Source organism: Paractinoplanes polyasparticus, from assembly GCF_019710575.1.
Classification (GTDB): domain Bacteria; phylum Actinomycetota; class Actinomycetes; order Mycobacteriales; family Micromonosporaceae; genus Actinoplanes; species Actinoplanes polyasparticus.
This window is the reverse complement of record NZ_JAHWFK010000046.1, coordinates 56,207-110,502: the sequence shown is the minus strand read 5'-3', so window position 1 is coordinate 110,502 and position 54,296 is coordinate 56,207. Positions and strand designations below refer to the sequence as shown.

General features: G+C 70.9%; 57 protein-coding genes, 1 tRNA gene, 1 pseudogene and 1 riboswitch (2 of these 60 running past the window's edge). Of the genes and pseudogenes, 29 read left to right on the top strand and 30 right to left on the bottom strand.

The window, feature by feature from the left end:
• Positions 1 to 1,105, top strand: partial view of a substrate-binding and VWA domain-containing protein gene (locus tag KXC43_RS38730; RefSeq protein WP_221381202.1) — the 3' portion only. 608 nt of this gene lie to the left of the window's left edge; the window shows 1,105 of its 1,713 coding nt (coding positions 609-1,713); its start codon lies beyond the left edge, outside the window; it ends in the stop codon at positions 1,103 to 1,105.
• 72 nt (positions 1,106 to 1,177) lie between these two features.
• Here KXC43_RS38730 and KXC43_RS38725 read toward each other — a convergent pair whose 3' ends face one another.
• Positions 1,178 to 2,305, bottom strand: coding sequence for a PP2C family protein-serine/threonine phosphatase (locus KXC43_RS38725; protein ID WP_221381201.1), 1,128 nt, complete (start codon positions 2,303 to 2,305; stop codon positions 1,178 to 1,180).
• 50 nt (positions 2,306 to 2,355) lie between these two features.
• Between KXC43_RS38725 and KXC43_RS38720 the strand changes: the two genes are divergently transcribed.
• A complete protein-coding gene (locus KXC43_RS38720) occupies positions 2,356 to 2,835 on the top strand; it encodes a MarR family winged helix-turn-helix transcriptional regulator (RefSeq protein WP_255645569.1) in 480 nt (159 codons plus the stop codon).
• On the opposite strand, the gene KXC43_RS38715 is transcribed toward KXC43_RS38720, so the two are convergent.
• Positions 2,823 to 3,941 (bottom strand): ROK family protein, encoded by a 1,119-nt coding sequence (locus KXC43_RS38715; RefSeq protein WP_221381244.1) that lies wholly within the window; start codon positions 3,939 to 3,941, stop codon positions 2,823 to 2,825. The genes KXC43_RS38720 and KXC43_RS38715 overlap by 13 nt on opposite strands.
• Positions 3,942 to 4,030: 89 nt before the next feature.
• Here KXC43_RS38715 and xylA point away from each other — a divergent pair, with 89 nt between their 5' ends.
• From xylA to KXC43_RS38700, 3 genes are read left to right on the top strand one after another with little or no spacing between them, the layout of a single operon-like run.
• Positions 4,031 to 5,218, top strand: coding sequence for a xylose isomerase (xylA, locus tag KXC43_RS38710; protein WP_221381200.1), 1,188 nt, complete (start codon positions 4,031 to 4,033; stop codon positions 5,216 to 5,218).
• A gap of 21 nt (positions 5,219 to 5,239) precedes the next feature.
• Positions 5,240 to 6,637: a xylulokinase gene (xylB, locus tag KXC43_RS38705; protein WP_221381199.1), complete on the top strand. Its 1,398-nt coding sequence runs from the start codon at positions 5,240 to 5,242 to the stop codon at positions 6,635 to 6,637.
• Between the two features lie 55 nt (positions 6,638 to 6,692).
• Entirely contained in the window at positions 6,693 to 8,174 is a 1,482-nt protein-coding gene (locus KXC43_RS38700; RefSeq protein WP_221381198.1) for an MFS transporter, read from the top strand.
• Here the strand turns inward: KXC43_RS38700 and KXC43_RS38695 are convergent.
• The 7 genes from KXC43_RS38695 to KXC43_RS38665 all read right to left on the bottom strand — a co-directional run bounded on the left by KXC43_RS38695 (position 8,082) and on the right by KXC43_RS38665 (position 13,255).
• A complete protein-coding gene (locus KXC43_RS38695) occupies positions 8,082 to 9,686 on the bottom strand; it encodes a glycoside hydrolase family 13 protein (protein WP_221381197.1) in 1,605 nt (534 codons plus the stop codon). The two genes, KXC43_RS38700 and KXC43_RS38695, sit on opposite strands and share 93 nt — an antisense overlap.
• Before the next feature lie 10 nt (positions 9,687 to 9,696).
• Entirely contained in the window at positions 9,697 to 10,413 is a 717-nt protein-coding gene (locus tag KXC43_RS38690; protein ID WP_221381196.1) for an HD domain-containing protein, read from the bottom strand.
• Between the two features lie 20 nt (positions 10,414 to 10,433).
• Positions 10,434 to 11,309: an MHYT domain-containing protein gene (locus KXC43_RS38685; RefSeq protein ID WP_221381195.1), complete on the bottom strand. Its 876-nt coding sequence runs from the start codon at positions 11,307 to 11,309 to the stop codon at positions 10,434 to 10,436.
• A gap of 177 nt (positions 11,310 to 11,486) precedes the next feature.
• A complete protein-coding gene (locus tag KXC43_RS38680) occupies positions 11,487 to 11,630 on the bottom strand; it encodes a GPGG-motif small membrane protein (RefSeq protein ID WP_164842551.1) in 144 nt (47 codons plus the stop codon).
• Between the two features lie 39 nt (positions 11,631 to 11,669).
• Entirely contained in the window at positions 11,670 to 12,416 is a 747-nt protein-coding gene (locus tag KXC43_RS38675) for a metallophosphoesterase family protein (protein ID WP_221381194.1), read from the bottom strand.
• A complete protein-coding gene (locus tag KXC43_RS38670) occupies positions 12,413 to 12,661 on the bottom strand; it encodes a hypothetical protein (RefSeq protein WP_221381193.1) in 249 nt (82 codons plus the stop codon). The genes KXC43_RS38675 and KXC43_RS38670 overlap by 4 nt, the downstream gene beginning before the upstream one ends.
• A 9-nt stretch (positions 12,662 to 12,670) precedes the next feature.
• Positions 12,671 to 13,255, bottom strand: a complete 585-nt coding sequence (locus tag KXC43_RS38665) for a nucleotidyltransferase (RefSeq protein WP_221381192.1) — start codon at positions 13,253 to 13,255, stop codon at positions 12,671 to 12,673.
• A gap of 425 nt (positions 13,256 to 13,680) precedes the next feature.
• Between KXC43_RS38665 and KXC43_RS38660 the strand changes: the two genes are divergently transcribed.
• Positions 13,681 to 14,388 carry a dTMP kinase gene (locus tag KXC43_RS38660; RefSeq protein ID WP_221381191.1) on the top strand — a complete coding sequence of 236 codons (708 nt, stop codon included), beginning with the start codon at positions 13,681 to 13,683 and terminating at the stop codon, positions 14,386 to 14,388.
• A 58-nt stretch (positions 14,389 to 14,446) separates the two neighbouring features.
• On the opposite strand, the gene KXC43_RS38655 is transcribed toward KXC43_RS38660, so the two are convergent.
• Positions 14,447 to 15,136 (bottom strand): SDR family NAD(P)-dependent oxidoreductase, encoded by a 690-nt coding sequence (locus tag KXC43_RS38655; protein WP_255645568.1) that lies wholly within the window; start codon positions 15,134 to 15,136, stop codon positions 14,447 to 14,449.
• 571 nt (positions 15,137 to 15,707) lie between these two features.
• On the opposite strand from KXC43_RS38655, the gene KXC43_RS38650 reads away from it, so the two are divergent.
• Entirely contained in the window at positions 15,708 to 16,712 is a 1,005-nt protein-coding gene (locus KXC43_RS38650; protein WP_221381189.1) for a sigma-70 family RNA polymerase sigma factor, read from the top strand.
• 89 nt (positions 16,713 to 16,801) lie between these two features.
• Here the strand turns inward: KXC43_RS38650 and KXC43_RS38645 are convergent, their stop codons facing one another.
• The 3 genes from KXC43_RS38645 to KXC43_RS38635 all read right to left on the bottom strand — a co-directional run bounded on the left by KXC43_RS38645 (position 16,802) and on the right by KXC43_RS38635 (position 18,834).
• Complete coding sequence (locus KXC43_RS38645; RefSeq protein ID WP_221381188.1) at positions 16,802 to 17,767, bottom strand: C40 family peptidase; 966 nt, start codon at positions 17,765 to 17,767, stop codon at positions 16,802 to 16,804.
• Between the two features lie 12 nt (positions 17,768 to 17,779).
• Positions 17,780 to 17,925: riboswitch (cyclic di-AMP (ydaO/yuaA leader) on the bottom strand.
• Positions 17,926 to 18,093: 168 nt separating this feature from the next.
• A complete protein-coding gene (locus tag KXC43_RS38640; protein WP_221381187.1) occupies positions 18,094 to 18,414 on the bottom strand; it encodes a DUF3817 domain-containing protein in 321 nt (106 codons plus the stop codon).
• Positions 18,415 to 18,426: 12 nt separating this feature from the next.
• Positions 18,427 to 18,834, bottom strand: a complete 408-nt coding sequence (locus KXC43_RS38635; RefSeq protein ID WP_221381186.1) for a hypothetical protein — start codon at positions 18,832 to 18,834, stop codon at positions 18,427 to 18,429.
• A gap of 110 nt (positions 18,835 to 18,944) precedes the next feature.
• Here KXC43_RS38635 and KXC43_RS38630 point away from each other — a divergent pair, with 110 nt between their 5' ends.
• Positions 18,945 to 19,187: a DUF6158 family protein gene (locus KXC43_RS38630; RefSeq protein WP_221381185.1), complete on the top strand. Its 243-nt coding sequence runs from the start codon at positions 18,945 to 18,947 to the stop codon at positions 19,185 to 19,187.
• A gap of 11 nt (positions 19,188 to 19,198) precedes the next feature.
• The gene (locus KXC43_RS38625; RefSeq protein ID WP_221381243.1) at positions 19,199 to 19,720 is read left to right on the top strand and encodes a DUF1360 domain-containing protein; all 522 of its coding nucleotides are present in this window, start codon (positions 19,199 to 19,201) and stop codon (positions 19,718 to 19,720) included.
• Positions 19,721 to 19,815: 95 nt separating this feature from the next.
• Here the strand turns inward: KXC43_RS38625 and KXC43_RS38620 are convergent, their stop codons facing one another.
• Entirely contained in the window at positions 19,816 to 19,971 is a 156-nt protein-coding gene (locus KXC43_RS38620) for a hypothetical protein (RefSeq protein WP_221381184.1), read from the bottom strand.
• 17 nt (positions 19,972 to 19,988) lie between these two features.
• Positions 19,989 to 20,189 (bottom strand): hypothetical protein, encoded by a 201-nt coding sequence (locus KXC43_RS38615; protein WP_438870941.1) that lies wholly within the window; start codon positions 20,187 to 20,189, stop codon positions 19,989 to 19,991.
• Positions 20,190 to 20,668: 479 nt separating this feature from the next.
• On the opposite strand from KXC43_RS38615, the gene KXC43_RS38610 reads away from it, so the two are divergent.
• From KXC43_RS38610 to KXC43_RS38600, 3 genes are all read left to right on the top strand, one after another.
• Positions 20,669 to 20,872, top strand: a complete 204-nt coding sequence (locus KXC43_RS38610; protein ID WP_221381183.1) for a hypothetical protein — start codon at positions 20,669 to 20,671, stop codon at positions 20,870 to 20,872.
• A 99-nt stretch (positions 20,873 to 20,971) separates the two neighbouring features.
• Positions 20,972 to 21,700 (top strand): ANTAR domain-containing protein, encoded by a 729-nt coding sequence (locus KXC43_RS38605; protein ID WP_308129453.1) that lies wholly within the window; start codon positions 20,972 to 20,974, stop codon positions 21,698 to 21,700.
• Between the two features lie 138 nt (positions 21,701 to 21,838).
• Positions 21,839 to 22,153, top strand: coding sequence for an antibiotic biosynthesis monooxygenase family protein (locus KXC43_RS38600; RefSeq protein ID WP_221381181.1), 315 nt, complete (start codon positions 21,839 to 21,841; stop codon positions 22,151 to 22,153).
• Between the two features lie 65 nt (positions 22,154 to 22,218).
• Here KXC43_RS38600 and KXC43_RS38595 read toward each other — a convergent pair whose 3' ends face one another.
• The 4 genes from KXC43_RS38595 to KXC43_RS38580 form a co-directional block, all read right to left on the bottom strand.
• On the bottom strand, positions 22,219 to 23,949 hold the full coding sequence (locus KXC43_RS38595) for an MDR family MFS transporter (RefSeq protein ID WP_221381180.1): 1,731 nt from the start codon (positions 23,947 to 23,949) through the stop codon (positions 22,219 to 22,221).
• On the bottom strand, positions 23,946 to 24,416 hold the full coding sequence (locus tag KXC43_RS38590; RefSeq protein ID WP_308129452.1) for a MarR family winged helix-turn-helix transcriptional regulator: 471 nt from the start codon (positions 24,414 to 24,416) through the stop codon (positions 23,946 to 23,948). The genes KXC43_RS38595 and KXC43_RS38590 overlap by 4 nt, the downstream gene beginning before the upstream one ends.
• Before the next feature lie 66 nt (positions 24,417 to 24,482).
• On the bottom strand, positions 24,483 to 25,085 hold the full coding sequence (locus KXC43_RS38585; RefSeq protein WP_221381179.1) for a class I SAM-dependent methyltransferase: 603 nt from the start codon (positions 25,083 to 25,085) through the stop codon (positions 24,483 to 24,485).
• Positions 25,086 to 25,159: 74 nt separating this feature from the next.
• A complete protein-coding gene (locus KXC43_RS38580) occupies positions 25,160 to 25,651 on the bottom strand; it encodes an AfsR/SARP family transcriptional regulator (RefSeq protein WP_221381178.1) in 492 nt (163 codons plus the stop codon).
• 220 nt (positions 25,652 to 25,871) lie between these two features.
• Here KXC43_RS38580 and KXC43_RS38575 point away from each other — a divergent pair, with 220 nt between their 5' ends.
• Positions 25,872 to 26,528: a response regulator gene (locus KXC43_RS38575; protein ID WP_221381177.1), complete on the top strand. Its 657-nt coding sequence runs from the start codon at positions 25,872 to 25,874 to the stop codon at positions 26,526 to 26,528.
• Between the two features lie 251 nt (positions 26,529 to 26,779).
• Positions 26,780 to 28,147: a hypothetical protein gene (locus KXC43_RS38570; protein ID WP_221381176.1), complete on the top strand. Its 1,368-nt coding sequence runs from the start codon at positions 26,780 to 26,782 to the stop codon at positions 28,145 to 28,147.
• 58 nt (positions 28,148 to 28,205) lie between these two features.
• Here KXC43_RS38570 and serA read toward each other — a convergent pair whose 3' ends face one another.
• The gene (gene serA / locus KXC43_RS38565; protein WP_221381175.1) at positions 28,206 to 29,423 is read right to left on the bottom strand and encodes a phosphoglycerate dehydrogenase; all 1,218 of its coding nucleotides are present in this window, start codon (positions 29,421 to 29,423) and stop codon (positions 28,206 to 28,208) included.
• 166 nt (positions 29,424 to 29,589) lie between these two features.
• Positions 29,590 to 30,505, bottom strand: a pseudogene (locus KXC43_RS38560) (phosphotransferase family protein).
• Between the two features lie 74 nt (positions 30,506 to 30,579).
• Here KXC43_RS38560 and KXC43_RS38555 point away from each other — a divergent pair.
• The 3 genes from KXC43_RS38555 (at position 30,580) to KXC43_RS38545 (ending at position 33,088) form a co-directional block, all read left to right on the top strand.
• Positions 30,580 to 30,786 carry a hypothetical protein gene (locus KXC43_RS38555; RefSeq protein ID WP_221381174.1) on the top strand — a complete coding sequence of 69 codons (207 nt, stop codon included), beginning with the start codon at positions 30,580 to 30,582 and terminating at the stop codon, positions 30,784 to 30,786.
• Between the two features lie 41 nt (positions 30,787 to 30,827).
• Complete coding sequence (locus tag KXC43_RS38550; protein ID WP_221381173.1) at positions 30,828 to 31,703, top strand: DMT family transporter; 876 nt, start codon at positions 30,828 to 30,830, stop codon at positions 31,701 to 31,703.
• 536 nt (positions 31,704 to 32,239) lie between these two features.
• Positions 32,240 to 33,088 carry a hypothetical protein gene (locus KXC43_RS38545; protein ID WP_221381172.1) on the top strand — a complete coding sequence of 283 codons (849 nt, stop codon included), beginning with the start codon at positions 32,240 to 32,242 and terminating at the stop codon, positions 33,086 to 33,088.
• Positions 33,089 to 33,294: 206 nt separating this feature from the next.
• Here KXC43_RS38545 and KXC43_RS38540 read toward each other — a convergent pair whose 3' ends face one another.
• Entirely contained in the window at positions 33,295 to 34,416 is a 1,122-nt protein-coding gene (locus KXC43_RS38540; RefSeq protein WP_221381171.1) for a sensor histidine kinase, read from the bottom strand.
• Entirely contained in the window at positions 34,413 to 35,069 is a 657-nt protein-coding gene (locus KXC43_RS38535; RefSeq protein ID WP_221381170.1) for a response regulator transcription factor, read from the bottom strand. The genes KXC43_RS38540 and KXC43_RS38535 overlap by 4 nt, the downstream gene beginning before the upstream one ends.
• Positions 35,070 to 35,195: 126 nt before the next feature.
• On the opposite strand from KXC43_RS38535, the gene KXC43_RS38530 reads away from it, so the two are divergent.
• The 5 genes from KXC43_RS38530 to KXC43_RS38510 all read left to right on the top strand — a co-directional run bounded on the left by KXC43_RS38530 (position 35,196) and on the right by KXC43_RS38510 (position 39,380).
• Positions 35,196 to 35,771: a hypothetical protein gene (locus tag KXC43_RS38530; protein ID WP_221381169.1), complete on the top strand. Its 576-nt coding sequence runs from the start codon at positions 35,196 to 35,198 to the stop codon at positions 35,769 to 35,771.
• Entirely contained in the window at positions 35,768 to 36,808 is a 1,041-nt protein-coding gene (locus tag KXC43_RS38525) for an efflux RND transporter periplasmic adaptor subunit (RefSeq protein WP_221381168.1), read from the top strand. The genes KXC43_RS38530 and KXC43_RS38525 overlap by 4 nt, the downstream gene beginning before the upstream one ends.
• Positions 36,809 to 36,813: 5 nt before the next feature.
• Positions 36,814 to 37,470, top strand: a complete 657-nt coding sequence (locus KXC43_RS38520; RefSeq protein WP_221381240.1) for an ABC transporter ATP-binding protein — start codon at positions 36,814 to 36,816, stop codon at positions 37,468 to 37,470.
• Entirely contained in the window at positions 37,467 to 38,627 is a 1,161-nt protein-coding gene (locus KXC43_RS38515; RefSeq protein WP_221381167.1) for an ABC transporter permease, read from the top strand. Before KXC43_RS38520 ends, KXC43_RS38515 begins: the two co-directional genes overlap by 4 nt.
• 99 nt (positions 38,628 to 38,726) lie before the next feature.
• Positions 38,727 to 39,380, top strand: coding sequence for a DUF998 domain-containing protein (locus tag KXC43_RS38510; RefSeq protein ID WP_221381166.1), 654 nt, complete (start codon positions 38,727 to 38,729; stop codon positions 39,378 to 39,380).
• Here the strand turns inward: KXC43_RS38510 and ptsP are convergent.
• The 3 genes from ptsP to dhaK are packed head-to-tail and all read right to left on the bottom strand — an operon-like array spanning position 39,355 to position 43,207.
• Positions 39,355 to 41,610: a phosphoenolpyruvate--protein phosphotransferase gene (gene ptsP, locus KXC43_RS38505; protein ID WP_221381165.1), complete on the bottom strand. Its 2,256-nt coding sequence runs from the start codon at positions 41,608 to 41,610 to the stop codon at positions 39,355 to 39,357. The genes KXC43_RS38510 and ptsP overlap by 26 nt on opposite strands.
• A complete protein-coding gene (dhaL, locus tag KXC43_RS38500; protein ID WP_308129451.1) occupies positions 41,610 to 42,203 on the bottom strand; it encodes a dihydroxyacetone kinase subunit DhaL in 594 nt (197 codons plus the stop codon). Before dhaL ends, ptsP begins: the two co-directional genes overlap by 1 nt.
• 2 nt (positions 42,204 to 42,205) lie before the next feature.
• Complete coding sequence (gene dhaK / locus KXC43_RS38495) at positions 42,206 to 43,207, bottom strand: dihydroxyacetone kinase subunit DhaK (protein ID WP_221381164.1); 1,002 nt, start codon at positions 43,205 to 43,207, stop codon at positions 42,206 to 42,208.
• Positions 43,208 to 43,422: 215 nt separating this feature from the next.
• Between dhaK and KXC43_RS38490 the strand changes: the two genes are divergently transcribed.
• Positions 43,423 to 43,626 carry a hypothetical protein gene (locus tag KXC43_RS38490; protein ID WP_221381163.1) on the top strand — a complete coding sequence of 68 codons (204 nt, stop codon included), beginning with the start codon at positions 43,423 to 43,425 and terminating at the stop codon, positions 43,624 to 43,626.
• A 264-nt stretch (positions 43,627 to 43,890) separates the two neighbouring features.
• Here KXC43_RS38490 and KXC43_RS38485 read toward each other — a convergent pair whose 3' ends face one another.
• The 4 genes from KXC43_RS38485 to KXC43_RS38470 form a co-directional block, all read right to left on the bottom strand.
• Positions 43,891 to 44,724: a PHP domain-containing protein gene (locus KXC43_RS38485; protein ID WP_221381162.1), complete on the bottom strand. Its 834-nt coding sequence runs from the start codon at positions 44,722 to 44,724 to the stop codon at positions 43,891 to 43,893.
• A 474-nt stretch (positions 44,725 to 45,198) separates the two neighbouring features.
• Positions 45,199 to 45,271, bottom strand: a tRNA-Arg gene (locus KXC43_RS38480).
• 72 nt (positions 45,272 to 45,343) lie between these two features.
• Entirely contained in the window at positions 45,344 to 47,584 is a 2,241-nt protein-coding gene (locus KXC43_RS38475; RefSeq protein ID WP_221381161.1) for a DUF3856 domain-containing protein, read from the bottom strand.
• Complete coding sequence (locus KXC43_RS38470; protein WP_221381160.1) at positions 47,584 to 48,576, bottom strand: alpha/beta hydrolase; 993 nt, start codon at positions 48,574 to 48,576, stop codon at positions 47,584 to 47,586. The genes KXC43_RS38475 and KXC43_RS38470 overlap by 1 nt, the downstream gene beginning before the upstream one ends.
• A 170-nt stretch (positions 48,577 to 48,746) precedes the next feature.
• On the opposite strand from KXC43_RS38470, the gene KXC43_RS38465 reads away from it, so the two are divergent.
• The 6 genes from KXC43_RS38465 to KXC43_RS38440 all read left to right on the top strand — a co-directional run.
• The gene (locus KXC43_RS38465) at positions 48,747 to 49,427 is read left to right on the top strand and encodes a single-stranded DNA-binding protein (protein ID WP_221381159.1); all 681 of its coding nucleotides are present in this window, start codon (positions 48,747 to 48,749) and stop codon (positions 49,425 to 49,427) included.
• 540 nt (positions 49,428 to 49,967) lie between these two features.
• Positions 49,968 to 50,429 (top strand): hypothetical protein, encoded by a 462-nt coding sequence (locus KXC43_RS38460; protein WP_221381158.1) that lies wholly within the window; start codon positions 49,968 to 49,970, stop codon positions 50,427 to 50,429.
• Between the two features lie 87 nt (positions 50,430 to 50,516).
• Positions 50,517 to 51,512 carry a cobalamin biosynthesis protein gene (locus KXC43_RS38455; protein ID WP_221381238.1) on the top strand — a complete coding sequence of 332 codons (996 nt, stop codon included), beginning with the start codon at positions 50,517 to 50,519 and terminating at the stop codon, positions 51,510 to 51,512.
• Positions 51,509 to 53,041, top strand: a complete 1,533-nt coding sequence (locus tag KXC43_RS38450) for a cobyric acid synthase (RefSeq protein ID WP_221381157.1) — start codon at positions 51,509 to 51,511, stop codon at positions 53,039 to 53,041. Before KXC43_RS38455 ends, KXC43_RS38450 begins: the two co-directional genes overlap by 4 nt.
• Positions 53,038 to 53,604, top strand: a complete 567-nt coding sequence (locus KXC43_RS38445; RefSeq protein WP_308129450.1) for a uridine kinase family protein — start codon at positions 53,038 to 53,040, stop codon at positions 53,602 to 53,604. Before KXC43_RS38450 ends, KXC43_RS38445 begins: the two co-directional genes overlap by 4 nt.
• Positions 53,601 to 54,296, top strand: the 5' portion of a protein-coding gene (locus KXC43_RS38440) for a M48 family metallopeptidase (protein ID WP_221381156.1). It continues 366 nt past the right edge of the window; only the first 696 of its 1,062 coding nucleotides appear in the window; it begins with the start codon at positions 53,601 to 53,603; its stop codon lies beyond the right edge, outside the window. Before KXC43_RS38445 ends, KXC43_RS38440 begins: the two co-directional genes overlap by 4 nt.

Here is a 54,296-nt window from a genome sequence, read left to right as displayed (position 1 = left end):
GGCCCTCGCGGGCAGCGCCTCGGCCCTGCGCGACGAGCTGATCCAGCGGTTCCCGCGGTCGAACGACCCCAACGACATCGGCACCAGCCTCAGCGCAGCGCCGGTCTCCGAGGAGAACGTGGTCTCGTACAACGCCGCCAAGCCGCCGGTGCCGCTGGTCGCGCTCTACCTCGACCCGAGCCCCATGCCGCTCGACTACCCGTACGCGGTCATGCCCGAGGTCGACCTGCAGAAGCAGAAGGCCGCCGCGGGCCTGCGCACCCAGCTCGCCAGCGCCACGTTCAAGAACGCTCTCGGCGCGGCCGGTCTCCGCTCGCCCGACGGCTCGTTCGGCGCCGGCTTCGCCCGTCCGCTGGGCGCTCCCGACGCCTCGCCGCCGGCCAGCAACACGGTCGGTGGCACGGGTGACAACGGCGGCACGGCCGCGGCCGGCTTCGACGCCAGCGCGCTGAGCCAGGTCATCGGCAGCTGGAACGCCATCACCCAGCCCGGCCGGGTGCTCGCGGTCTTCGACGTCTCGGGCTCGATGAACACCAAGGTGCCGACGGCCAACAACCAGAGCCGCGCGGCGGTGACCCGCCGGGCGGCGGCGGCCGGTCTGTCGATGTTCAGCGACAAGTGGGCCGTCGGTGTGTGGCTGTTCTCCACCGAGATGGTTGGCAAGCGGCCGTGGAAGCAGATCGTGCCGATCAGCCCGCTGACCTCGAGCCGCACCACGTTGCAGGAGTCGATCGGCCAGATCGTGCCGAAGGAGGACGGCAACACCGGCCTCTACAACACGGTGCTCGACGCCTACAAGGAGGTGAAGAGGACGTGGCAGCCCGGCAAGGTGAACTCCGTCATCCTCTTCACCGACGGCCAGAACGACAACGCCAGCGGCATCAAGATCGAACAGCTGCTCAGTGAACTGAAGCGGCTGAACGACGCCCGCAAGCCCGTCCGCCTCGTCATCATCGGCATCGGCGACGAGGTCAGCGAGACCGAGCTCCAGACGATCGTGAAGGCGACCCCCGCGGGCGGCGTCTTCGTCACCAAGGACCCGGCGAAGATGAGCTCGATCTTCGTCGAGGCGATCGGCCGGCGCACCGGCGCCACCGGCGGCTGACCCACCGCGTACGAGAAAAGGCCGTCACCCCGCGCGGGTGGCGGCCTTTTCCGTGTCGCCTCACATGCCGCCTCACACGCCGTGGAAGTCGAGGCAGACGGCGACCGCGTCGTCCTCGAGGTCGGCGTCGCCCACGAAGGCCCGCAGGTCTCCCAGCAGCGACCGCACGGCCTGCAGCGGCGCCAGGGACTGCGTACGGCGGACGAAGCGGGCCAGTGCCGCATCCCCGTACCGCCCGGTCGCCGTGACCGCGTCGTAGACGCCGTCACTGGCGAGCATGAGCCGGTCGCCGGGCTCCATGCGGAAGCTCTGCACCTGGTAGTCCGTCTCGTCGAACATGCCGAGCGGGAACTCTTTGCGCAGCTTCTGCTCGTGCACCGCGCCGTCGCGCAGCAGCAGCAACCGGGGCGAACCCGCGTCGACGACGGTCACCTCGCCGGTCGTCAGGTCGAGCTCGAGCAGCAGGGCCGATACGTACGCGTGGCCCCGGTGCTCGGCATAGATCGCCTGGTCGGCCAGTGCGGCCTGGTCGTCGAGGGGGATGCCGCCCCGGCGGGCGTTGCGCAGCGCGAAGGTGGCGAGCGAGGTGAGCAGGGCCGCCGACACGCCCTCGCCCATGCCGTTGAGCATGCTCAGCGAGAGCCTGCCGTCCTGGTCGGCCCAGTCGAAGCTGTCGCCGCGCACCGCGTACGACGGTTCGAGCTGCCCGGCCAGGCCGAACGCGGGCCGGCTGCGGCTGCGCGCGGGCAGCAGCTCCCACTGCATCTCGGCGGCCAGGGTGAGCCGGCGGGTGCGGGCCACCGCCTGATAGCGGTCCGTGCCGTCGGACGCCGCCTGAAGCTCGTGGGCCAGCGCCACGGCGATCTCGGTCAGTTCGCCGGCGGCCGCGGGGTCGCCGGGCGCCGGTTCGCAGGCCAGCACGCCGATGCGCTCGCCCCGCGAGGTGATCGGAAGAAACATCACATCTTTCTCTTCGACCGCGCTCTGATGGTCGAAGCAGCGCCAGGCGGGATCGCCGGGATGGGTGCGCGGGTGGTCGCCGAAGACCGGCACGAGAGCCGCCAGACGGTAATCGACCAGGTACAACTCGGTGCGGGTGAGCCCGTACTGCGCGGCCAGAGCCTCGGCCAGGCGCTCCGGAACGGCATCGGCGGCGGCGTCGGTGAGGATCCGCCGGAGCACCAGTAGCCTGTCGATCAATGGCGACCTCCTCGAACAGACCCGCCCGTACGAGTAGTCTCTCCTGCACCATGGCCGTTCACCATGGGCCGGATGGGCCGGACCCGATGCAGACCGCGGCGATCGACGACGCCGCGAAATCCTTGCTGCTCGCCTGGGATGCGGCTCGCGAGCAGGTGACGCCGCGCATCTCCTCGGTCCAATTGAACGCGTTGCTGGCCGTCGAGCGGGCCGAAGGCATAAATCTGGGTGGCCTCGCCGCCGAACTGGGCATGCTGCTCTCCTCGGCCAGCCGCCTGTGCGACCGCCTGGTCGCCTCGGGCATGGTCGAGCGGGTGCCCGGCCGGGCCGACCGGCGCGAGATCGCTCTCTACCTCACCCCCGCCTCCCGCACGCTGCTGGGCGAGCTGCGCCGCATCCGGCGTCGCGCGCTCACGGGCGTGCTCGAGAAGATGTCGTCCGGCGGCCGGGCGGCCCTGCTGCGCGGGCTGAGCGAGTTCTCGGCCGCGGCCGGCGAGAACGGCGGGTCCGCCTCGGCTCAGACAGCCTGAGCAGGTCGTGAGCGGGCCAGCCAGCTCGCCGGGTCGTCGCGCACGCTGCCGATGACCACGTCGGCCGCCCCGCGCATGGCCGCGTCCGGGCCCAGCGTGGCCGCCCGCAGCGCCACCGGGGCCAGGCCGGCCGTGAGCACCCGGCGGCGCAGCTCGGCGTCGATGCCGTCGCGCAGCCGGTCGAACTCGGGCGCGTAGCCGCCGCCCAGCACGATCACGCCGAGGTCGAGCAGGTTGACCACGGCCGACAGGGCGATGCCGAGGGCAGCGGCGGCCAGGTCGGGATCGGCCGCGACTGCCTCCTGGCCCGCGTACTGCTCCAGGCAGCCGTTGGCGCCGCAGCGGCAGGGCCGGCCGTCGGGATAGACGGTCACGTGCCCGATCTCGCCGCTCCAGCCGCGCCCGCCGCGGTAGAGCTCGCCGTCGAGCACGATGCCGGCGCCGATGCCGATCTCACCCGAGACGTACAGGAAGGTGGGGGTGCCGCCGTCGGTCCGCAGCTCGCCCAGCGCCGCCAGGTTGGCCTCGTTGTCGACGGTCAGCGGCAGGCCGAGGTTCAGCAGGGCCGGCACGTCGACGTCCTGCCAGCCCAGGTTGGGCGCCACGCGCACGAGGCCGTCCGCCGCGACCAGGCCCGGCACCGCCAGTGCGGCGCCCGCGAGTTCGATGCCGTCGGCGTCGGCCGCCGCGCGGGCCCGCGCGGCCAGCCCGCCCAGCGCGGCCAGGGCTTCCGCGGGCGGCAGTAGGCGCTGGTCGGCCCGGGTGACGAAGCGATGGCGGACGACGCCGGTCAGGTCGACCACGCACGCGGCCAGGTAGTCGACGTTGATCTCGAGTCCGAGCCCGCCCGGTCCGTCGGGAGTGAGCGCCAGGCCGGCGGCGGGGCGGCCGGCGCCCGTACGCGGCGTCGGATCGAGCTCGGTCAGCAGGCGCCCGGCTATGAGGTCGTCGACCAGGGCCGACACCGTGGCCCGGGTGAGCCCGGTCGAGGCCGAGATGGCCGCCCGGGATGGGCGATCTGCGCTGTTCGCCACTGTCTGCAACACGAGCGCGAGATTGTGGGCTCGCACGCTCGATTGCCGGACGGGGCTGCGGGAAGCATTCATCAAGCGGCCGCTCACGGCCTTGACAATGCCACACGGCCGCCAAATAATTCAACCAATAAACAAATCCGAGCTGTTACGTGGAGGTAACCGTGCCGGTCCAACCCACTCGTGAAGACAAGTTCTCCTTCGGCCTGTGGACCATCGGGTGGCAGGCCGTCGACGCGTTCGGCTCGGCCACCCGCCCGCCGCTCGACCCGATCGAAGCGGTGCACAAGCTGGCCGAGCTCGGCGCCTACGGCCTGACATTCCACGACGACGACCTGGTGCCCTTCGGGTCCGACGCCTCGACCCGCGACGGCATCCTCGCCGGCTTCAAGAAGGCCCTGGAGGAGACCGGCATCGTGGTGCCGATGGTCACCACCAACACCTTCAGCCACCCGGTGTTCAAGGACGGCGCCTTCACCAGCAACGACCGCTCGGTGCGCCGTTACGCGCTGCGCAAGGTGCTGCGCCAGGTCGACCTCGCCGCCGAGCTGGGCGCCGAGACCTTCGTGCTCTGGGGTGGCCGCGAGGGCGCCGAGTACGACGCGGCCAAGGACATCAACGCCGCGCTCGACCGCTACCGCGAGGGCCTCAACCTGGTCGCCCAGTACTCCGAGGACAAGGGCTACGGCCTGCGCTTCGCGATCGAGCCCAAGCCGAACGAGCCCCGCGGCGACATCCTGCTGCCGACCCTGGGCCACGCCATCGCGTTCACCTACGAGCTCGAGCGGCCCGAGCTGTTCGGCATCAACCCCGAGGTCGGACACGAGCAGATGTCCAACCTCAACTTCACCCAGGGCATCGCCCAGGCGCTGTGGCAGAAGAAGCTCTTCCACATCGACCTCAACGGCCAGCACAGCGTCAAGTTCGACCAGGACCTGGTCTTCGGCCACGGCGACCTGCTCAACGCGTTCTCGCTGGTCGACCTGCTCGAGAACGGCCCGATCGGCGGCGGCCCCAAGTACGACGGCCCCCGCCACTTCGACTACAAGCCCTCCCGCACCGAGAACATCGACGGCGTCTGGGAGTCGGCCAAGGCCAACATGCGCATGTACCTGCTGCTCAAGGAGCGCGCGCAGGCGTTCCGGGCCGACCCGGTGGTGCAGGAGGCCCTGCGCGCGAGCAAGGTGCTCGAGCTCGAGACCCCGACCCTCAACCCGGGCGAGACCTACCAGGACCTGCTCAACGACAAGAGCGCCTGGGAGAACTTCGACGTCGACGCGGCCGGTGCTCAGGGCTACGGTTTCGTGAAGCTGCACCAGCTCATGATCGACCACGTTCTGCGCGCCAACTAAGCGTCGAGCCAAAGGGAAGAAATGACTCTCGTAGCCGGGATCGACAGCTCCACCCAGTCCTGCAAGGTGGTCATCCGCGACGCGGAGACCGGCCGATTGGTCCGGCAGGGCCGCGCCGCGCATCCGGACGGCACCGAGGTGCATCCGGACGCCTGGTGGGCCGCGCTGCAACAGGCGATCGACGAGGCCGGCGGCCTCGACGACGTGGCCGCCGCGTCGGTGGCGGGTCAGCAGCACGGCATGGTGGTGCTCGACGAGAACGGCGAAGTGGTCCGCCCGGCGCTGCTGTGGAACGACACCCGCAGCGCCGGCGCGGCCGCCGACCTCATTAAGGAGCTCGGCGGCGGCGACAAGTGGGCCGACGCGGTCGGCATCGTGCCGGTCGCCAGCTTCACCCTCACCAAGCTGCGCTGGCTGGCGCGCAACGAGCCGGGCAATGCGGCCCGAGTAGCCGCGGTCTGCCTGCCGCACGACTGGCTGACCTGGAAGCTCTCCGGGTCGACCGACATCGGCACGATCAAGACCGACCGCAGCGACGCCAGCGGCACGCTCTACTGGTCGGCCAAGACCAACGAGTACCGTCCCGACCTGCTCGAGCTGGGCTTCGGCCGCCTGATCAGAACACCCGAGGTGCTCGGCCCCACCGGCATCGCCGGTCGCCTGCCCAACGGCGCCCCGCTCGGCCCCGGCGCGGGCGACAACGCGGCGGCCGCGTTCGGCACCGGCGCCGGCACGGGCGACGTGATCGTCTCGATCGGCACCTCGGGCACCGTCTTCGTCTCGTCCGACGTCTCGCCCAACGACCCGACCGGCACGGTGGCCGGGTTCGCCGACACCACCGGCCGGTTCCTGCCCATCGTGGTGACGCTCAACGCGGCCCGGGTGCTCGATGCGGCCGGCAAGCTGCTCGGCGTCGACCACGAGGAGCTGTCCCGGCTGGCCCTCAGCGCGCCGGCCGGCGCCGACGGGCTCGTCCTCATCCCGTACCTGGAAGGCGAGCGCACCCCGAACCGCCCGGACGCCACCGGCGCCATCCACGGCCTGACGCTCAAGACCTCCGACCCGGCCCACCTGGCCCGGGCCGCCGTCGAGGGCATGCTGTGCGCCCTGGCCGACGGGCTCGACGCGCTGGTCGCCAACGGCGCCACCGCCAACCGCATCGTGCTGGTCGGCGGCGGGGCCCGCAGCGAGGCCGTCCGCCGGATCGCGCCCGAGCTGTTCGGCCTGCCGGTGCTGGTGCCGCCGCCCGGCGAGTACGTTGCCGACGGCGCCGGCCGCCAGGCCGCGTGGGTCGCGCTGGGCAGCGACGAGCCGCCCGTGTGGTCGGCCGCGGCCCCCGAGACGTACGAGGCCACCAGTTTCCCCGTCATTCGGGAGCAATACGCAGCTGCTCGGAACGCAGTCGTCGACCGGTTTTAGTTTTTCTGTTTTCCGCCGCGGGGCAGGCTCAGCTCGGCCCCGCTAACCTTCACGGGTGACCAGGGGAGGCTCCGCCCACCGCGCGTACAGCGTCGTGGTGTTCGTGGTCCTCGCCTCGCTCGACAACGTCGCGATCGGCCTGGTGCCGCCGCTGTACGGCAGCATCGGCACCGCGTTCGGGGTCGGCTCGGGCCACATCGCGCTCGCCACCACGATCATGTTCCTGATCAGCGCGGTGGCGGCGATCGGGTTCGCGTACGCCGGGGACCGCACCGACCGCAAGCCGGTGCTCATCCTGGGCACGCTGATCTGGATCGCCGGCACCGCCTGGTCCGGCTTCTCGGAGAGCTATCCCAGCTTTCTGATCAGCCAGATCGTCGCCGCGTTCGGCCTGGGCGCCGTCGCCTCGGTGAGCTTCGCCGTGGTCAGCGACCTCATCTCGCCCCGGCGCCGCGGCCTGGTGATGAGCTTCTGGGGGCTGTCCCAGGGCGTCGGCACGCTGGCCGGCACCCTGATCGGCGGCCTGCTCGGCCACGCCGACTGGCGCCGGCCGTTCCTGATCACCGCGGTCGTCGGCGTGGTGGCCACGGTGGCCTACCTGTTCACCTACAACGTGCCTCGCGGCGACAGCCAGCCCGAACTGGCCGGGGTCGAGTACGACGAGCGCATCCACCACGACCACCTGCCGCTGATCCTGCGCCGGCGCACCAACATCTGGCTGATCCTGCAGGGCAGCACCGCCCAGATCGCCCTGGGCTCGCTGGTCTGGCTGCCGGTGCTGTTCCAGGTCCGCGCCGAGGACCAGGGCTATTCCGCGGGCACCGCGATCGTGATCGGCAGCGTCTTCGCCACGCTGTTCCAGGCCGGCGGCGCCCTGTCCATCCTGGGCGGCCTGGTCGGCGACCGCCTGCAACGCCGCACCCCTCGCGGCCGGTCGCTGGTCGCGGCGGTCGGCGTTCTCGCCGCCGTGCCGTTCTACACGGTGCTGTTCTTCGTGCCGATGCGCATCGACGTGCCCGACGGCGCCGGCACGGGCGGAATCATCCGGGCCGTGCTGGCCGACGTCTTCACCGAGCCCACCGTCGGGCTCTGCCTGGCCGTCGCGGTGTTCGCGCTCATGCTGACGTCGGCCAACTCGCCCAACTGGTTCGCCCTGATCGCCGACGTCAACCCGCCCGAGCACCGCGGCACCGTCTACAGCCTGGGCAACCTGGTCAACGGGTTCGGCCGGGCCGGCGGCAACATCATGGTCGCGGCGGCCTTCCGCGGGCTGGCCGGCGCCTTCCCGCCGCCGCTCAACTACGCGGTCGGCCTGGCCGCGTTCCAGCTCTTCTGGGTGCCCACCGGGGTCATGTTCTGGCTGGCCAGCAGGACGGTCGCGCGCGACATGGCCGACACGCACGCCGCCCTGCTGGCCCGGGCGGCTCAGCTCGAGGGGGCTCAGCTAGAGGGCGGCCCAGACCGTGACGTCGGTGGGGATCCGCCCGTCGCCGTCGAGGGGCTCGCTGCTCACCAGGAGCCGGGCGCCGGACGGTAGCTCCACCGCCTCGGAACCGAAGTTCGTCAGCACGAGCACGTCGCCGTTGCGGAAGGCGAACGCGCCCTCCTGCCACACCACCGAACCGCGCCCCAGGCCGTGCTCGCGCCGCAGGCTCAGCGCGGTCCGATAGAGCTCCCAGGTCGAGCCGGGCACGCCCTGCTGGCGGTCGAGGGCGTACTCGGCCCAGGTGGCCGGCTGCGGCAGCCAGGAGGCGTCGGTGGGGCCGAAGCCGTACGAGGGGGCATCCGCCTCCCACGGCAGGGGCACCCGGCAGCCGTCCCGCCCGCGTTCCGCGTGTCCCGAGCGCTCCCAGGCCGGGTCCTCGCGGAACTCGTCCGGCATCGTGGTGTGCTCGGGCAGCCCCAGCTCCTCACCCTGGTAGAGGTAGGCCGAGCCGGGCAGGCCGAGCATCAGCAGCGTGGCGGCCCGGGCCCGGCGCAGGCCGAGCGCGGCGTCGGGCTGCGGGTCCTCGGCCCCGATGCCGGGCATGCGCGGCGTGCCGACCGGGAACCCCAGCCGCGAGGCGTGCCGCACCACGTCGTGGTTCGACAGCACCCAGGTGGTGGTCGCGCCCACCGCGTCGTTGGCCTCGAGCGTCTCGTCGATCACGGCTCGCAGCTCCGCCGGCCGCCACGGCGCGTCCAGGTAGGGAAAGTTGAACGCCTGGTGCATCTCGTCGGGACGCACGTAGCGGGCCAGCCGGCTGGCCGGGGCCACCCACGCCTCGGCGACCAGGATCCGCCCGCCCGGATACTCGTCGAGCACCCGGCGCCACGACTGGTAGATCTCGTGGACGCCCTCCTGGTCCCACATGGGCGGCGGCGGGCCGGCCGGGTCGAGACCGCCCAGAATCGTGCTGGTGGTCGTCCAGTCGGTCAGGTTCGCCTCTTTGACCAGGCCGTGCGCGACGTCGACGCGGAAGCCGTCGACCCCGCGGTCGAGCCAGAAGCGCAGGACGTCGAGGAACTCGGCCCGTACCTCCGGGTTGTCCCAGTTGAGGTCGGGCTGGCTCACGTCGAAAAGGTGCAGGTACCAGTCACCGTCCGGCAGCCGTTCCCACGCGCTGCCCCCGAAGACGCTCTTCCACGAGTTCGGCGGCTCCTCCCCCGAGGAGCGGAAAATGTAGCGCTCCCGCTCGGGGCTGCCCGGCCCGGCGGCCAGCGCGGCCTGGAACCACGCGTGCTCGCTCGAGGTGTGGTTGGGCACCAGGTCGACGATGACCTTGATGCCCCGGCCGTGCGCCTCGGCGATCAGCTTGTCGGCGTCGCCCAGCTCGCCGAAGCGCGGGTCGACACCGCGGTAGTCGGCGACGTCGTAGCCGGCGTCGTGCTGCGGTGAGGGATAGAAAGGGGAGAGCCACACGGCGTCGATGCCGAGCTCCTGAAGGTGCTGCAGGCGCCCGGTGATGCCGGGCAGGTCGCCCATCCCGTCGCCGTCGCTGTCGGCGAACGAGCGGGGATAGACCTGGTAGATGACGGCGTCGCGCCACCAAGCGTCGGTGTCGAGCATGGCCTCCAGGCTATCCGTCGAGGATGCAGGCGAAACGTTCCTCGGCGAGGTCGAGCTGGTCGAGGATGTGGTCCTTGGCGGCGATCGACAACGGCGTGTCCGGCCGCCCGACCAGCTCGCGCAGCTTGGGCACGAGCGGGCGGTATTTGCGGGCGGCCGAGACCGCCTTCTCCGGGGTGGTGTGGATCACGCCCACGCCGTTGTCGGTGAAGTCCGAGACCTTGATCACCCGGGCCCACGGGTCGCGGTCGAGGCTGGCCGCCACGTGCGCCCGGTACTGCTCGTGGCGGTCGCGTTCGGGGTCGTACTCGGGGTTGGTGACCGACCGGACCAGCTCGGCCACCCGCGGGCCGAAGCGGGACGCCAGTTCGGCGATCGCCAGCTCGGTCAGCTCGGTGTACGAGCCCTGGGCGGTGCCGGCGAGCTCGTCCGGATGGTCCTCCACCGCGTCGTGCAGCAGCGCCGCGGTGAGCACGTCCACATCGCGTACGCCGTAGTACTTGATGATCCGGATGGCCACCCGCAACAGGTGGTTGAGGTACGGCTCGCGCACCCGGCGGTCGGCCGCGTGCAGCCGCGCGGCCAGGTCGAGCGCCACGATCAACTGCTTGCGTTCGGTCTCGGGGAAGGTCTCGAGCTCGAGCAGGAGCCGCTCACGCAGACCCGCCTCGCCGTACACCTCGGTGATCGCGTGCAACGGCATCGACAGCAGCATCCGGGGCGCCATGCCGAGAACGTACCGGAGCGTCAGCCGTTGGTGGGCGAGCGGATCGGAACCGGGCGGGGCGAGGGCCGCCGGACGGCCGTCGCGATCGTCGCCTGCTTGAGCGACCACGGGTTGCCGGCCACGGCGTGCGCGCCTCGCCGCGGGGTGCCGGCGCCGTTCGTGAACTCCTCTTCGGTCATCGCCTGGAGCGCGCTCAGCGCCACCCCGATGATGGTGGCCGCGGTGATCAGCGTGATGGGCAGGATCAGGGTGAGCGGGCGGAAGCCAACGACCCGGTCGAGCGATCCCGGATCGAGTTGCACCGACAGGGCGGCCATCCCGGTGTAGTGCATGCCGCACACCGCGATCGCCATGATGGCCGCGGCGCCGCCGATCGGCGCCCAGCCGCGCACCGAGACGGTGAACCAGAGGGCGATCGTCGACGCCACCACCGCGATGATCACCGAGGCGGCCACCAGCGCCACGTCGTACCGGATCTCGCCGGCCACGTGCATGCCGACCATCCCGGTGTAGTGCATGGCGAGCACCCCGCCGCCGGTGAGCCCGCCGGCCACCAGCGTCCGGGGCAGGCTGCGCCGGCCGTGCCCGACCATCACCAGCCCGAAGCCGACCGCGACGACCGCGAACACGAGGCTGGCCAGGGTCATCGGGACGTCGAAGCGGACCGGGCTGGCCGGCACCTCGAAGCCGAGCATGGCAGCGAAGTGCATGAGCCAGATCGCGCCGCCGCCGATCGCGAAGGCGGCGATCAGCAGCCAGCGGTTGCGCCGCCCCCGGGTGCGGGCGTCGCGGGCCCGGGCCGTGCTGAGCAGGCCGAAGAAGGACCCCAGGAAGGCGAGCAGGAAGGCGGCGATCGGATTGAACGCGCCGTACGTGAAGTGATGGACTTCGGCCACCGGCACACCTCGCGGAGAAAAAGATCGAAGACTTTCCGCGAGTGATTCAGTCATTCCTGCTCAACGGTCCATCGCACCGCGAGTGCGGCAAGGCGGACAAACGGAACCGGGCCACCCGTTGGGGGTGGCCCGGTTCTCGGTCGTGGGGGATGGAGTCGTGGAGAGCCTCGCTACCGATCAGGTGAAGATGCTGACGCCGCCGGGGCCGACGAGCAGGCCGACGACGATCAGCACGATGCCCCAGAGCAGCTGCCGCCGGAAGAGCGCGAGAATACCGGCGACCACCAGGATTACGGCGATGATCCAAAGAATTAGGTCCATGAACATCCGATACCCGGACGCCGAAAAACCAAAACCTGCCTATCGAGCGCCGATCAATGTGGTATCGACCTCGTCGGACAGCAGCTGGTAGACGTTGTACGCCTGCTTGATCACCGGGTGGGCGACGTTGCGTACGGGCACACCGCCCGGGGTGCGTCCGCGCTCCGATCCGTGGTGCGCGTGCCCGTGCAGCGCCAGCGCCGCGTGTGCCGCGTCGATCGAGCGTCCGAGCTGATAACAGCCGAGGAAGGCATAGATCTCGAGCGGCTCACCGACCAGCGTCTCAGGCACGGGGGAGTAGTGCGTGAGCGCGACCAGGGCGTCGCACTCCACCGACTTCAGCGCGCGTTCCAGGTCGTCGGCGTAGCGCTCGGCGGTGCCGACGAAGTCCTTCATCTCGCGTTCGCCGAAGTTGCTGGCGCAGGCCCCGGCGAACCCGCCGCCGAAGCCCTTGGTGCCGGCGATCCCGAGCCGGTGCCCCCGGATCTCGAGCACGGTCGCCGAGCCCTCGAGCACGGTGATCCCGGCGTCCTCGATGGCCCGGGTGAGCTCGTCCTGCTGGTCGCTCTGGTGGTCGTGGTTGCCGAGCACCACCACGACCGGCACGCCCAGCCCGCCGAACTCCTCGGCGAAGCACTTCGCCTCGTCGACGGTGCCGTGCCGGGTCAGGTCACCGGCGATCAGCAGGGCGTCGGCCCGGTCGGGCAACTCTTCCAGGGCGGGCCGGTAGCGGCCCACCACGTCCTTGTCCACGTGGACGTCGCCCACAGCGGCGATCCGGATCATGAAATCTCCTCCACCTCGCTGGGCGCCTGCGCCCGGGTGATCCCGATGTCACACGTGATCTCGAGCTCCGGGAAGTGCGTGGTGATCTGCTTGCAGATCTCGTCGCGGCGCTGACTGCTCTCGACCTCGCCGCCCAGCACGATCAGGTGATCCCGGCGCTGCACGGTGATGCCCTGCTCGGCTATCCGGTCGTGCTCGGTGAGCAGGCGCTGGATCTCGGCCTCGAGATCGGTGTCGTTCGTCATCTGATCCCCCTACTTGGTGGCCAGCGCTTCCTCGTCGTCCGCGAGCGGGACCACGTCGAGCCGGTCCAGCAGAATGAGGAAGGCTTCGGCGTACGGTGATTTGCTGGTCTCGCGCCGCACCCGGGCCCAGTCGATCTGTTCGCGGAGCGAGCGGGCCACCGGCAGACCGGTCGCGAAGTCGCAGTAGTGCTGGCTGTAGCTGAGCAGCTTGTGCACCATCAACTGGGTTGCCGAGAGCACCGGCATGAAGATCGCCTCGACCGAGATCTGCTCGGTGTCGGCCAGCGTCTCCATCGTCACCGGCGTCTCCACCGGCCGATAGATGAGATCGACCATCCGGTCCTCGTCGTAGACCTTGACGAGCCAGTCCTCGGGCGGCTGCTCGGTGCGGAAGCCGACCGCTGCCAGCTCGGCCAGAGCCTTGTCGCGGTCCTCCTCCCGCAGCAGGAAGTCCACGTCGTGGTCGCTGGAGTGCCCGCCGTGCGCGTAAACCGCGAAGCTTCCGCCGAGTGCGAACGGTATGCCGGCCGACTTCAGAGTCGAGGCGACCTTCTTGAGCGTGGTGGCCAGGCCCTCGTCCACGCGGTGCGGCATGACGTCCCCCTGTTCGACGGGTGCGGTTCGGTGTGTCGGATACGACTACCCGGCCCGCTCGACGTTGAATCGCCGCCGGGGCAAACCACTGCAAACAACGGGTATTGGGCTACTGCTTGGTCTTTCGGTGCGCGCGTCTATTGCCAACCCCATTTTGATACGCGGCGAGCGCCGCCGCCGGAAAACGCCGGGCCGGCCGATGGACCCCGCGGCCCGCCCCTCAAGAAACCCGAGGACCACCCGGGAACGCAGCCCCCGCTCCTTCCCCGCCCCGCGCTCCGGCCGCTGAGAAACCTGCCCCGTGCTCCCGCCGCTGATAGACCTGCGACGCGCTCTGCGGCTGAGAACCCGTGCCGTGTTCTGCGCTGAGAACCGCGACGTTCGGCCGAGCCCTTCGGTGCGCCAGGCGGTTACCGTTGGTCGGTATGACCCTTCGCACCGTCGCCCTCGTGGGCATGGACGGCTCCGGCAAGACGACGCAGGCCCACCGCCTGGCCGACGAGCTGGAGGCTGCGGGTCTGCGCGTCGCCTACCGCCGTAACGCCGGCGGCCGCCACTGGTTCGGCAAACTGGCCGTCCGGCTCGGCAAGCGCGACGCCGAGGATCTGCTCGGCCGCCGCGGCACGCTGTTCGTCGAGTCCGTTCTGCGCTGGCTGGCGATCCTGCGCACTCTGCTGCGCCGCCGCTTCACCGGCGGCACCGTGGTGATGGACCGCTACGCCGTCTGTCAGTACGCGAGCCTGCGGGCCCGGCACGCCGCCCCGGCCGCCGAGCGGCGCGCCCGCTGGGCCTACCACTTCTTCCCGAAGCCCGACCTCACGTTCCTGCTCGACGTCGACCCCAAGGTGGCCCACGAGCGGATCGAGGCCCGCGGCTACGACAGCGAAACGATGGACTACCTGGAATCGGCGCGGGCCGCCTACCTGTCCCTGCCCGAGTTGGCCGACTTCGTGGTCATCGACGCCAACGGCACGCCCGACGAGGTCTCGGCCGCCCTGCACGCCGAACTCCGCCGCCGCGCCGACCTGCCCGAGCCGGTTCGCAGCCGGCTGGGCCGCAGCATGCTGCTGGCCGGCAGCCCCCTCATGGCCGCCCTGGTCACGGCCGGCTACCAGCTCTCAGAAACGCTCTGAGACAGGCGCTGCCCGCCGCACCGGCTCGCGGTTGATCGACTCCGTCTGCGGGCGGGCCTCAGGCCTGCCCGTAGACCGGGATCTGGGCCCCGCTGGTGGGTGCGGAAGCGTCCGAGGCGAGGAACAGGATCGCCGGGGCGATCTGCTCGGGACGCACCCAGCGGTTGAAGTCGGCGTCGGGCATGGCCGCGCGGTTGGTGGCAGTGTCGATCACGCTTGGCACGACCGTGTTGCAGCGCACGTTCCGCTTGCGGTAATCCACCGCCACCGAGTTGGCGAAGGCGATCACGGCCGCCTTGGCGGTGGAGTAGCCGACGGACCCGGGAAAGGGCGACAGCGCGGTGCGGGACGAGACGCAGACGACGCTGCCGCCGCCCGCCTCGACCAGGTGCGGCAGGGCCGCGGCGGTGACCAGGTAGGTCGGCCGCAGATTGGTCAGCAGCTGCGCCTCGAAGTCGCTCCACGGCGTCTCGCCCACCAGGGGCCCGCTCGCGAAGCCGCCGATCAGGTTGATCACCGCGCGCAACGGCGCCGCCGGATCGCCCGCCGCGACCGCCACCGCCGCCGTGACATCGGTCTCACGCGACATGTCCCCGTCGACCGGCACCGCGCCCTTGGGTAACCGATCGGCTCCTCCCGGCCGCACCGGCGCGACCACGCGCCAGCCGTCAGCGACGAAAGCAGCCACCGTGGCGGCGCCGAGGCCGCCCGTTCCACCCGTGATCAGAGCCGTGCGCCCAGCAGACATGGTGTTCATGGTGCCTCGCGCCACCCGCCGGTCACTGTGGTATTCGTCACCTCACCAACCGGATGGCCCACCGGCTCCGAACCGTTGTGGAAGGGGACGTCATCCGCTGGGATGTCACCCGGACGGGCGAGTGAACTGCACGGCCGCGTGCCGCATTGTGGCAGGTGGTCCCGTTCGGTGAAGTGCGGGATCTTTTTGGTGGTGCTTTTGTTTCAGCCCTGTCCCGCAGCTGCCGATCCAGCACGGTGAACCTGGCGCGCCCCGGGAACGTACTGGGTGGTGACGGACGTCCCAAGGTCTTTGGTGATGGGCGTCGCTGTGAGGGACGAGGGGCCGATGGTGTCATGAAGCGAGCGACGGGTATGAGTCTGTCTGCGCGACGCACCTGTCGCGGGGCCGAATGCCGTAACGCAGGAGCCCTGTTCAGCAACTACGCACTCGGCTCTCAGCTGTCACCCAGGCATTCGTGACACTTTCGACCCACCAGCCGGAATCAGTGCAGCCAACCATTTGTTGTGTAGATGCCAAGTAACCGCGATGTGCGAACTGCGGACGTTACGGGGAGGAACTGATGAACACAGGTGTCACCCGTAACGGGGTAAGTAGTGATGGCAATGAGGGGACCGTGGGCAACGTGGAGAAGAACACCGTGATGCGGACCGACCAGGTCGCCGAGGAGCGTGACCTTGTCGGCGTCTACCTGCACGAGATCTCCCGGACTCCGCTGCTGGACGCCGCCCGGGAGGTTGAGCTCTCCAAGTCGATCGAGGCCGGCCTCTACGCCGAGCACCTGCTCGAGACGGGCGAGGTCCGGCGCGGTGTGAGCCGGGAGGAGCTGGAGCGCCTCGTCACCGAGGGGCGCAAGGCGAAAGATCTGTTCATCCGGGCCAACCTGCGACTGGTCGTGTCGATCGCCCGGCGCTACGTGCGCTCCGGCATGCCGATGCTCGACCTGATCCAGGAGGGCAACACCGGCCTGGTCCGCGCGGTCGAGAAGTTCGACTACGAGCGCGGCTACAAGTTCTCGACCTACGCCACGTGGTGGGTGCGCCAGGCGATCAGCCGGGCCATCGCCCAGCAGGAGCGCACCGTGCGCCTCCCGGTCCACCTGGTCGAAGACGTCAACCGCATGCGCAACGTCACCCGCCAGCTCGTCCGCGAGCTCGGCAGTGACCCCGAGCCCGAGCAGATCGCGACCGCTCTCGGCGTGACCGTCGAGCGCGTCAACGAGCTCACCCGCTGGGCCCAGGACACGGTTTCCCTCGACACCCCGGTCGGCGACGACGGCGACACCAACCTCGGCGACCTGGTCGCCGACAGCGACGCCCCCTCGCCGGAAGAGATCGTGCTGACCGCCCTCGAGCGCCAGCGCATCGAGGGTCTGCTCAACCACCTCGACGACCGGTCGGCCGGCATCATGCGGGCCCGCTACGGCCTCGAGGACGGCCGCGAGCACTCGCTCACCGAGGTGGCTTCCCGCTTCTCGCTGAGCCGTGAGCGCATCCGTCAGCTCGAGATCCAGGCGCTCGGCCGGCTGCGCGAGCTGGCCCGGGCCGAGGGCCTGCAGGCCGCCTGACGTTTCCGCTTTCCTTCCCCCCGTTACTCACAAGACGCGAAAGGCCGGTACCCCGAGGGGTACCGGCCTTCTCCGGTTCTCGAGCCGGTCTAGTTGACCCGGCCGTAGCCGTACGGCGTCATGATGTTCATGCCGCGCTTCTTCACCACCGTGCCCGAGTGCGGCGCGTCGATGATCTGACCACCGCCCACATAGAGGGCGACATGGCCGAGACTTCGATAGAACACGAGGTCACCCGGTTGCAGGTCGTCCTTGCTGATATGGGTGACCTCGTTCCACTGGGCCTTGGTCTGGTGCGACAACGACTTACCGGCCGCCCGCCACGCCGCCGAGGTCAGCCCCGAGCAGTCGTAGCTGCCCGGACCGTCCGCGCCGAACAGGTACGGCTTGCCGAGCTGGTTGTACGCGAACGTGACGGCGACACCCGCCTTGCCGGAGATCTCCGGGATCGGGCCGGTGTACTTGCTGCCCTTCTCCTGCCCCTGGCCGAAGGCCGCCTCGCGCATCGCGAACAGCTTCTTGAGGTCTTTCTGGATCGACCCCTTCTGCGCGTTCAGCGCGTTCACCTGGGCCGTCTGCTTGACTTGGGTCGCCTTGAGGGCGGCCTGCTTGTCGGCGAAGCCCTTGGTGGCCGCGGTGAAGGTGTCGATGTCGCGCTGGTTGGACTTCGTGATCAAGTCCAGGTACGCCATGCGGTCCATCATGCTGTCCTGGCCGCCGCCGGTGAGCAGCGCGCTCATCGGCCCGACACGACCCTGCTTGTAGGACGTGGTGGCCAGATTGCCGACCTGGGCGCTGGCAGCCTTCAGCTTCGCCTGAGCGGGCTTGAGGGACGCCTGGAGCTTGACCTGATCAGCCTGGGTCTTCTTCAGGTTGATCCGCATCTGGTTGTACTTCTCGGTGATGTCCTCAAGCTTGTTGGACGCCGTCTCGATCTGTTTCTTCAGCTCGCTGGCGGACGGGGCCGCGTGTGCGGCTGTCCCCAGCGAACCGGTGATCGCGACAGCGAGCGCCGCGACGACGAGGACCCGAAGCCTCGTGCGGGGGTGGGGCACCGGTCAGTGGCCTTTCTTCCGCTCGGCCGCCTACCGGGTCAACTGACGGGCTCGGGTGGGAAGAACACCCTTCCGCTCGCGCGGATTCGCCTCGATAACACGGTTTCCCGGTTCTGTCGGACGCTCGTGGCGCCACGAAGATTCGGCGGCGTTGGCCGGCGCCACGGGAGGGGGAGTGGCTGCGGACCGAACCAACCGCATTAACTTATCGGCGGGATCATCAAAAGCAAGGGCCCACAGAGTGATTTAAGACAATGGCCCGATACGCGTTAATGATCCCGATAACAGGAAGTGATTCGACGACCGCAATGCGTGCGGCCGGACTGTCAAACGGGACTTTTCGTCAACTCGGCGGCGGGCACCCATTCCCGGGTCACCTTACGCTCGGCCCAGAAAGACAGGAACGGGATCGTGCCGCTCAACATCACCAGGATCATGCGGCCGAACGGCCAGTGGGCCCGGCGCGACAGATCGAACGTGGCGACCAGATAGACCATGAACAGGAAACCGTGCGCGGGCCCGACGGCCGCGACCACGACCGGGTTGTCCGCGAGATATTTCAACGGCATGCCGACCACGACGAGCGCGAGCAGGCAGACGCCGACGATCCACGCGATGATCCGGTAGCGGGTCAGGGCACCCTGCACTTTGCTTCTGTCCTATCCGGGATAGTCGCCCGGGCGGGCGCCGGGGTGGGCGTTGAGCCAGGCGAGATAGTCGTTGTAGGCGACCAGTTCGGGGTCGTCGGCATCCGGGGTGGAGCGGACTGCCACGCGTACCGGCCGGCCGACCGTAACAGCCTTGCCTGGGAGCTGTTCCTCGGCCTTTTCCGGCGGAGCGGGCTCTGCCGGGTGGCCGCCTTTCCTGCGGGCGAGTTGAACTTCGCGGAACCAGAGGAACACGACGAAGGCCGCGAAGACCGGCCACTCGAACATGTAGCCCCAGCTGATCGCGTTGCCCTCCTGGGCGCGGCTGAACTGCCACCAGCCCAGGATCAGGCAGCCCGCGGTCAGCACCACCGCCAGGACATGCCGGACGATCCACGCCGGCGTCCACAGGCCCTTCATGCCCAGAAGCGTACCGGCGCGTGTTTGGCCGCGGCTCGCACGGGCAACCGTCCTGGCGTTCGCCACACCCCTCGGTGGCTGTCCTGGCCCGTAACAACCGGAGGTGCACGATGACAGAAGCTCACGGTGACTCACCGTTGATGGAAACCGGGGTCGACCCCGCCTCACTGAGCGAGGACGACCTGTTCCGCGAACTCGGCAGCCTGTACCGGGCCCGGCTCGCGACGCTCCGCCACGGCCCCGACGCCGCGCTGTCGAACCACTTCAAGCGGACAGCCGACCTCGAGACGGAGTACATCACCCGCTATCCCAGCCGTGAGGTCGACACCGACCGGCTCACCCAGGCTTTCTAGGGAGAATTTTGATCGAGTCGCTGGGCGCGCGGCTGACGCGCGTCGGACAGTCGTACGCGCCCCACGAGCATCGCCCGCTGGGCGGCTACATGGCGGCGATGGGCGGTTTCACCGCTCTGGCCGCCGCTCTGGCCGCCGCGGCCAAGGTGACCGGAAAGCCGGCCCCCGCCCGCCCGGCCACTGCCGATGTGGTGCTGGTGTCACTGGCGACCCACAAGCTGAGCCGCCTGATCGCCAAGGACTCGGTGACCAGCCCGCTGCGGGCCCCGTTCATGCGTTACGCCGAGCCGGCGGGCGCAGCCGAGCTCAACGAAGAAGTGCGCGACCATGACAGTTCGCTGAAGCACGGGATCGGCGAGCTGATCAGCTGCCCGTTCTGCCTGGCCGTCTGGGTCTCCACGGCCCTGACCGGCGGCCTGGTGCTGGCCCCGCGCCTGACCCGCCTGGTCGCGGTCGCCCTGACGGCCACCGCCGTCTCCGACTTCCTCCAGCTGGGCTACGACGCCGCCAAGAAGGCCGCCGAAGGCGACTGAGGTACGTGGCGAGGCCCGCCCTGCTTGCTGCGGAGCGGTCTGAGGTACGTGGCGAGGCCCGCCCCGCTTGCTGCGGGGCGGGCCTGTCGCTGTTGTCAGGGCGGGCCGTCGCGGTCGAGCCCGGACCAGCCCTGGGGCGTCTCGGGCTCGGCGTCGTCGTCGCGGTCAGCCGTGACGTCGTCGTCGACGGCGGTGGCGTCGTGCTCGCCGGCGAAGTCCTCCTGCTCGTCCGGGTCACCGATCGGTTCCATGAGCCAGGTCCTTTCCGTCAGACTTCGAGCGCCCGCACTGCCTCGGCCGCTTCATCCTGGGCGTACTCGCCTTCCGGCAGCGCGTCGATCCGGGTGAGCGTCGTGGCGCTCAGCTCGGAGGCGATGGCCCGCCGCTGCAGATCGGCACTGCTGAGCCGCTCCTGCCCGTCGAACGCGTCGTCGAGAAAGGCATCCAGCTCACGCATTTCATCGGTCACGGATCTCGGGCTACCCGGCCCGATCCGCCCCAAACTATGTGGCGCCCGTCACATGTCCTGCCGGAATCGTGGGTGCCACCCGACCGTTGTGAACAGATGTCAGCGTGCCCAGTGTCCCCGGGCCTCACCCTTTGCCTTCACGGAATACCGTTCGGCTGGAGCCGTGTTGTGCCACTCGCCGCGAGGCGACCTGCACGCTGACATCCGCGCCGCCTCCGGCCCTGCCGGGGGCGGCGCTCTTTTTCTCCCCCAGCGCTTTCTCCCGGCCACCCGGCGCTTTCTCCGGGCCCCGGCCACCCGGCGGTTTCCCCCAGGCCAGCCTCCCAGCGCTTTCCCCTGGGCCCAGCCTCCCGGCGCCTTACTCCGAGCTGAACGTCCCGGCGCCTTACTCTGGGGCCGGCCTCCGACGCTTTCGCCGGCCCGCCCACCCGGCGCGGCCGCGGGGTTTCCTGAGCCGGAGTGTGGGTAGTCGATCTCTCATGAGTGACGACCGGATCGGGCATCGGGCGGCGGATCTACTCCCCGAGGAGCTGGTGGCCGGCAGCGAGGATCCGCGCGGCCAGGCCGAGGCGATCCTTGCGGATTCGGACGAACGTGAGGCCGACCCCGACGCCGCACCGGACTCGTTCCTGGAGCGGCGGCGTTCCGACCAGACCGTCGATCCCGACGAAACCACCCGGTAGAGGCACAAGACTTACGTGACCGTCGATGGTCGTGGCAGGATGCGCGGCGTGCCTGTCCCATATCGTCGGGTTTCCTCCCCGGACCGTGGCCCTGCCCGAGTGGTGACCCGGCCCCGGCGCACCCGCTCCGCGGCCCGGACGGCGGAACCTCTCAGCCCGCACCCCGTCGAACTGGCCGGTCTGCTGCACGAACTCACGGCCCGCCTTCTTTCGGCCGACTCCTTCACCCAGGCTCTGGAACGCCTGGCGGTCTTCGCCGCGGGCGGTGTCCCCGGAGCCGTACGCTGCTCGATCGTCCTGATCGGCGAGGGCGGCCCGCTGACCCACACCGGCTACGGCCTGCCCGGCGCCGCGGTCGATGAGATCCAGTACGCCGCCGGCACCACCGGCCCCGGCCTGGAGTCCGCCCGCACCCGATCCATGGTCACCGCGCCCGACCTGGCCACCGACGCCCGCTGGCCCGAGCTGGCCGAGGCCGCCGCCACCGAGGGCATCCACGCGGTGGTCGCGATCCCGCTCGACCTTCCCCGAGCCGAGGTCGGCGCCCTGACCCTGTATTTCGACACCCCGAACGCCCCCGGCGCCGACCACCTGCTGACCGCGATGGCCCTGGCCAACCAGTCCGAGCTGCTGCTGGACGAGCTACGCCGCCGAGACGCCCGGAGCGCCGGCGCCGCCGTCGACCGGGCCATCGGCGTGATCATCGCCCAGCGCGGCTGCGGCGTGCAGGAGGCGTACGACATCCTCCGCGACACCGCCCAGCGCCTGGGCCTCGACCGCCACGCCGTGGCCGACCGCCTGATCGCTGTGGCTGCCCGCAACGCCTGACCAGCGAGTGCCGCGTGCCTGCGAAAGTCGCGTGCCTGCGAGTGACGCGCGCGGCCGCGTGGGTCCGGCCGGGTGGCTCCATGCACAGGGTTATCCACAGGCCCGGGAGGGGCCTTGGTCGGGCAGTAGCGTTGGCGCATGGCTGTTGTGAAGATCAACGCGATTGACGTTCCCGAGGGCGCGGGCCCCGAGCTCGAGGCCCGTTTCGCCGCACGCAAGGGCGCGGTCGAGAACGCGCCCGGCTTCCTGGCGTTCGAGCTGCTGCGCCCGGTCGGCGGCGAGACGCGCTACTTCGTCTACACGCGCTGGGAATCCGAAGAGGCGTTCCAGGCCTGGTCCAGCGGCAGCGGCCGGGCCGCCCACGCCGGCGAACGCGCCCGTCCCGCCGCCACGGGCGCCAGCCTGCTCGAGTTCGAGGTGATCCAGCACGTCGAGAAGCCGGCCGACGCCTGAGTGAGCGCCGGACGGGAACGGCCCGCCTGACGTTGATCAGGCGGGCCGTGGGGCAGGGCGGGACGTCAGCGGGACTTGGTGGAGTCCGGGCTGTAGATCTCCTCGTCGGTGAGGGGGCCCGCGCCGACCTCGCCGGGGACGCCCATGCTGTTCTCGGCGGCCAGGATGTCGTCGGCCCGCTGCTGCTGGGCCGAGCGCATGCTGAGCGGGATCTCGGGGAGGAAGAAGACCACGATCAGGCCGATCACCATGACCGCCAGGGCCAGCAGGAACACCACCTGGATGCCGTCGGAGAAGCCGACCTTGAAGGGGTGGGCGACCACGTCGGACAGGCGGTTCAGGAACGATGTGTCGCTCAGGGCGTCGCCGCCGGTGGCCTGCTGAAGCGTCTGGGCCTGGGCCGGGTTGGCGGCCAGCGCCTGCTGGAACTCGGGGGTGCGCTCGGCCTGCTGGAACGCGCTGCTGATTTTGCCGGGCAGCACGTTGAACAGGACCGAGAGGAAGACGGCGGTGCCGAGCGTGCCGCCCATCGAGCGGAAGAACGTCACCGAGCTGGTCGCCACGCCGATCTCGCGCGGGGAGACCGCGTTCTGCACGGCGGTGATCATCGGCTGCATGTTGCCGCCCAGGCCGAGACCCATCAGCACCATGATCAGCATGACCCGCCAGAGCGGGGTGTCGGCGCCGATCGTGGCGAACAGGGCCAGCGAGGCGACCATGAGCGTGCTGCCGATGATCGGGAAGATGCGGTAACGCCCGGTGCGGGCGATCAGCTGGCCCGAGATGATCGAGCCGGACATGATGCCGAAGACGAACGGGATCATCTGGAGGCCGGCCGCCGTGGCCGAGGAACCCTTCACGATCTGCAGGTACAGCGGGACGGTCATCAGGCCGCCGAACATCGCCATGCCGAGGATCGTGCTGGAGGTGGCGCCGACGGCGATGGTGCGGTTGCGGAACAGCCGGATCGGGAGAAGGGCCTCGTCCCCGTACGCCCGTTCGGCTAGCACGAAGGCGACCAGGCCGATCGCGCCGATGATGTAGCAGAGGAACGCGCGGCCGGAGTCCCAGCCCCAGGTGCGGCCCTGCTCGGCGATGGTCAGCAGCGGCACCAGACCGACGATGAGGGCGACCGCGCCGGGCCAGTCGATGCGGTGGTCGACGCGCTGGTGCGGCAGGTGCAGCACCCGGGCCACGACAACCATGGCAGCGATGCCGATCGGGACGTTGAGGTAGAACACCCAGCGCCAGCCGTCGACCCACAGGATGCTGTCGGCGCCGGCGAAGAAGCCGCCGAGGATCGGGCCGAGCACGCTCGCGGTGCCGAAGACGGCCAGGAAGTAGCCCTGGTACTTGGCGCGCTCGCGGGGCGGGACGATGTCGCCGATGATGGCGAGGGCCAGCGACATCAGGCCGCCGGCGCCGACGCCCTGGATGGCCCGGAACGCGGCCAGTTCGTACATGTTCTGCGAGAGGCCGCACAGGAACGAGCCGACGACGAAGATGCCGATTGCGAACAGGAAGAACGGACGCCGGCCGTAGAGGTCGGAGAGCTTGCCGTAGAGCGGCGTCGAGATCGTCGACGTGATCAGGAAGGCCGTCGTGGCCCAGGCCTGGATGTCGAAGCCGTGCAGGTCGTCGGCGATCGTGCGGGTGGCCGTGGCCATGATCGTCTGGTCGAGCGCGGCCAGGAACATGCCCATCATGAGGCCGCCCAGGATCGTCAGGATCTGACGATGGGTGAATTCCGTGGACGCCCGCGCGGGCGCGGCGGCAGAGGGGTCGGAGTTGCTCACGGGTTCTCCCGAGGTGTGGCGAGGCGGGCCTCGACCGAGCTGTTGAATTCTGCGAAGAGGCCGGCGAACGTGGCGGCCTGATCCGGGGACCAGTCACCCAGCACGTCGCGCAGCCAGGCCTGACGGGCCTCCTCGAGCTCCCCGACGGCGGCCAGGCCCGCGTCGGTGATGGCGAGCCGGGAGGCGCGCCCGTCCCCGGGGTCGGCCTCACGGCGGGCGAGACCGGCCTTGACCAGCTGGGCGACCTGCCGGCTGACGGTGGACGGGTCGGCCTGCTTGATCTCGGCGAGATCGGTGGCCCGCATCGGGCCCCGGTAGCGCAGCGGGAACAGAAGCATCAGCGCCGAGTACTCCGCACCGAAATCCCCGACGTTGAGCATGCCCCGGGCCCGGGCCACCAGCCGGTGGAACCGCACAAGTTCGTCGGCGATCCGCGGGATGGCGTCACCGGTGTCTGATTCGCGCACGTGTCTGCCCCGGAGAGGTGGGAGGAGGTTGCGTGTAGCGTACAACTGCTTGGTCGATGAAACTAATCAGCGCATCCGCCAGACGGCTGTGATGAGCGTCTCGGACTCTTCCAGGGCCGGGGGAACCGGCACGGAGTATTCGGCAACCCGCTCGAAGAGCCGCGCGGGGAAATATCCCCGGCCCGGGTCGCCCACCAGCACCTCGATCGATTTCCGCCGGGCCGCGCGCAGGCGTTGCGTCATCTCGGCCGCCACGGTGGGGCTGTAGAAGACGTCGCCGGCCAGGAGCACGTCCAGCTCTTCCGGCGGTTCTTCACGGAGCGTGACGTTGTTGGCGGCGGCGTTGTGCTGGGCGGCGGCCACGGACGCCGGGTCGAGGTCGGTCGCGGACACGTCGGCGGCGCCGGCCTTCGCGGCGGCGACGGCGGCGACCCCGCTGCCGGTAGCCAGGTCGTGGACGCGCCGGCCGGCGACCGTTTCCGGATGGTCGAGCAGGTAGCGGGCCAGGGCCTGTCCACCCGCCCAGGCGAAGGCCCAGAACGGCGGGGGCTCGTCGCTGTGGAACTCGCCACCCGCGGCGTCGAACAGACCCGCCGACGAGTCGGCCAGAAACAGCGAGATCTCCGGTACGAAGGGCAGGGGGCGCAGGACGGTCAGCGGTGCGGGCACGCGGCGATTCTGCGTCGTCGCGCGGGCCACCGCTCGCAATATGGCCCGTGTCGCACGTCGGCCTGTGCCGCCTTCTAGCCGACCCGCGTCTTGTCGTGGGGGCGTGCCGTGGCCAGCTTTGCGCGGTATTCGGCTCGGGCCTCGGCTGCCCAGGGCTCGTGCTCGTCCTCGAGCAGGGGGCGCGTGGCGAGGAAGGCGGCCGCGGTCAGCGGCTTGACGGCGCGGTCGGCCGGGCGGCCCTGGGCCGCTGCGACCAGCTCGTCGAAGCGGGCGACGTCGACCCGGACGCGTTCGGGGTTGAGTGACCAGCGGTCGGCTTCGCGGCGGACGACGGAGTCGCGCGGCGTCGCCTCGGGCTCGAGCCGGCGGCGCAGGACCGACATGTCGCTTTCGACGGTGTTCTTCTTTTCTCCCAGCAGCCCGGCCAGCTCCGAGGTGGACATTTCACCACGCAGAGCCAGAAGAGCCAGGATGTGCCGGGGGTGGTCGCCGCCGAAGTCGGTTCCGGCCAGGACGACGCCCCTGGTCCGGACCTCGACGCGACCGAAGAGCTGGATGTCGAACATGTTTCGGAACTTTGCTGGTGAGGGAGTCTCACGAGCAAGCCCCAATGCGGGGGGTGGTCTCACCCGAAAGACTGGTTATCGCGTCCGCTCGGACTCAACCGGCCGTCGGGTGTACCGGCCGGGCCGAGCCGGGGCGGTGCACCCCCAGCCTGTTGGTACGGCAAAGATGAAGGCTGATACTCCTTAGAATTCCACGGTCGGATTCGGTGAAAGGTGGCGCATGAGTAACGGCGATGCGATCAGCGTGCTCGTCGTCGACGGCCACCAGACGTTTGCCGAGCTGCTCGGACACGCTCTGGCCGGCCAGCCCGACCTCGATTACGTGGGTCATGCGCTCACCGGCGCCGAGGCCCTGCGGCTCGCCGCCGAGTTGCGTCCCGACGTCATTCTGCTCGACCCGGATTTGTCCGATGCGGACGGAATTGCCATCGCGGAACTGCTCCGCGTGCGTCAGCCGGACACACGTGTGGTGATCCTCACTGCCAGCGATGAATCGGCGCTCGTCGGCCGGGCCACCGCGGCCGGCGCGGCTGGCTTCCTGTCCAAGAACGGTGCGCTCGGCGACGTGCTGAATGCGCTGCGTACGGCCCACGGTGGCGGCATGACCGTGTCGACCGACATCCTCGCCCGGCTGCTGCGCAGCACCAGCCCGGTGGTCGGTCCGCGTGGCGGCGGCCTCACTGCCCGTGAGGATGAGGTGCTCCAACTGATGGCGGCCGGCCTCGACGCCCGCGCCATCGCCCGGCGTCTCGGCATCAGCCTGCACACGTGCCGCGGGTACGTGAAGGCTGTGCTGGCCAAGCTGGGCGCGCACAGCCAGCTCGAGGCGGTGGCGATCGCCACCCGGCGTGGCCTGGTGCGACCCGGTCGGCAGTAACTGTAAGTAGTTCTGCTCAGTACTCATCCGGGAAGACGTGAGATCCGTACCTGTTTGCGGGCACGGCGCGCGTCAGAGCGCCGACAGGGGAAGGGCTTCGCGTGGACCGAACAGCAGCTGACCGAGCAGCGGCTGGTGGGACACCGTCCGATGTGGCGGTGGCCGAGCCGTCGGCACCGGGATCGCCTAGCGGCGGTTCCCGCGACACCGTGTACCGGCGGCCTCCCGCTCGCCCCGCAACCGACTCGCCGATGTGGTTCGGCGACGCCGGAGCGACCGCGACGGGTGAGACCGCAACCAGCACCACGACCACCGGCGAGACCCCGGCGGTGAAGGCCCCCGACTACGGACCGGCCACACCGGGCGGGACGAGCCGCATCTCCTTCGGCGTCACGTCGGGGCCGATCTCTCCCGTACGTCACCCGGCGTCACCGACCTCACCGGCCGCGCCATCAGCGCCGCCGCCGGTACCGACCGGGACGCCCCCGCCCAGCCTTCCCGTGCGGCGCGTCACCGCCCCCGATTCCGGCAGCGCCAGTTCTGGCAGCACCGGCTTCGGTGGTGCGCGGTCTGACGGCGCGGGCTTCGACAACGCCGGCGAGCAGCGGCGGTCCGACGGCACGGGGGCGCAGCGGCGGTTCGAGAGCACGGGCGAGCAGCGGCGCTTTGAGAGCACGGGCGAGCAGCGGCGCTTTGATAGCACGGGGGAGCAGCGGCGGGTCGGCAGCACGGGGGAGCAGCGGCTCGTTGGTGACACCGGGGAGTTCCGCCGGTTCCTCGACGAAAGCGAGCCGACCGGCGCCCCTGAGGTCGCCGACCGTCGTCACGCCGGGCAACCGCCCCGCGCTGTCGCGATACCCGAACCGCCGCGTCAGTCGCGTGCGGTCACCGTGGGCATCGTCCTCATGAGCCTCGTCGTGCTGATCGCCGGCGGCATCGTCGGTGTCGTCTACTTCACCGGCAACGACGACGACCTCGACTCGGTGCTCCAGCTCGGCGCGGGCGAGTCGGGCAAGCGCACGGTGACTGCCCCGCTCGACAACCGCAGCCAGGCCAGCTTCGAGATGCTCGCCGCGACCAACCGGGTCAACCTCACGATCGGTGAGCTCGGCGACGACCTCTATCGCATTTCGAGCCCCGAGGACGCGGGCTTCCTGCCCAGCCCCGTGCTGCGCAACGATGACCTGAAGCTCCAGGTCACCAAGGACGGCGACGGCACCGGCGGCGTGATCGACGTCGTGCTGGCGGCCAAGGTGCGCTGGTCGGTGCGGCTCTCCGGCTATGCCGAGGAGCAGATGATCGACCTCAGCGGCGGCCAGGTCAGCGGGGTCGAGATGGTCGGCGGCATGCGCACCGCGCAGCTGACGCTCGCCCGTCCCAACGGCACTGTGCCGATCAAGGTGAACGGCGCGGTGGAGAAGCTGGTCGTGACATCGCCGTCGGGCAGCCCGGTGCGGGTCAAGGTGGGCGGCGGGGCCAAGACCGTGGTGGCCGGCAACCGTACGATCAAGGATGTTCCGCCCGGGTCGACGCTCACGCCGAAGAACTGGGCGGTGCCGAACCGCTACGACGTGGGGGCCGGCGCCCCGATCGCCGCGCTGACCGTCGAGAACGGCTGACCCGGACGTTGAAAGGAGCGCTCGGCCTCGGCCGGGCGCTCCTTTACTTCGTACGAAATTATGAAAGCACGCGCAGGCGGACGGTCTGCTCCATCGAGCGCAGCCGCTCCAGCACCTCGTCGCTGAAGCCGCCGCCGATGTCGGTGATCAGGTAGCCGTACTCGCCGCGGGTGCTCAGCAGCTGGCCCTCCACATTGACCTTGTGCTCGGCCAGAATGCTGTTGACCTGGGCCAGTACGCCGGGGGTGTTGATGTGCACGTGGCCGATGCGGCTCTGGCCGGCCTGCTCGGGCAGCCCCACGCCGGGCAGGTTGACGCTGAGCGTGGTGTTGCCCTCGTCGAGGAACGAGGCCAGCTTGTTGGCCACGAATCCGCCGATGTCGGACTGCGCCTCTTCCGTCGAACCACCGATGTGCGGGGTGAGGATGACGTTGGGCAGGCCCCGCAGCTCGGACACGAACTCGTCGCCGCGGCCCTTGGGCTCGGTCGGGAAGACGTCGACCGCGGCGCCGGCCAGGTGACCGCTCTCGAGCGCCTCGCGCAGCGCGACGTGGTCGACCACGATGCCGCGCGACAGGTTGAGGAACAGGGCGCCCTCGCGCATCCGCTTGAACTGCTCGGTGCCGAAGAAGCCGGCGTTGCCGGGGCGGCCGTCGACGTGGATCGTCACGACGTCGCTGGTCTCGAGCAGCTCCTCGATGGTCGCGCAGCGGTGGGCGTTGCTCAGCGCGAGCTTGTCGGCCGTGTCGTAGAACGACACGTACATGCCGAGGTTCTCGGCGAGCACGGAGAGCTGCGTGCCGATGTTGCCGTAGCCGATGATGCCGAGCCGCCGGCCCCGGATCTCGTGGGCGCCGTCGGCCGACTTGTCCCAGACGCCCGCGTGCATGAGCGCGTTCTTCTCGGTCAGCCGCCGGGTCATCGAGATGATCTCGGCGATGGCCAGCTCGACGACGGAGCGGGTGTTGGAGAACGGCGCGTTGAACACGGCGATGCCGTGGGCCGAGGCCGCGGTCAGGTCGATCTGGTCGGTGCCGATGCAGAACGCGCCGATCGCCACCAGACTGTCGGCGGCCTCGATCACCCGGGCCGTCACCTTGGTCTTCGAGCGGATGCCGAGCAGGTGGACGCCGCGGATGCGGTCGATCAGCTCGGACTCGTCGAGGGCGTTGCGGACGGACTCGACCTCGTATCCGGCGGACTCGAGCCGGGACACCGCGTCGGGATGGATGCTCTCCAACAGAAGGACTCGCACCTTGGCCTGGTCGGTCATCATGTTCCGTTCCGTGTGAGGTTCTGGCCTGTCCGGGCCGCCACGCCGAAGCCCGACTTCCCAGACTAGTGCCCCGGACTGCCCGCCCCCGGCCGGTGTGCTCGACCTCCCACCTGGTGCCCGTCCCCGACGCCGGCGAGTTTTGATACGCAGTTGATCGCCAGGCGGTTCAGCGGCCCAGTTCACGCTGTAACCAGGGCAGCAGCGCGTCGGCCTGCCACCGCTGGAAGGCCCGCACGGACGGCAGCGAAGGGGGCGGCGGGCGGCGGGACATGTCGCGGAAGAACCCGGCGAAACCGGCGAAAAGGTCGGTGACGACGGTCCGGTCGAGGCCCGCGATCACCCGTTCGGGATCGCCGCCGTGCACGGTGATGTTGAGGGCGAGCAGCACCCGGTCGAACCAGACGGGCGCGGTGGCGGCCCACGGCCAGTCGACGATCATGAGCCGGCCGTCGGGGCGGACGAGCATGTTGTCGGCCCGGATGTCGCAGTGGGCGAGCGTGTCGCCGGTGCTCGACGCCACGAGCCCGCGTTCGGCCGCCGCGATCAGCTCGGGCAGGCGTGGCGGCCCACGGGTCGAGGTCGGCGGGCGGGTCGGCGGCCAGCCGCTGCCAACCCGCGAAGCCCTCGGTGAGCACCTCGGTCACGGCCGGAGCGGCCAGCGGCGACGGCGTGAGAGCGTCGGCGAGCTCGGCGAGGGCTGTCACAGCGGCGTCGATCTCGGGGTCCACCCACGGCGTACGGGGGTGAGCGCCTTCGACGTCCTCGAGCACGAGCACGACCCAGTCGCCGTCGTCGAACGAGCCCAGCACCCGCGGCGCCGGCACGTGGCCGGGCAGGGCCGAGGCGATCCGTGTTTCCTGCCGGGCCAGCTCGGCCGAGTGCTCGTTGAGGGCCGGGGTGACCGCCTTGACGAACGCGCGGCGCCCGTCGCTGGTGAGCACCCGGTCGGCTGTGCCCGGGGAGAACCCGCCGTTCTGCGAGACGGCCTCGACGACCCGGCCGCCGAGGATCCCCTCGATCTGTTCGCGCACACCGGTGGGCAGATCGCCCCATCCGATCCTCGTTCCCGCGGCCGCCACCATGGTGTGATCGTGACAGCCGGTCCCATCCCGTGCGAAGCGGATTTTCTGTCGTACCCCCGCGGAAGAATGCCGTCATGTCACCGAGAAGCACCTGGAACGAGCCCGAGTCCTGGGATGAGCGTTTCCGCGCCGCCGTCGAGCAGTCGGCCCGCCGGCGCCGCGCACGCCTGGCCGAGCGGCAGGAACTCGCCCGCCGCCGCGCCCACGGCCTGATCGACCGCAACGCCGCCCGCCTGGCCGAGGTCCGCCGCCGCGCCCGGGTGAGGCGCGACACGGGCTGAGCACGGGCCCGGGTCTGGCAGACTCGGGGGTGGGGGTGCAGATGGGGTCGCTGGGGTGGGCGGTCGCGTTGTCGGTTCTGTCCGCGGCGAGTTACGCAGCCGCGGCGGTGGCGCAGGAACGTCTCGCCGAGCACGGTCAGCGCGGGTGGTCGCGGTGGGCTGTCGCCCTGCTGCTCACCGGCGGTGGCGTCGTGCTGCACGTGATCGCGCTCAACTTCGGCACGGTCGCCGTGGTGCAGGCGCTGGGCACGCTGACTCTGCTCTTCGCGTTGCCGATCGCCGCCGTCCGCCTGCAGACGCCGATCAGCCGCGCCGCCTGGATCGACGCGCTCCTCACCGTGATCGGCCTCGCGCTGATCCTGTCGCTGTCGGTCGAGCCGTCCGAGCCCCGGCGGCTCGCCCCGCCCGAAGACCGTAACCTCGCATTGATCACGCTCGCGGTGGTGGCAGCGCTGGCACTGGCCGCCTGGTCGGGCGGGCCGCGAATGCGGTCGGTGCTGCTGGCCGCGGCGGCCGGCACGGCGTTCGGCATCTCCTCGGTGCTGTCGAAGGCGGTGCTGGCCGCAGTCACCGACGGCGGCGTCCGCACGATGTCACCGGTCGGCGCCATCGCGGTGCTGGTGTTCGCCACGGGCGGCTACCTGCTGAGCCAGCTCTCCTACGGCCGTGCGGGAATGGCCGCCCCGCTGGCCACGGTAAGCGTCTCCAACCCCATTGTGGCCGCGACCACCGGCGTGGTCGTCTTCGGCGAGGGTTTCCGCTTCGGCGCGGCCGGCCTGGTCGTCATCGCCTTCGCCGCCGTCATGATGACGCTGGGCGTGATCGGCCTGGCCCGCCACGCCGCCACCCAGTCCTCATCGGACGATTCCGCCGACCCCGCCACCCGAGCCGACATCCCCGCCTGGCCGCAACGCTGACCGCTTCGGTTCGGGCTGGATCGGCCGCTCCGGTTCCGGCTGAACCGACCGTTGCTGAGTCGGCGTCCCCGCCTGGTCGGCGTGCCGGCCGCCTTCGCTCTAGCTGGACCGCCCGCCGGTTCCGGCTCGACCGGCTGTTGCTGAGCGGACATCGCCGCCTGACCGGAGCGTCGGCCGCGTCTGCTCCGGCTGGACCGGCCGCTCCTGAGCCGACATTCCCGCGTGACCGGCGCCGGCCGCTCTCGCTCCAGTTGGTCCGGCCGGCCCTGTTCTGGCTGGGCAGGCCGTTACTGAGCCGGCATCTCCACCCGACCGGCGGCGCCGGCCGCTTTCGCTCCAGCTGGACCGGCCGCTTCTGTTCTGGCTGGACCGGCGGCTCCCGAGCCGACATCCCACCTGACGGCCACGCCGGCCGCGTTTGTTGCGGCTGCACTGGCAGCTCCCGTTTCGGCGGCGTTGCCTGCTTGCGTTCGGGATGGGCTGCCTGCTCGTCTTCCGGCGCGGCGCGTCTTGCTCGGCGTTGGGAGTATCGGCTCATGACGGTCGATGCGGCGGCTCAGGTGGGGTGGGAGCGCGGGCTGGTCTGCGGGGCGGTCACGGTTGGGGCGCTCGCGCTGGTGTTCGGGCAGCTCGGCGAATACCAGGTGATGGACTACGCCGACCAGGACGCCTCCATCGGGTTGGCGGGGGCCTTGCTCGGGTCCATCGGCGCGGCGGGCGTCCTTGCGGTGATCAGGACGCTGCCGCGGGGGAAGCGGTGGGCGCGGGGGCATGTGGTGGTGCCGCTGGGGCTGCTTCCGGTGGCTGTGGTGCCGCTGGTGGCGGGGCTCGAGCGCAACAACCTGGAGGCGGTGGTGATCTGGGGCTCGGCCGCGTCGGCGATTCACGTGCTGCTCGAGGCGGCGCCGGGCTCGGTCTGGAAACGGCGGTCGATTGGCGGGATCGCCGTTGTGCTGGTCGTTGCCGCGTTGCTCACGTGGGCTTGTCAGCATCGGTGGCGGGCGCAGAAGTTCGAGGCGGTCGGGCTGCCGCTCTATGTGGCGGTGGTGCCGGGCTACAGCGTGAGCGGAACCTGGGCCGGGCGTTACACCGTGTCGATGATCCTGAAGCCGGACGATCGGGACACCAGCCACTTTGTCGACGCGGTCATCCGGGACAACCCACGCTGCCGGAACGGGAACACCGACCGGTGGATCATTGAGCGCGAAATCGGGCCGAGCGCGCTGGGCATCTGTCTGTCCGGCGGGGACGGTGCCGCCATGACCATCGCGCCGGGCTACCGGGCGCCCGATCTGACGCCATTGTTCGAGCGAATCACGGTACGCAAGGTCGACGGCTCGGTGCTGGCCGACCACCGCAACGGCGGCGAGATGGAACCGGACTGACCCGCGTAACGGCGGCGAGATGGAACCGGACTGACCCGCGTAACGGCGGCGAGATGGGACCGGACGGACCGCCGTAGCGGCGGCGAGGTGGGACCGGACTGACCCGCGCGGCGGTGGCGAGATGAAACCGGACTTATTACCGCCTCGACGGCGAGACGGAAGTGCACTGGCTACCGCAGCGGCGCCGAGATGGAACTGGGCTGACCCTAGAGCGCGCGCGGCAGGGTGACTGTCACGACGAGGCCGCCCTCGTCGCGGGCGTCGGCTCGGACCTCGCCGCCGTGGGCGCGGGCCACGGCGCGGACGATCGAGAGGCCGAGTCCGGCGCCGGGGGAGTGGAGGCGTTCCGTGCCGTAGCGGTGGAAGGGCTCGAACAGACCGGGGACCTCGTAGCGCGGGATGATCGGGCCGGAGTTGCTGACCTCGAGCACCGCCCAGCCGTCGGGGCGGGAACCCGTACGTACGCGGACCCAGCCGTTGGCGGGCACGTTGTGCCGCACGCCGTTCTCGACGAGGTTCTGCACCAGCCGTTCGAGCAGCACCGGGTTGCCGGCCACGGTCGCCTCGCCGGATTCGGTGGTCACCTTGACCGTGTCCGAGACGGCTACGTGTTCGACGATGTCGGCCAGGTCGACATAGGACCGTTCGGCCACCGGCCGTTCCGACTGGGCCAGCAGCAGCAGGCCGTCGATCAGGCGCCCGTGCCGGTCGTTGATCGCCAGCAGGGTCGTGCCGAGCAGGCGCACCTCCTCCGACGCGGCCTCCTGGGTCAGTGCCACCTCGAGCAGCGTGCGGTTCAGGGTGAGCGGAGTGCGCAGTTCGTGCGACGCGCTCGCGATGAACCGCCGCTGGCCGTCGAAGGAGTGGTCGAGCCGGGCCAGCATGATGTCGAACGTGTCGGCCAGTTCCTTGATCTCGTCCGGCGGGCCGGTCAGGGCGATCCGCTCGTGCAGACCGCGGTCGGCGTCGGGCGCGTCGGCGATACGCCGGGCGGTCGCGGTGATCTGCTGCAGCGACTGGAGCATGCGGCCGGCGATCAGCCAGCCCAGCGCGATGGCGATCGCGCTGACCAGGGCGAGCGCGATCGCACCCTGGGACAGGAGCGTGTTCAGGGCGTCGTCGCGGGTGCCCTCGATGAACTGGCGTACCTCGACGGTGTCGCCGGTCCCGGCCACCCCCGGCGGTGTCACGGTCGCCTCGGTTCTCGCCAGCACCTTCGGCAGACGCTGGGAGACCAGCACATACGTCACGCCGAGCAGCACCAGGCCGGCTCCCAGGAACAGGCTGCCGTAGACGAGGGTCAGCCGGCCCCGCACGGTGAGTCTCATGGGATCCGATACCCCACTCCCGGTTCGGTGAGCACCACGGGCGGGTCACCGAGCTTCCGCCGCAGTTTGAGGATCGTCATGCGTACGGCGTGGGTGAACGGATCGGCGTTCTCGTCCCACGCCTTCTCGAGCAGGGTCTCGGCCGACACCGCCGTGCCGTCGGCGCGCAGCAGTTCGGCCAGCACGGCGAACTCCTTGCGCGACAACGGCACGTACCGGCCCTCGCGGTAGACCTCGCGCCGGTGCGGGTCGAGGCTGATGCCGGCCCGGCGCAGCACCGGCGGCACGGCCGGCCGGGCGCGGCGGCCCAGCGCGATGACCCGCGCGCTCAGTTCCCGCAGCGCGAACGGCTTGGGCAGGTAGTCGTCGGCGCCCAGGGACAGCCCGGTGACCCGGTCGTCGATGCCGGCCGCGGCGGTCAGCATCAGCACCCGTGTGTCGCCGTCCCGCTCGACCAGGGCCCGGCACACGTCGTCGCCGTGCACCACCGGCAGGTCTCGGTCGAGCACCACCACGTCGTAGTCGTTGACGCCGGCGCGTTCCAGGGCGGCGGCGCCGTCGTAGACCACGTCGACCGCGTGGGCGTCGTGCCGCAGGCCCTGCGCCACCGCGTCGGCGAGCAGCGGCTCGTCCTCGACCACCAGGATCCGCATGGTGCCCATCCTGCCGCGCCGCTGTGTCACCTGGGCGTCACTTTTTTCCGTGACGGCCGCGAAACCCCGCGCTCGCTCTACTTCGAAGCCGTGGCAGCGCTCCGGCTGCACGGTGAGGAGAGTGTGATGCGTACCGGAAAGGTGTTGCTCGCCGGATTGATGCTGTTGGTCGCGTCCGCGGGCTGTGCGGCCCGCGCCGGCGACGGGGACGGGGTGGCCACCGCGCAGAGCGGCGCCCCCACGACCAGCAGTCCGACCGCTTCGAAGACGCTCGACGAGGATGCGCCGATCAAGTTCGCGCAGTGCATGCGCAAGAACGGGATGACCTGGTTCCCCGACCCGGATGCGGACGGGCGGACGGCGATCCGGGTGCCGAAGAACATCGACCCGAAGAAGTTCGACGCCGCGCAGGAGGCGTGCCAGGAATTCGCGCCCGACGGCGGCGACGCCGGTCCGGCCGACCCCGAGCTCCTCGAGATGGCCCGCAAAATGGCCAAGTGCATGCGGGAGAACGGCGTGCCGGACTTCCCGGACCCGCAACCCGACGGTTCGATCCGGCTCGGCCGGGACAAGTCCGGCAAGGGCATCGGCCCCGGTGACCCGGCGTTCGACAAGGCCGAGGAGAAGTGCTCGCAGTTCATGCCGGGCGACCGCGATGAGCGTAGCGAGTCGGGCGCCGGCAGCGGCGGGGCCACGGCATGAAGCGCGGGCTGCTGGCGGGAGTCGTCGCGGGAGGGCTGACCGTCGGTGCGGTCGCCTTCTTCAACCTGCCCGAGGCCGAGAGCCGCGACCAGCCGCAGACCAGCGGTCCGGCCGAGACTGCCGAGGTGACCCGGGAAACGCTGATCGACCGTGAGTCGCACGACGGCACGCTGGGTCACGGCGACACGGCCACGGTCACCGCTCGCGGAGCCGGCACGATCACCGCCCTGCCGGTCGGCGGCGCGGTCATCACGCGCGGTAAGTCGCTCTACCGGCTCGACAACAAACCAGTTCCCCTGCTGTACGGGGCTCTGCCCGCGTACCGCACGCTGCGCCCCGGCGTCGAGGGAGCCGACGTGCTCCAGTTCGAGAAGAACCTGCGGGCGCTCGGCTACCAGGGTTTCACGGTGGACGACGAATACACGTCGGCCACCGCCGAGGCCGTCGAGGACTGGCAGGACGACCTCGGGCGGGCCGAGACCGGCCGGGTGGCGGCGGATCAGATCGCGTACGCCGAAGCGCCGGTCCGCGTCGATTCGCTCAGCGTGGAGCGGGGCGCCGTCGTGCAACCCGGCACGGAGCTGTTCAAGACGACCGGCACCTCGATGGTGGCCACCGTCGGCCTCGAGGTCGACGACCAGCGACTCGCCCGCAGGGGCGCGGCGGTCGACGTCGAGATGCCCGACGGCAGCACGGCCAGGGGCCGGATCGCCGACGTTGAGACGGTCGTGGAGCCGGGCGAGGGCAACGAGTCCGACAGCACCCGGATCGACGTGACGGTCGCCTTCACCAAGCCGCCCAAGGACCTCGACGAGGCCGCGGTCACCGTCGACTTCGTCTCGTCGAAGCGGCCGGACGTGCTCACCGTGCCCGTGCCGGCGCTGCTCGCGCTGGCCGAGGGCGGCTACGGACTGCAGATCGTCGAGGCCGGCGGCACGCGGATCGTCGCGGTCAAGACCGGCCTGTTCGCCGACGGCCGGGTCGAGGTGTCCGGCGGCGGCCTGCAGGCGGGTCAGAAGGTGGGGATGCCGTCGTGAGCGCCGTGATCGAACTCGCCGCCGTCACCAAGGCGTACCGGGGCGGGGTCACCGCCGTTCGGTCGGTCGACCTCACCGTGGCGTACGGCGAGCTGGTGGCGATCGTCGGCCCGTCGGGCTCCGGCAAGTCGACGATGCTGCACCTGATCGGCACGCTCGATCAACCGACCCACGGCACCGTACGCATCGACGGGCACGACGTGGCCACGCTGACCGACCGGCAGCTGTCCGAGCTGCGGGCGCACCGGATCGGCTTCGTGTTCCAGCAGTTCCACCTGGCGCCGGGGCGCAGCGCGGTCGCCAACGTGGCCGACGGGCTGCTCTATGCGGGCGTACGGCGTAAGGAGCGCGAGTGGCGCGCCGAGGCCGCCCTGGCCCGGGTCGGCCTGGGCGACCGGCTCGGCCACCGCCCGCATCAGCTCTCCGGCGGCGAACGCCAGCGGGTCGCCATCGCCCGGGCCGTCGCCGGCGACCCGGCCGTCCTGCTGGCCGACGAGCCCACCGGCAACCTCGACTCGGTGTCCGGGGCCGGGGTGGTGGAGTTGCTGCGCGAGCTCAACGCGTCGGGCACCACAGTTCTGGTGATCACCCACGACCACGAGATCGCGGACGGCCTGCCCCGGCAGGTCCCGATGCGCGACGGGCAGGTGGTGGCGTCATGACCCGGTTGCGCGTGCCGGATCTGGTGCGTCTGGGCGGGTACGGCCTGCGGTCCCGCCCGCTGCGGGCCGTGCTGTCGGCGCTCGGGATCGCGATCGGCATCGCCGCGATGACGGCGGTCGTGGGGATCTCGGCGTCGAGCCGGGCCGACCTCGACCGTGCGCTGGCCGCCCTGGGCACCAACCTGCTGACGGTGACACCCGGGCAGACCATGTTCGGCGACGAGGCGGTGCTGCCGGACTCGGCGGTGGCGATGATCCGCCGGATCGGCCCGGTGCAGTCGGCCACGGCCACCGGCAAGGTGCCGTCGACGGCGGTCTACCGCACGGACCGGATACCGGCGGGGGAGACGGGCGGGCTGGCGGTGCTGGCCGCGCAGCCGGACCTGTTGTCGACGGTGGGCGCGTCCTTCACCCACGGCAGCTGGGTCAAGCCGTCGTACCCGACCGTGGTGCTCGGAGCGACCGCGGCGCGCCGGTTGGGGAACGTGCCGGCGGTCTACATCGACGGCCGGTGGTGGACGGTGACCGGGGTGCTGGCGCCGGTGCCGCTGGCGCCCGAACTCGACTCGGCGGTGCTCGTCGGCTGGCAGGCGGCCGGGTCGTACCTCAGCTTCGACGGCCACCCGACAACGGTCTACACCCGATCGCAGGACGCGCACGTCTCGGCCGTACGGTCGGTGCTGGCGCCGACGGCCAACCCGTCGAGCCCGGACGAGGTGAAGGTGTCGAAGCCGTCCGACGCGCTGGCCGCGCGGCGGGCCACCGACCAGACGTTCACGGCCCTGCTGCTCGGCCTGGGAGCGGTGGCGTTGCTGGTGGGCGGCATCGGGGTGGCCAACACGATGGTCATCTCGGTGCTGGAGCGCCGGGCCGAGATCGGCCTCAGACGCTCGCTGGGCGCCACCCGGGGCCAGATCCGCACCCAGTTCGTCACCGAGTCACTGTTGCTCTCCCTGCTCGGTGGCGCCGCGGGGGTGCTGCTCGGCTATCTGGTGACGGGCCTGTACGCGACGACCCAGGCGTGGCCGACCGTGGTGCCCCTGTGGGCCCTGGCCGGCGGGGTCGGCGCGACCGTGGCCATCGGGGCGATCGCCGGCCTCTACCCGGCCATCCGGGCCGCCCGGCTGGCGCCGACGGAGGCGCTCGTCGCGGCGTGACCATCGGGGGACCTGCGGGACGGCCGGAAGCAGCCGTCCCGCACGTCCGAAACGACGACCACCAGCTGGAACACAGGTTGTGGTGGCAGGGTCGGTGGGATGAGGAGTCGGTCTCGGACTGTGGTGGTGCCGGCTGGGCTGGGCGTGGCCTGCGTGGTGGCCGCGCTCGGTTTCTATGCGGCGCTGCACTTCGTCCCGCCCTCGGCCGAGCTCGACTGGAGCCGGCGCACGATCAGTCACTACGCGCTGCTCGAGAACGGGTGGTGGTTCGACGCGGGCACGTTGCTGCTGGCCGCGGGGTCGGTGGGTGTGCTGGTCGCGGCACTGCGGGCCGGGGTGATGCGGGGCGGGGCGGCGGTGGCGTTCGCCCTGTGGGTGGCCGGGCTGGTCGGGGTGGTGTGGTTCGAGAAGCACAACTGGTCCGTCGGTCCGTCGATGAGCGGCGACATTCACCGGATGGCCAGCGTGGTGGCGTTTCTGAGTCTGCCGGCGGCGGCCCTGCTGGCCGCGGCGCGGTCGCTGCGGGATGCCGCGGCCCGCTGGGTGGCGTTCGGCGGGGTGCTCTCGCTGCTCTGTTTCGCCCCGATCCTGTGGGCCGTGCTCGCCGAGCCCTGGACGGGTGTGCGCTGGTGGCGGGCCATTCCGCTGGGCGGGGTCGAGCGTCTGCTGGGCCTGGCCGAGATGGTGACCGTGCTGCTGATGGCGTGGTGGGCCGTGCGAGCCGTGCTCAAGCGGCCCGGACAGCCTGCTTGACCAGGGGCACCAGGCTGGGCGCGACACTCAATTCCCGTACGCCGGAAGCCAGCAGCCTCGGCACGGCCGCCTCGTCGCCCGCGAGTTCGCCGCACACCGCTACCAGCACCCGGTCGCCCGCGGCCCGGCCGACGTGGTCGATCAGCTGGGCCACGGCCGGGTCGAGCCCGCTCGTCAGCGACAGCAGGGCGGCGTTGCCGCGCTCCGCGGCCAGCGTGTACTGGGTCAGGTCGTTGGTGCCGATGCTGAAGAAGTCGACGTACGGGACGAACTCCGCCGCCCGCAGCGCCGCCGCCGGCACCTCGACCATCATGCCGACCTGCAGCCCGGGGGCGTCGCCGGCCTCGGCCAGCATCGCGCGGGCCGCCCGCAGTTCGTCCACAGTGGTCACCATCGGGAACATCACGCTCACCGGCGTCTCCCGGGCCACCCGGACGATGGCCGTCAGCTGCTCGGCGAACATGGCCGGGTGGGCCAGGGAATGCCGCAGGCCACGCACCCCGAGGAACGGGTTCGCCTCGGCCGGCGGGGGCAGGTAGCGCAGGGGCTTGTCGCTGCCGGCGTCGAGCGTGCGCAGCGTGATCCGGCGGCCGCCCAGCGCCTCGGCGATCGCGCGGTAGACGGCAACCTGCTCGTCCACGGTCGGCGCCTCGTCGCGGTCGAGGAAGAGGAACTCGGTGCGGACCAGACCGGCCAGGTCGGCGCCGTTGGCCGCGGCGGCGCGCGCGTCCTCGACCGAGCCGATGTTGGCGCCGACCTCGATCGGCACGCCGCCGGTGGTCACGGCCGGGGCGGCGGCCCGGGTGAGCGCCTCGTTCCGCCGTACCCGCTGCTGTTGGGCCCTTGCGCGGAAGGTTGCGAGCACCGGCTCGGACGGGTCGGCCACCACCTCGCCGGTGCTGCCGTCCATCGCGATCAGGGTGCCGTCGGGGATCTGCAGAATCTGCGGGCCCGCGCCGACCACGGCCGGAATGCCACGGGTGCGGGTCAGGATCGCGGCGTGCGAGGTGGGGCTGCCGGCGGCCAGCACCACGCCGGTGATCCGTTCCGGGTCGAGGGCGGCTGCCTCGGCCGGGGTGAGATCGGCCGCCAGCAGCACGCCGTCGCCGTCGGGGGCGGGCGTGGGCAGCTTCAGGAGGGCGCGTAGCACCTGCTGGGACACGGCGCGGACGTCGGCGGCGCGGCCCCGCAGGTAGGGGTCGGTGAGGGCGTCGAACGCGGCGGCGGTGCGAGCGGTGGCCGCGGACCAGGCCTGCGGTGCGGCCTCGTTCCGGTCGAGGCGGGCGCGGACGTCGGCGAGCAGGTCGTCGTCGTCGAGCAGCAGCCGGTGGGCGTCGAAGATGGGGCTGTGCAGGCGGGCGATCTCCTGGCGGACGTCGTCGAGCGCGCTTTCGAGGCGGCGCCACTCGGTCGCGGAGCCCTGCGAGGGCGCGTCGGGGAGGTCGATCGCGGCTTCGCGGATGCGCAGGGCGGGGCCTGTGCCTATGCCGGGGGAGGCGCCGCCGCCACGGGGGTGATCGGCGTCTTCTGCGTCTGTTTCACCGAAGGCAGCGGCGGCCAGCGCGACGACGCGGTTCACCGCCTCCGCCGCTTCGCGACCCTCGCCGCGTACCTCCAATTCATGGTTTTGCAGGGCGCCCAGAGTGGCCACCCGGGTGAGGCTGGACGCCGGCACCCAGCCGGTGCCCGTGGTGGCGTTGCGGAGCTCGACGCGGGCGTCGAAGGCCCGGATCTCGGTGACCAGGCGGGCTGCGGGGCGGGCGTGCAGACCGTGCTTGTTGATCACCTTGACGGTGGTTCCGCCGGCCGGTGTCTGCTCGACCGCGACGTCCTGTTCCAGATGGGACTGCTTGCCGGCCAGGCCGTTCCTGGCTTCGTCGGCCACCTCGTGCCGGTCGGCCCCCGACGCGGCGGCCACCGCGGCGGCGACCAGACCCTCGACCAGCGGGGCGGGCGAGAGGACGACGCGGCCGGGTTCGTCGACCATCTCGAGCGCCAGTTCGGCCGAGAGCACAGCGCTGCCCAGATCCATCAGGACGACGACGCCGTCCCCGCTGTCGGCGGCCGCGATGGCCTCGCTGATCGCCACCGCGTCGGTGCCGAACGTCGTCTCGTCCAGACCTGCCGCGACCTCGATCGCCAACGGCCGCCCCTGCGTCATCTCGGACGCGAGGGCGACCGCGGCCCGGGCCAGGGGGCGGCTGTGGCACACCACCACCAGGCCGACCATCAGTTCTGATCGCCGAGGGTGGTGGCCGCGGCCGTGAGCAGCAGGGTCACCGAGGTGGCGCCCGGGTCGGCGTGCCCGGCGCTGCGTTCACCGAGATAGCTGGCCCGGCCCTTGCGGGCGACGAGCGGAATGGTCGCGTCCCGCCCCTTGGCGGCGGCCTCGGCGGCCGCGGCCAGACCCGCGCCGGCCTCGAGCGCGTCGACGGCCGGGGCCAGCGCGTCGACCATGGTCTTGTCACCCGGCTCGGCCTTGCCCCGGGCGATCACCCCGTCCAGCGCGGCCCGCAGCACCTTGGCCAGGTCGACCTCGTCGCCCGCGGCCGCCGCCATCCGCAGGAACGCCGTGCCGTAGAGCGGCCCGCTCGCCCCGCCGACCTTGCTGATCAGCGTCATGCCGACCTTCTTGAACAGCGCCGACGGCGTCGCCTGAGGCTCGGCGTCCAGCATGGACACGACGGCGGTGAGTCCGCGGTCCATGTTCGTGCCGTGGTCACCGTCGCCGATCGCCGAATCGAGCGCGGTGAGCTCGTCCTTGTTGGCCGCGATCAGCCGGGCGAACTCCCGGATCCACGCGTCGACCGCCTCGGCGCCCACGCTCAGACCCCGCGCCGCAGCGCCGGCGTGTTGACCGGGGCGTCCCACAATCGCAGCAGCTCGTCGTCGGCCTTGAGCAGCGTGACCGAGCACCCGGCCATGTCGAGGCTGGTGATGTACGGCCCCACCAGCGAACGGGCGACCGGGATGCCGGCCTTGGCCAAAATCTGCGTGACCTCGTTGAACATGACGTACAGCTCGATCAGCGGCGTGCCCCCCATGCCGTTGACGAAGGCGATCACCCCGTCGCCGCCGGTGAAGTCGAGGTCGCCCAGGATCGGGCTGACCAGCATGTCGGCGATCTCGTTGGCCGGCGCGACGGGCACCCGGCGGCGGCCCGGCTCCCCGTGGATGCCGATCCCGACCTCCATCTCACCCTCGGGCAGGTCGAACGTCGGCTTGCCGGCCGCCGGCACGGTGCAACTCGTCAGGGCCAGACCCATACTGCGCGCGTACGCGTTGACCTTGCGCGCCACGTCGGCCACCTCACTGAGGGACCGTCCCTCCGCGGCCGCGGCCCCCGCGATCTTCTCGACCAGCACGGTGGCACCGACCCCGCGCCGCCCCGCGGTGTAGAGGCTGTCCTGCACCGCGACGTCGTCGTCGACCACCACCGAGACGACCTGGGTGCCGCTGTCGGCCTCGACCATCTCGGCCGCGAGCTCGAAGTTCATGATGTCGCCGGTGTAGTTCTTGACGATGTGCAGGACCCCCGCGCCGCCGTCGACGGCCTGGGTGGCGGCCACCATCTGGTCGGGCACGGGCGACGTGAAGATCTCGCCCGCGCAGGCCGCGTCGAGCATGCCCGGCCCCACGAACCCCGCATGCAACGGCTCGTGCCCCGAACCGCCGCCCGAGACCAGGCCGACCTTGCCCTGAACCGGAGCGTCCCCGCGCACGACGATGCGGTTCTCGTGGTCGACGCGCACTTCCGGGTGGGCCGCGGCGAAACCGAGGAGCGCATCGCTGATGACGTTGGCGGGATCGTTGATGAGCTTCTTCATCGGTTGGCTCCCTCACCGCTGGTGACCTTCTGCCAAACCTCAAGCTACGCCGCTGATCGCCGGGTTTCGAGACCGTTGCCGTGCTGCCGTGGCGTAACCCTCCGGTCGCCCGAGCGTCTCGTCTCGAGGGATTGTGCCGCGCACCCATTGCGCACAGAGAGTCCGCACAGCGACGATCTCCGATAGGCGGTTTTTCTCCACCCAGAAGGACGTGGATGCGGCGAGACGAGTTGATCAAAGCCCTCGAAGCCCAGCCGCACGACACCGACATCCAGGTCGACGTGAGCGATTTCCTGCTGGACGTGGTGCGAGTCAGCTACAACGAGGAGCGCGCGGCCATCGTGCTCTCGATAGCCGCTGAAGACCTCGAAGACGTGGTCTTCCACCTGGCCCGGCGCCCGTGGCGACAAGAGCGCTAGCCGGAGCACCGCATCGGCTTGTACGCAATCTGCAACATGGCAGTTTGATGGGTGGCGAGCCGGCCGCAGGCATGTTGTACTACCTGAAGAGCAACAAGGGCGGAAGTTGAAGCAAGACGATCGAAACAACGGCATCCGGCGGCAACCGGGTGCCGTTCTCGTCTTCCAGAACGCCATCGTGGCCCCCGCCCTCTCTCCCGCGCAAGCAGCAGTGCGCCATACGTAATCGGCCACTGATCAAACAGCGCGCCCGGCCTGCTCCGGTCAGGCGTACCACCTGTCGTGGGGGTGGCGACCGGGACGGAAGCCCAGCGCCTCAACCATGGCGACTGCTTCCGCGAAGCCGAGGCCGACGCCGCCGGGATAGTGCGCGTCGCTGCCGAAGGTGACTACCTCACCTCCGGCCTCCCGCCACCACCGCACGATTTCCGGGAAGGGCCGTCGATTCGTGTTGACCTCCAGCGCCAGGCCGCCGGCCGCCACCGCCGTCAGCGCATGCCGGAAGTCCTCCTCGAAGTCCACGGGGTCGAAGGGCCCCGCGGCCGCGGGCCAGTACCGGCTGACGAAGTCGATATGGGCGAGCGCCTCGAAGTCCGTGGACCCGGCGACCAGCCGAGCTATCTCGGCCAGGTAGTCGCGGACCACCTCCGCGGCCGGCCGTCGTGCGAAGTGCTCGCCCGGCTCATTGAGCCCGGCGCCCAGCGGCAGGGTGTGCAAGGAGCCGAGCACGCGGTCGAACTGCCCCGCCGCAAGCACCGCAGCAACCTGATCCCGATGCCAATGCGGCTCGCCGACCTCCACCCCGGAGAGGATCACCAGATCGGGAAACATCTCCCGGCAGCGCTGCACGCACGCCAGATACCCCTCGACGTCCAGTCGGGGCGGGGCCAGCGTCCCGTCCTCGGTGATCAGATCGGTGACCTTCGCGGGCGCATCCGGCGCCGGTTCCACACTGGTCCAGACGGTGAAGTCGAGGTGCTCGGTGAAGGCGATGGCCGGCAGGCCCACGGCCAGCGCCCGGGCGCAACTGGCCTCCATGTCACCTGGCTCGCAGTCCCAGGACCATTCGGTATGAACATGTCCGTCGGTGGGCAGCATGCTCCCAGAATGTCAGCCTTGCTCCGGCTTTTGGCAACCGGCAAACAACGGGCGAGGCGTCCTCCATCAACTGCTTCGATTAGGTCAACCTCGCTCTGCCCGCTTTGACATATGTCCAGACAGGGAAGCCGGAGGAGCGAGCCGCGTCGGGATCCAGGCGATGGAGGCGGCGGTAGGGCTCCACTCGGTTCGGGCGCGTGACCAGCTCGCAGATTTAGCGAACAGGCAGTTCTGTGACCGAGTGCGCCCGGAGCTCCAGGCAAGCTAGAGCCTTCCCTGTGCCTTGAGGAGCTGGACCGCCAGTAAGCCTGACACCGAACCGGCGCCAACGATGGAGCCGTCGTCCATGTGCTGCTGAATGTCAGCCAACGGTCTATAGCCGATCGTAGGCCGGCCGGCACCATGGCGATGGGGATCCGGGGGGCTTGCCCTCAGGGCGTGGGGTTTGGGGCTCGGGCCCCAGGGAGGCTCAAGCGCGCCCGGCAGGATTCGAACCTGCGACCGACGGATTAGAAGTCCGTTGCTCTATCCGCTGAGCTACGAGCGCGAGGGCCACAGCTTATCTTGCCGGCGGCGGCGCGGGGGTAACCCGTCGGCGGCCGGCGGGGGACCGAAAGGGCTATGTTGGCGGGTCGTCAACAGGCGGGGCGCCGAGGGTGGTCAGGGCTGTGCGGGCGCGGGACTGTTCGGCCGGGTCGTCGATCAATCGAGCCAGGCCCAGCGCCAGCCGGAACGTCGTGACGGCCTCTTCCGGGCGGCCCATAGCGGCCAGTGCCTCCGCTCGGCCGTTCAGGGCGCAGGTCTGGCCGTACCGTTCGCCCAGTTCGCCGAAAATGGCTACGGCTCGGTCGAGGGAGTCGAGCGCCTCCGTGAGGTTGCCCAGGCGGGTGTCGGCGTCGCCGAGGTTGGTCAGGGCCGTGGCCTCGCCGCCGCGGTGGTTCAGAGCTCGGAACAGGTCGAGGGCCCGGCGGTGGTGGTCGGCTGCCTCCGACAGGCGGTTCATCCGGAGGTATACGTCGCCCAGGTTGGTCAGGGTGTTGGCCTCGCCCACGCGGTCGCCGATCTCGACGAACTTGGCCAGGGCCTGCGTGTGATGCTCGGCGGAGGCGGTGTGGTCGCCGAAGGCGTTGTAGACCACGCCGAGGTTGCCCAGCGCCCGTGCCTCGCCGCGGGCGTCGCCCAGGCGGCGGAACAGGGTCAGCGATTCGCTCATCCGGTCGCGGGCCTCGGCGTTGCGGCCCAGCTGCCAGTACACGACGCCCAGGTTGATCAGGGCGCCGGCCTCGCCGGCCGGGTCGCCCGTGGCGACGGCGGCGTTGCGGGCCGCGGTGTGCACGGTGATCGCCTCGGCCGGGTAGCCGCCGTTGTCCAGATAGGTGTAGATGGTCGCGGCCAGCGGCACCGCGTGTGACGGCGCGGCCAGGCACACGGCCACCAGCGTCGATCGTTCCGTGTCGAGCCAATGCAGCGCGGCCTTCGGGTCGTCGAGGTCCGGCTTCAGTACGTCGTTCGGCGGCAGCGTGGGGCGGCGGTGCCGTTCGGCGGGATGCAGGGCGTCCATCGCGGCCGACGCGGCGTACAGGTAAAGGTCGTACAGGCGGGTCTGGGCGGCCCGGCGATCTGTGGGGCGCTCGTCGTCGGTGGCGCGCTCGACGGCGTACGCCCGCACCAGATCGTGCAGCACGAAGCGTCCCGGAACCGGTTGTTGCACCAGGTGTTCCGCCGTCAGGCGGCGCAGATGCTCCTCGGTCGCGCCGAGGTCGGCGTCGAGCACCGCGGCGGCCGCGTACGCGTCGAAATCCTGGCCCGGATGGCCGGCCAGGCGGCGCAGCAGGGTGCGCCGCGCCGGTGGCAGGCGTTGGTCGGAGAGGTGCAACGCCAGCTGGACGCCGTCGTCGAGGTGGTAGTTGCGGTGCCGCTCGTCGAGGCGGTCGGCGTGGTCGGCGACCGTCCAGCTCGGCGTGGCCGCCATCTGACCGGCGACGATCGTCAGCGCGAGGGGCAGGTATCCGCAGCGGCGCGCTACCCGCTCGAGCGCGTCGGAAGTGTCGTTCCCGAGCAGCTGCGCGGCCTCGGCCGGGCTGAAGACGTCCAGGTCGATGCGCGTGGTGGGCAGCAGATCGGCCAGGTCGCGGCGGGACGTGACCACGGTCAGCGCGTCGGGGCAGAGCAGCGGGCGCACCTGGTCCTCGTCGGCGGCGTTGTCGAGGATCACCAGCGCCTGACGGCCGGCGAGCTGCTCGCGGAACAGGGCCGAGCGCGCCGCGAGATCGTGCGGTATCTGCCGGCCCGAGACGCCCAGCGCACGCAGGAAGCCGTCGAGCACGGCAGCGGGGTCGGCCGGCGGCTGGGCCTCGTCGGGATGGAAGCCACGCAGGTCGACGAAGAGCGAAGTTCCTTGCGTACGGCGGTGACCCGCGTGCACCGCGAGGCGGGTCTTCCCGACGCCGGCCATCCCGGTGATCACACAGACGCCGGTGGCCCGGTCGAGGGCGGCCAGGTGCGGCTCCCGGCCGACGAACGGGTCCGCCTCGTCGGGAAGTCCCGCGAGAACTCGTACCTGCGCCGCGGCCTGCTTCTCGGCCAGCGTGACCCGGATCGCGCGGCGCCATCGGGCCAGGTAGTCCGCGTCGTCGTGCAGCGCGGCCACCACCGCGAGCACCAGATCCGCGTTGATCCGGCGGCGGCCGTCGCGGAAACAGTCGGCGATCGTGCCGCGGCCGGTGGAGGGCAGCCGCTCGTTGACGCGGGCCGTGATCGTGTCGAAGGTCGGGTCGCCCGCCCACGACTTCAGGGCGCGCAGGGTGGCGGCCAAGGCGTCCAGGGACCGGCAGCCGTCCGGGTCGGGCAGCGGGGCCATCAAGCGTCCTCGGGCGCCGGTGGCACCTCGACCTCCGGCGTTCCCACGGGCGGCAGGAACGCGTCGCTCCAGCGTGCGAGCTCCCGGAAGACTTCGACCCGCACCTCTTTGCCGGACAGTGTCAGGTCGTGCATCCCGCCGTCGAAGCGGGCGATCGTGACCCGTGCGCCGAGGCGCGGCGCCCAGCGCACGATGTGCTCCACATCCAGCACGGAATCCGAGACCCGGAGGTCGTCGTGCCACGCCCGGCCCCGGAACGTCCGCGTCGAACAGGCGACCATCACCGGCACGTCGATCCCCAGCCCGGCCCGCAACCGTTGCTGGCCGCGGCGGATGGCATCCAGCCAGCCGGCCGTCACCGGGAAGCCGAACACCGGCTTCCACGTCAGGTCGTAGTTCCACTCGCCACGGTGCTCGCTGTGCAGGCTCTGCCCGTACAGGCCGACCGAGGCCATCGGGATCTTCCGGTAGGGCATCCGGCGGGTCGCGGCGATCGTGGCCGCCAAGAGTGGCCGCTTCACCAGCCAGGGCACGTTGAAGTCGAAGAACGGGCTGTTCAGGAACAGCCCGTCGACAATGCCCCGCCCCTGCCGGGTATGGGCCCACAGCGACGTGATCAGGCCGCCGGTGGAATGACCGGCCACCAGCAGTTGATCGTGGCCGTCCTGCGTGCGGATGATGCGTGCCGCCTCGTCCAGTTCCGGAAAGTAGTCGGTGAGGCTGCGCGCGAAGTTCGGCGTCTGGTGGGGAAGCAGGCTGCGGCCGTACTTACGCAGGTCGAGCGCGTAGAAATCCCAGCCGCGCTCGACGAAGAAGTCGGCCAGGTGGGTCTGGAAGAAATAGTCCACGAAGCCGTGCACATAGAGGACGGCCCGCCGCGTGGGCCCGTCGGCCCGGCGGCGCACCAGGGTGGCCACCACGTCGCCCTCGTCGTCGCGACCCAGGTCGATCGTGTGCCGCTCGTACGGCGGTCCGAGAACGTCGATCTCCACGCGCCCAGGCTACCCACCGGTACCCGACCGTGCGCGGTATCAGAAACCACCGCCCCGCGGCGGATATCCACAGCCGTACGACTTGTCCACAACCCCCTCCTCAAGATCCCCCGGCCGTACGCCCCGAGCGCGAAGCTGCCCACCTCACCGCAACACAACAGGAGGTCACCATGTTCGACACCAACCTCGTCGTCGTGGGCAACGTGCTGATGGCGCCGGAATGGCGGCGTCTCGAGCAGTCCGGCTCGATGGTCGCCAACTTCCGGGTCGCGTCCAACGCGCGCAAGTTCGACCGTGAGACCAACACCTGGGTCGACGGCAACAGCCTGCGGGTGCGGGTGACCGCGTGGCGCCGGCTCGCCGAGGGCGTGATCTCGTCGATCGCCGTCGGCGACCCCGTCATCGTCTACGGCCGGCTCTTCACCCGCGACTGGAAAGACAGCGAGGGCAACGACCGCATCTCGTACGAGATGGAGGCGTACTCGATCGGCCACGACCTCGCCCGGGGCCGCGCCCGGTTCGCCCGCAACTCCCGCCCGGCCCAGGCGCTGCCCCCGATCGAGGACGGCGTCTTCATCGGCGGCGAACAGTCGGCCCCGGTCCCGGCCGACGACGTGCCGGTCGTCTTCGGCGAGGGCGTCCCCGACGAGGAAGCTCCGACGTTCCTCGACGTGGCCGCAGCCGCCACCCCGGCTGCGGACGACGACGCCGCACCGAGTTCGGAAGACGCTCCAGCCGAATCCCCGAGCGATGACGAGATCGCGGCCGAGGTCGAGCAGATCGCCGCCGCCGATCCCGCACCCGCCCGGCGCTCGCGCCGCAGTTCCCGGAAGGAGCCCGTCGCGGCCTGACCCACCGAGCCGGGTGGCCGCCGGGCCACCCGGCTCGCTCAGTCGACGACTCCGGACGCCGGAGCCAAATCCAGCTGGCCTTGGCCGCCGTTTGAAAGAACTTCGTCTTCACGCTCCTCGGCGCGAGTTGACGGACGAGCTCATCGGCCTGCGCGAATTGTCCGAGATCGCCGGCGTTCCCCGCAGCACACTGTGCGGAGTCGGTCGGCGTCGATCTCAGCGCGTCCGTCCTGAACCTGATTTCCCCCGAGTTCCGAGCACGGATCCTCAGATCGATGGCGCCGGTGATGGCATCGATCGTCCGCGAAGCGCAAGCCCGGGCATGACGCCCGAGTGCCGGCTCGGATCGCGTTCAGGTGCAGGTCAACGAGGTATCCCGGGCTGACGGCGTCGCTTGTCCGGGGCGGGCGAAGGGTGCCGATCACCGGGAAGGCTGACACCGCCCCCGAACGGGGTGGTCCGATCGTCCTGAGGGAAGGGGCCACGCGGCCGACCTGCCCGGTTGGTCCCGGGTGGGGCCGGACCGGCAGACTGGGCGGCGTGCTGTTGAAGGAGATCCGCGCGATCGCGGGCGAGACACTGATTCTCGCGCCGCACGACCAGGACACCGAGACCGCCAACACCAACTGGTTCGGCGCGCCGCCGCACGAGCGCATGGGCCTGTCGGCTGACGAGGTGGTCACCGCCTTCGAAGAGACGATCGAGTTGCTGCGGGAGCAGGTCGTCGCGATGTCGCACGTGGGGCCGGCCACGTTCTATGTGTGGCACGACCTGCAGGCGGGGCAGTTGCGCTGCTCCGCCGGGTCGTGCGGGCGCGACGAGTTGCCGTTCACCGAGAAGTACCGGACGACGGGCGACCTGCACACGATCGTCGTCGAGTTCCTTGAGGACCGCGCGCCGGGCGCGATCGTCTGGGGCGAGTTCGATCCGGTGCCGCTCCCGAACGGGCCGGAACCGGACGTTCCGGAAATCGTGGTCTGGGTGTGCGACCTGCGCCCATGATCGTCGGAAGGGCAAAGCGGCAAGGACGAAAGGACCAGGGGCGTGGCGGGGGCGGGGGCGGGGCCCTGGACAGGGCTCCCGAAAGGGATCTGGCGCGCGGCGAGTCAGCCGGGGGCCGCGGACGCGGTCGGGCTGGCGGCGGGCTACCTGCTTGATGCGGCGTTCGGGGATCCGCGGCGGTTCCACCCGGTGGCCGGGTTCGGGACAGCGGCGGCAGCTCTGGAGAAGCAGATCTACGCCCCCAACCGCCGGTCGGGAGCGGCCTTCGCGGCGATCGCCGTGGGGGTGCCGGCGCTGGCCGGGCTCGGGGCGGCGGCGGCCACCCGGCGCCTGCCCGTCGCCCGGGCCGCTCTCGTGGCTGCCGCCACATGGACTGTGCTGGGCGGGCGGACGCTCCGGCGGGAATCGCGGATCATGGCCGGGCACCTCGACGACGGCGATCTGAACTCGGCGCGGGGGCGGCTGAACCACCTCTGCGGCCGTGATCCCGCCGGGCTGGACGAGCCGGAGTTGGCGCGGGCCACGGTCGAGTCGGTCGCCGAGAACACTTCCGACGCGGTGGTGGCGCCGCTGGTCTGGGGCGGGCTGCTCGGGCTTCCGGGGCTGCTGGCCTATCGGGCGGCCAACACGCTGGACGCGATGGTCGGGCACCGGTCGCCGCGGTACGCGCGGTTCGGCACGGCCTCGGCCCGGCTCGACGATGGGCTCAACCTGTTGCCGGCCCGGCTCACCGGATTGTTGACGGTCGCGGTGTCGCCGGTCGCGGGTGGGAATCCGAGGGAGGCGCTGCGGGTCTGGCGCCGCGACCGCAACGACCACCCTTCCCCCAACGCCGGGCAGTGCGAGTCGGCCATGGCGGGGGCTCTGGGCGTACGCCTCGGAGGCCGCAACGTCTATTTCGGACGCAGTGAGACCAGGCCCTTCCTCGGGGACGGCCCTCGTCCGTCGGCCAAGCACCTGCGGCGGGCCGCACGGGTGTCGGGCAGCGTCGGTCTGGCCGCCGCCGGCCTCGCTGTCGGAGTGGCGCTGCTGAGGGGCAAGGCGATCAAACCGACCAGCAGGTCAGGGGACAAAGGGCTGTGAGCGGCGGCCTTCTCGTCGCCGGCACCACCTCGGACGCCGGCAAGAGCATCCTCACCGCGGGCATCTGCCGGTGGCTCTACCGTCGCGGCGTCAAGGTGGCGCCGTTCAAGGCGCAGAACATGTCCAACAACTCGGTGGTCGTCGTGGGGGCGGACGGGCGGGGCGGCGAGATCGGGCGCGCCCAGGCGATGCAGGCCGCAGCGGCCGGCATCGCGCCCGACCTGCGGTTCAACCCCGTGCTGCTCAAGCCGGGCAGCGACTTCTCGAGCCAGGTGGTGCTGCTCGGCGAGGCCGTCGACACCGTCACGGCCGGCAATTACCGGTCGCTGCGGCCGCGTCTGGCCGAGACCGCGCACGCCGCCCTGGCCGAACTCCGCGCGGAGTACGACGCCGTCATCTGCGAGGGGGCGGGCAGCCCGGCCGAGATCAACCTGCGGGACGGCGACTTCGTCAACATGGGCCTGGCCCGGCAGGCCGGCCTGCCGGCGATCGTCGTCGGTGACATCGACCGCGGCGGCGTCTTCGCGGCCCTGTTCGGCACGGTCGCGCTGCTCAGTCCCGAGGATCAGACCCTCGTCGCCGGTTTCGTGATCAACAAGTTTCGCGGCGACCTCGGCCTGCTGCGGCCCGGGCTCGACATGATCACGTCGGTGACGCACCGGCCGGTGTACGGCGTGCTGCCGTTCCATCCGGAGATCTGGCTCGACGGCGAGGACTCCCTCGCGTACGGGAGGATTCTGGGCCGCCCGCGCGGGCCGCGTGGCACCGAGTGGCTGCGCGTCGCCGTTGTCCGCCTGCCGCGCCTTTCGAACGCCACCGACGCCGAGGCGCTGGCGACCGAGCCGGGTGTCCAGGTGCGACTCACGGTCGAACCGGCCGAGATCGCCGACGCCGATCTTGTGGTCGTTCCCGGTTCGAAGGCGACTGTCAGCGACCTCGCCTGGCTACGCGAGACCGGACTGGCGGACGCGATCCTCACGCACGCCGCAGCCGGAAAGCCGTTGCTCGGCATCTGCGGCGGTTTCCAGATGCTGGCCGAGACGATCACCGACGAGGTCGAGAGCCGCCGCGGCACCGTGCCCGGCCTGGGTCTTCTGCCCGTCCGGATCGCCTTCGAGCCGCGTAAGCATCTGGGCCGGCCGACCGGCGAGGGCTTCGGCGCGCCCGTCTCCGGCTACGAGATCCACCACGGCGCGGTCACCGAGCGCAGTCAAGAGCCCTTCCTCCGGTACGCCGATGGGCGGCCCGAGGGGGCGGTCCGTGACAACGTCTACGGCACCCACTGGCACGGCGCCTTCGAGTCCGACGAGTTCCGCCGCCGGTTCCTGACAGCGGCTGCCCGCCAGGCCGGCCGCGGCGGCTTCACCGTGGCCGCCGACATCCGGTTCGCGGGCGTCCGCGACCACGCGCTGGACGTGCTGGGCGACCTGGTCGAGCAGCATCTCGACACGGAGGCGCTGTGGCGGCTCATCGAAAGCGGACCGCCGGACGGCGCGCCCTTCCTTCCCCCCGGGGCGCCGCAGCGGTGATCGACGACCTGGCCGCGTACGTCATGAACCGGCCGCCTCGCCTGGGCGACGTGCGCCTGATCGCCGTCGACGGGCCCAGCGGCGCGGGCAAGACGCGCTTCGCAAGCCGGCTGGCTGCCGCGCTCGGCGACGCGCCCGTCGTGCACACCGATGACCTGCTCAACGGCTGGGACGATCAGTTCACCTTCTGGACGCGGCTGGAAGAGGAAGTGCTCGCCCCGCTGCGGCTCGGCCGGACGGCCACCTACCGGCGCTACGACTGGGACAAAAAGGATTTCGCGGGCCGGTCACTGACAGTTCCGCCCCGGCCGGCCGTGCTGCTGGAAGGGGTGAGTGCCGCCCGGCGCGAGATTCGTCCCGAGTTGACCTTCGCCGTTTTTGTCGATGCGCCGCCCGAACTTCGCTGGGAGCGCGCGATCGCCCGCGACGGGGACGACAGCGTTGCGTATCGGAAGTACCTTGAGCGCTGGCGGGCCGCCGAGGACAGGCACTTCGCCGTGGACGACACAGCCGCCCAGGCGGATCTGATCGTCGACGGCGCGACGGAAGGGTGGGCACGATGACCGACGAAGAGAACCGCCCGGTACGCAGGCGTGTGACCCTGACCGGCATCAGCTCGCGGGCCTGGGAACATCCGGCTGACCGGGGCGCGCTGACCGCCCTGCGCGAGCTGCGCGGCTTCGACGACGTGGTCAAGGCGTTCTTCGGCATGTGGAACGAGCGCGGCTTCCGGCTGCAGTTCCTGGCCGGCGCCATCCGGGTCGACCACCGTCAGTATCCGCGGGTCTACCAGCGCTTCACCGAGGCCGCCACCACCCTCGACGTGGTCGAGCTGCCCGAGCTCTACGTCTCGCAGGACCCGATCATCAACGGCTCGGCGATCGGCCTCGACAAGCCGTTCATCGTGATCACCACCGGCGCCGTCGAGCGGCTGGACGACGACGAGCTGCGCGCGATGCTCGGCCACGAGATCGGCCATGTCCGCAGCGGCCACGCCGTCTACAAGACCATCCTGATGATCCTGACCCGCTGGGCGGCCAGCCTGAGCTGGCTGCCGGTGGGCGCGATCGCGCTGCGGGCGATCATCACGGCGATGCTCGAGTGGTGGCGCAAGGCCGAGCTGTCGGCCGACCGTGCCGGGCTGCTCGCCGGGCAGGACCCGTCGGCCTCGCTGCGCCTGCTGATGAAGCTGGCCGGCGGCGGCGACCTCTCCCAGATCGACACGGCCGCCTTCCTCGAGCAGGCGGCGGAGTAC

Excerpts from the sequence above, each read along its gene's own strand:
- KXC43_RS38720 (WP_255645569.1), top strand. The coding sequence starts at position 2,356 with ATGGCCGTTCACCATGGGCCGGATGGGCCGGACCCGATGCAGACCGCG.
- KXC43_RS38715 (WP_221381244.1), bottom strand. The coding sequence starts at position 3,941 with ATGAATGCTTCCCGCAGCCCCGTCCGGCAATCGAGCGTGCGAGCCCAC.
- xylB (WP_221381199.1), top strand. The coding sequence starts at position 5,240 with ATGACTCTCGTAGCCGGGATCGACAGCTCCACCCAGTCCTGCAAGGTG.
- KXC43_RS38695 (WP_221381197.1), bottom strand. The coding sequence starts at position 9,686 with ATGCTCGACACCGACGCTTGGTGGCGCGACGCCGTCATCTACCAGGTC.
- KXC43_RS38690 (WP_221381196.1), bottom strand. The coding sequence starts at position 10,413 with ATGGCGCCCCGGATGCTGCTGTCGATGCCGTTGCACGCGATCACCGAG.
- KXC43_RS38680 (WP_164842551.1), bottom strand. The coding sequence starts at position 11,630 with ATGGACCTAATTCTTTGGATCATCGCCGTAATCCTGGTGGTCGCCGGT.
- KXC43_RS38675 (WP_221381194.1), bottom strand. The coding sequence starts at position 12,416 with ATGATCCGGATCGCCGCTGTGGGCGACGTCCACGTGGACAAGGACGTG.
- KXC43_RS38670 (WP_221381193.1), bottom strand. The coding sequence starts at position 12,661 with ATGACGAACGACACCGATCTCGAGGCCGAGATCCAGCGCCTGCTCACC.
- KXC43_RS38665 (WP_221381192.1), bottom strand. The coding sequence starts at position 13,255 with ATGCCGCACCGCGTGGACGAGGGCCTGGCCACCACGCTCAAGAAGGTC.
- KXC43_RS38660 (WP_221381191.1), top strand. The coding sequence starts at position 13,681 with ATGACCCTTCGCACCGTCGCCCTCGTGGGCATGGACGGCTCCGGCAAG.
- KXC43_RS38655 (WP_255645568.1), bottom strand. The coding sequence starts at position 15,136 with ATGTCTGCTGGGCGCACGGCTCTGATCACGGGTGGAACGGGCGGCCTC.
- KXC43_RS38650 (WP_221381189.1), top strand. The coding sequence starts at position 15,708 with ATGAACACAGGTGTCACCCGTAACGGGGTAAGTAGTGATGGCAATGAG.
- KXC43_RS38635 (WP_221381186.1), bottom strand. The coding sequence starts at position 18,834 with ATGAAGGGCCTGTGGACGCCGGCGTGGATCGTCCGGCATGTCCTGGCG.
- KXC43_RS38630 (WP_221381185.1), top strand. The coding sequence starts at position 18,945 with ATGACAGAAGCTCACGGTGACTCACCGTTGATGGAAACCGGGGTCGAC.
- KXC43_RS38620 (WP_221381184.1), bottom strand. The coding sequence starts at position 19,971 with ATGGAACCGATCGGTGACCCGGACGAGCAGGAGGACTTCGCCGGCGAG.
- KXC43_RS38610 (WP_221381183.1), top strand. The coding sequence starts at position 20,669 with ATGAGTGACGACCGGATCGGGCATCGGGCGGCGGATCTACTCCCCGAG.
- KXC43_RS38600 (WP_221381181.1), top strand. The coding sequence starts at position 21,839 with ATGGCTGTTGTGAAGATCAACGCGATTGACGTTCCCGAGGGCGCGGGC.
- KXC43_RS38580 (WP_221381178.1), bottom strand. The coding sequence starts at position 25,651 with ATGTTCGACATCCAGCTCTTCGGTCGCGTCGAGGTCCGGACCAGGGGC.
- KXC43_RS38575 (WP_221381177.1), top strand. The coding sequence starts at position 25,872 with ATGAGTAACGGCGATGCGATCAGCGTGCTCGTCGTCGACGGCCACCAG.
- KXC43_RS38570 (WP_221381176.1), top strand. The coding sequence starts at position 26,780 with ATGTGGTTCGGCGACGCCGGAGCGACCGCGACGGGTGAGACCGCAACC.
- serA (WP_221381175.1), bottom strand. The coding sequence starts at position 29,423 with ATGATGACCGACCAGGCCAAGGTGCGAGTCCTTCTGTTGGAGAGCATC.
- KXC43_RS38555 (WP_221381174.1), top strand. The coding sequence starts at position 30,580 with ATGTCACCGAGAAGCACCTGGAACGAGCCCGAGTCCTGGGATGAGCGT.
- KXC43_RS38550 (WP_221381173.1), top strand. The coding sequence starts at position 30,828 with ATGGGGTCGCTGGGGTGGGCGGTCGCGTTGTCGGTTCTGTCCGCGGCG.
- KXC43_RS38545 (WP_221381172.1), top strand. The coding sequence starts at position 32,240 with ATGACGGTCGATGCGGCGGCTCAGGTGGGGTGGGAGCGCGGGCTGGTC.
- KXC43_RS38540 (WP_221381171.1), bottom strand. The coding sequence starts at position 34,416 with ATGAGACTCACCGTGCGGGGCCGGCTGACCCTCGTCTACGGCAGCCTG.
- KXC43_RS38535 (WP_221381170.1), bottom strand. The coding sequence starts at position 35,069 with ATGCGGATCCTGGTGGTCGAGGACGAGCCGCTGCTCGCCGACGCGGTG.
- KXC43_RS38530 (WP_221381169.1), top strand. The coding sequence starts at position 35,196 with ATGCGTACCGGAAAGGTGTTGCTCGCCGGATTGATGCTGTTGGTCGCG.
- KXC43_RS38525 (WP_221381168.1), top strand. The coding sequence starts at position 35,768 with ATGAAGCGCGGGCTGCTGGCGGGAGTCGTCGCGGGAGGGCTGACCGTC.
- KXC43_RS38515 (WP_221381167.1), top strand. The coding sequence starts at position 37,467 with ATGACCCGGTTGCGCGTGCCGGATCTGGTGCGTCTGGGCGGGTACGGC.
- KXC43_RS38510 (WP_221381166.1), top strand. The coding sequence starts at position 38,727 with ATGAGGAGTCGGTCTCGGACTGTGGTGGTGCCGGCTGGGCTGGGCGTG.
- ptsP (WP_221381165.1), bottom strand. The coding sequence starts at position 41,610 with ATGGTCGGCCTGGTGGTGGTGTGCCACAGCCGCCCCCTGGCCCGGGCC.
- dhaK (WP_221381164.1), bottom strand. The coding sequence starts at position 43,207 with ATGAAGAAGCTCATCAACGATCCCGCCAACGTCATCAGCGATGCGCTC.
- KXC43_RS38490 (WP_221381163.1), top strand. The coding sequence starts at position 43,423 with ATGCGGCGAGACGAGTTGATCAAAGCCCTCGAAGCCCAGCCGCACGAC.
- KXC43_RS38485 (WP_221381162.1), bottom strand. The coding sequence starts at position 44,724 with ATGCTGCCCACCGACGGACATGTTCATACCGAATGGTCCTGGGACTGC.
- KXC43_RS38475 (WP_221381161.1), bottom strand. The coding sequence starts at position 47,584 with ATGGCCCCGCTGCCCGACCCGGACGGCTGCCGGTCCCTGGACGCCTTG.
- KXC43_RS38465 (WP_221381159.1), top strand. The coding sequence starts at position 48,747 with ATGTTCGACACCAACCTCGTCGTCGTGGGCAACGTGCTGATGGCGCCG.